This is a genomic window from Corynebacterium jeddahense (genome assembly GCF_028609865.1).
GTDB classification, from domain to species: domain Bacteria; phylum Actinomycetota; class Actinomycetes; order Mycobacteriales; family Mycobacteriaceae; genus Corynebacterium; species Corynebacterium jeddahense.
This window is the reverse complement of sequence record NZ_CP063194.1, coordinates 900,485-954,429: the sequence shown is the minus strand read 5'-3', so window position 1 is coordinate 954,429 and position 53,945 is coordinate 900,485. Positions and strand designations below refer to the sequence as shown.

The 53,945-nt window shown below is 63.0% G+C and carries 57 protein-coding genes and 7 pseudogenes (2 of these 64 running past the window's edge); 39 read left to right on the top strand and 25 right to left on the bottom strand.

Features of this window, described 5'->3' with window-relative positions:
* Window positions 1-153, bottom strand: the beginning of a protein-coding gene (locus CJEDD_RS04760; protein WP_042406545.1) for an IS481 family transposase. It extends 834 nt beyond the left edge of the window; 153 of the gene's 987 nt are visible here — the first part of the coding sequence; the start codon lies at window positions 151-153; its stop codon lies off the left edge, out of view.
* Window positions 154-231: 78 nt separating this feature from the next.
* Window positions 232-1,125 carry an EamA family transporter gene (locus CJEDD_RS04755; protein ID WP_042406548.1) on the bottom strand — a complete coding sequence of 298 codons (894 nt, stop codon included), beginning with the start codon at window positions 1,123-1,125 and terminating at the stop codon, window positions 232-234.
* A gap of 62 nt (window positions 1,126-1,187) precedes the next feature.
* On the opposite strand from CJEDD_RS04755, the gene CJEDD_RS04750 reads away from it, so the two are divergent.
* Window positions 1,188-2,102, top strand: a complete 915-nt coding sequence (locus CJEDD_RS04750) for a LysR family transcriptional regulator (RefSeq protein WP_042406550.1) — start codon at window positions 1,188-1,190, stop codon at window positions 2,100-2,102.
* Window positions 2,103-2,364: 262 nt separating this feature from the next.
* Here the strand turns inward: CJEDD_RS04750 and CJEDD_RS04745 are convergent, their stop codons facing one another.
* Both CJEDD_RS04745 and CJEDD_RS04740 read right to left on the bottom strand, forming a co-directional pair.
* Window positions 2,365-2,784, bottom strand: a complete 420-nt coding sequence (locus tag CJEDD_RS04745; protein ID WP_042406553.1) for a type II toxin-antitoxin system VapC family toxin — start codon at window positions 2,782-2,784, stop codon at window positions 2,365-2,367.
* The gene (locus CJEDD_RS04740; protein ID WP_074432506.1) at window positions 2,784-3,026 is read right to left on the bottom strand and encodes a type II toxin-antitoxin system Phd/YefM family antitoxin; all 243 of its coding nucleotides are present in this window, start codon (window positions 3,024-3,026) and stop codon (window positions 2,784-2,786) included. The genes CJEDD_RS04745 and CJEDD_RS04740 overlap by 1 nt, the downstream gene beginning before the upstream one ends.
* A gap of 78 nt (window positions 3,027-3,104) precedes the next feature.
* On the opposite strand from CJEDD_RS04740, the gene CJEDD_RS04735 reads away from it, so the two are divergent.
* The 3 genes from CJEDD_RS04735 to CJEDD_RS04725 all read left to right on the top strand — a co-directional run bounded on the left by CJEDD_RS04735 (window position 3,105) and on the right by CJEDD_RS04725 (window position 8,435).
* Window positions 3,105-4,499: a magnesium chelatase ATPase subunit I gene (locus tag CJEDD_RS04735; RefSeq protein WP_042406556.1), complete on the top strand. Its 1,395-nt coding sequence runs from the start codon at window positions 3,105-3,107 to the stop codon at window positions 4,497-4,499.
* Complete coding sequence (locus tag CJEDD_RS04730; RefSeq protein WP_042406557.1) at window positions 4,477-6,387, top strand: vWA domain-containing protein; 1,911 nt, start codon at window positions 4,477-4,479, stop codon at window positions 6,385-6,387. The genes CJEDD_RS04735 and CJEDD_RS04730 overlap by 23 nt, the downstream gene beginning before the upstream one ends.
* A 92-nt stretch (window positions 6,388-6,479) precedes the next feature.
* Window positions 6,480-8,435: a bifunctional metallophosphatase/5'-nucleotidase gene (locus CJEDD_RS04725; protein ID WP_042406559.1), complete on the top strand. Its 1,956-nt coding sequence runs from the start codon at window positions 6,480-6,482 to the stop codon at window positions 8,433-8,435.
* 12 nt (window positions 8,436-8,447) lie between these two features.
* Here CJEDD_RS04725 and CJEDD_RS04720 read toward each other — a convergent pair whose 3' ends face one another.
* Entirely contained in the window at window positions 8,448-9,293 is an 846-nt protein-coding gene (locus tag CJEDD_RS04720; protein WP_042406568.1) for a trypsin-like serine protease, read from the bottom strand.
* Window positions 9,205-10,179: a DUF418 domain-containing protein gene (locus tag CJEDD_RS04715; protein WP_232297699.1), complete on the bottom strand. Its 975-nt coding sequence runs from the start codon at window positions 10,177-10,179 to the stop codon at window positions 9,205-9,207. The genes CJEDD_RS04720 and CJEDD_RS04715 overlap by 89 nt, the downstream gene beginning before the upstream one ends.
* 89 nt (window positions 10,180-10,268) lie before the next feature.
* On the opposite strand from CJEDD_RS04715, the gene CJEDD_RS04710 reads away from it, so the two are divergent.
* Both CJEDD_RS04710 and CJEDD_RS04705 read left to right on the top strand, forming a co-directional pair.
* The gene (locus CJEDD_RS04710) at window positions 10,269-10,937 is read left to right on the top strand and encodes a response regulator transcription factor (protein WP_042406573.1); all 669 of its coding nucleotides are present in this window, start codon (window positions 10,269-10,271) and stop codon (window positions 10,935-10,937) included.
* A gap of 3 nt (window positions 10,938-10,940) precedes the next feature.
* Window positions 10,941-11,981, top strand: a complete 1,041-nt coding sequence (locus CJEDD_RS04705) for a sensor histidine kinase (RefSeq protein ID WP_042406577.1) — start codon at window positions 10,941-10,943, stop codon at window positions 11,979-11,981.
* Here the strand turns inward: CJEDD_RS04705 and CJEDD_RS04700 are convergent.
* Genes CJEDD_RS04700 through CJEDD_RS04685 form a run of 4 tightly spaced genes read right to left on the bottom strand, consistent with a single transcriptional unit; the run spans window position 11,938 to window position 14,539 of the window.
* Window positions 11,938-12,600, bottom strand: a complete 663-nt coding sequence (locus CJEDD_RS04700; protein ID WP_042406580.1) for a Fic family protein — start codon at window positions 12,598-12,600, stop codon at window positions 11,938-11,940. The two genes, CJEDD_RS04705 and CJEDD_RS04700, sit on opposite strands and share 44 nt — an antisense overlap.
* A 2-nt stretch (window positions 12,601-12,602) precedes the next feature.
* Window positions 12,603-13,691 (bottom strand): Dyp-type peroxidase, encoded by a 1,089-nt coding sequence (locus tag CJEDD_RS04695; RefSeq protein WP_273657643.1) that lies wholly within the window; start codon window positions 13,689-13,691, stop codon window positions 12,603-12,605.
* 43 nt (window positions 13,692-13,734) lie between these two features.
* On the bottom strand, window positions 13,735-14,205 hold the full coding sequence (locus tag CJEDD_RS04690) for a GNAT family N-acetyltransferase (protein ID WP_042407212.1): 471 nt from the start codon (window positions 14,203-14,205) through the stop codon (window positions 13,735-13,737).
* Window positions 14,183-14,539 (bottom strand): VOC family protein, encoded by a 357-nt coding sequence (locus tag CJEDD_RS04685; protein ID WP_052333784.1) that lies wholly within the window; start codon window positions 14,537-14,539, stop codon window positions 14,183-14,185. The genes CJEDD_RS04690 and CJEDD_RS04685 overlap by 23 nt, the downstream gene beginning before the upstream one ends.
* 145 nt (window positions 14,540-14,684) lie before the next feature.
* Here CJEDD_RS04685 and CJEDD_RS04680 point away from each other — a divergent pair, with 145 nt between their 5' ends.
* The 3 genes from CJEDD_RS04680 to CJEDD_RS04670 all read left to right on the top strand — a co-directional run bounded on the left by CJEDD_RS04680 (window position 14,685) and on the right by CJEDD_RS04670 (window position 16,017).
* The gene (locus CJEDD_RS04680) at window positions 14,685-15,290 is read left to right on the top strand and encodes an HdeD family acid-resistance protein (protein ID WP_042407215.1); all 606 of its coding nucleotides are present in this window, start codon (window positions 14,685-14,687) and stop codon (window positions 15,288-15,290) included.
* A gap of 89 nt (window positions 15,291-15,379) precedes the next feature.
* Window positions 15,380-15,661: a hypothetical protein gene (locus CJEDD_RS04675; protein ID WP_052333785.1), complete on the top strand. Its 282-nt coding sequence runs from the start codon at window positions 15,380-15,382 to the stop codon at window positions 15,659-15,661.
* Window positions 15,634-16,017 (top strand): FUSC family protein, encoded by a 384-nt coding sequence (locus CJEDD_RS04670; protein ID WP_052333786.1) that lies wholly within the window; start codon window positions 15,634-15,636, stop codon window positions 16,015-16,017. The genes CJEDD_RS04675 and CJEDD_RS04670 overlap by 28 nt, the downstream gene beginning before the upstream one ends.
* A 42-nt stretch (window positions 16,018-16,059) precedes the next feature.
* Here the strand turns inward: CJEDD_RS04670 and CJEDD_RS04665 are convergent, their stop codons facing one another.
* Complete coding sequence (locus CJEDD_RS04665) at window positions 16,060-16,479, bottom strand: VOC family protein (RefSeq protein ID WP_042407220.1); 420 nt, start codon at window positions 16,477-16,479, stop codon at window positions 16,060-16,062.
* Between the two features lie 109 nt (window positions 16,480-16,588).
* Between CJEDD_RS04665 and CJEDD_RS04660 the strand changes: the two genes are divergently transcribed.
* The 3 genes from CJEDD_RS04660 to arfB (CJEDD_RS04650) are packed head-to-tail and all read left to right on the top strand — an operon-like array spanning window position 16,589 to window position 18,624.
* Entirely contained in the window at window positions 16,589-17,917 is a 1,329-nt protein-coding gene (locus CJEDD_RS04660) for a hypothetical protein (RefSeq protein ID WP_042407223.1), read from the top strand.
* A 2-nt stretch (window positions 17,918-17,919) separates the two neighbouring features.
* Complete coding sequence (gene relB / locus CJEDD_RS04655; RefSeq protein WP_042407227.1) at window positions 17,920-18,132, top strand: type II toxin-antitoxin system RelB family antitoxin; 213 nt, start codon at window positions 17,920-17,922, stop codon at window positions 18,130-18,132.
* Window positions 18,133-18,180: 48 nt separating this feature from the next.
* A complete protein-coding gene (gene arfB / locus CJEDD_RS04650; RefSeq protein ID WP_042407230.1) occupies window positions 18,181-18,624 on the top strand; it encodes an alternative ribosome rescue aminoacyl-tRNA hydrolase ArfB in 444 nt (147 codons plus the stop codon).
* 47 nt (window positions 18,625-18,671) lie between these two features.
* Here the strand turns inward: arfB (CJEDD_RS04650) and CJEDD_RS04645 are convergent, their stop codons facing one another.
* Both CJEDD_RS04645 and CJEDD_RS04640 read right to left on the bottom strand, forming a co-directional pair.
* Complete coding sequence (locus CJEDD_RS04645; protein WP_042407232.1) at window positions 18,672-18,977, bottom strand: HigA family addiction module antitoxin; 306 nt, start codon at window positions 18,975-18,977, stop codon at window positions 18,672-18,674.
* A gap of 8 nt (window positions 18,978-18,985) precedes the next feature.
* A complete protein-coding gene (locus CJEDD_RS04640) occupies window positions 18,986-19,267 on the bottom strand; it encodes a type II toxin-antitoxin system RelE/ParE family toxin (protein ID WP_074432522.1) in 282 nt (93 codons plus the stop codon).
* Window positions 19,268-19,390: 123 nt separating this feature from the next.
* Between CJEDD_RS04640 and CJEDD_RS04635 the strand changes: the two genes are divergently transcribed.
* The 6 genes from CJEDD_RS04635 to arfB (CJEDD_RS04610) all read left to right on the top strand — a co-directional run bounded on the left by CJEDD_RS04635 (window position 19,391) and on the right by arfB (CJEDD_RS04610) (window position 21,293).
* Window positions 19,391-19,537, top strand: coding sequence for a toxin-antitoxin system antitoxin subunit (locus tag CJEDD_RS04635; RefSeq protein ID WP_157034468.1), 147 nt, complete (start codon window positions 19,391-19,393; stop codon window positions 19,535-19,537).
* A 47-nt stretch (window positions 19,538-19,584) separates the two neighbouring features.
* Window positions 19,585-19,944 carry a VOC family protein gene (locus CJEDD_RS04630; protein WP_415857855.1) on the top strand — a complete coding sequence of 120 codons (360 nt, stop codon included), beginning with the start codon at window positions 19,585-19,587 and terminating at the stop codon, window positions 19,942-19,944.
* 93 nt (window positions 19,945-20,037) lie between these two features.
* Complete coding sequence (locus CJEDD_RS04625; RefSeq protein WP_269744998.1) at window positions 20,038-20,172, top strand: hypothetical protein; 135 nt, start codon at window positions 20,038-20,040, stop codon at window positions 20,170-20,172.
* Window positions 20,173-20,275: 103 nt separating this feature from the next.
* Window positions 20,276-20,491 carry a type II toxin-antitoxin system RelB family antitoxin gene (gene relB, locus CJEDD_RS04620; RefSeq protein ID WP_042407235.1) on the top strand — a complete coding sequence of 72 codons (216 nt, stop codon included), beginning with the start codon at window positions 20,276-20,278 and terminating at the stop codon, window positions 20,489-20,491.
* A gap of 76 nt (window positions 20,492-20,567) precedes the next feature.
* Window positions 20,568-20,786, top strand: coding sequence for a type II toxin-antitoxin system RelE family toxin (locus CJEDD_RS04615; protein ID WP_042407237.1), 219 nt, complete (start codon window positions 20,568-20,570; stop codon window positions 20,784-20,786).
* A 63-nt stretch (window positions 20,787-20,849) separates the two neighbouring features.
* Window positions 20,850-21,293: an alternative ribosome rescue aminoacyl-tRNA hydrolase ArfB gene (gene arfB, locus CJEDD_RS04610; RefSeq protein WP_042407240.1), complete on the top strand. Its 444-nt coding sequence runs from the start codon at window positions 20,850-20,852 to the stop codon at window positions 21,291-21,293.
* A gap of 170 nt (window positions 21,294-21,463) precedes the next feature.
* Here the strand turns inward: arfB (CJEDD_RS04610) and CJEDD_RS04605 are convergent, their stop codons facing one another.
* On the bottom strand, window positions 21,464-22,237 hold the full coding sequence (locus tag CJEDD_RS04605; protein ID WP_042407245.1) for a MerR family transcriptional regulator: 774 nt from the start codon (window positions 22,235-22,237) through the stop codon (window positions 21,464-21,466).
* Window positions 22,238-22,285: 48 nt separating this feature from the next.
* Here CJEDD_RS04605 and CJEDD_RS04600 point away from each other — a divergent pair, with 48 nt between their 5' ends.
* The 3 genes from CJEDD_RS04600 to CJEDD_RS04590 all read left to right on the top strand — a co-directional run bounded on the left by CJEDD_RS04600 (window position 22,286) and on the right by CJEDD_RS04590 (window position 23,771).
* On the top strand, window positions 22,286-22,783 hold the full coding sequence (locus CJEDD_RS04600; protein WP_042407246.1) for a DUF1707 SHOCT-like domain-containing protein: 498 nt from the start codon (window positions 22,286-22,288) through the stop codon (window positions 22,781-22,783).
* 149 nt (window positions 22,784-22,932) lie between these two features.
* Window positions 22,933-23,091, top strand: a complete 159-nt coding sequence (locus CJEDD_RS04595) for an IS3 family transposase (protein WP_074432524.1) — start codon at window positions 22,933-22,935, stop codon at window positions 23,089-23,091.
* Window positions 23,092-23,240: 149 nt separating this feature from the next.
* Window positions 23,241-23,771 (top strand): IS3 family transposase, encoded by a 531-nt coding sequence (locus CJEDD_RS04590; RefSeq protein WP_052333787.1) that lies wholly within the window; start codon window positions 23,241-23,243, stop codon window positions 23,769-23,771.
* Here the strand turns inward: CJEDD_RS04590 and CJEDD_RS04585 are convergent.
* From CJEDD_RS04585 to CJEDD_RS04565, 5 genes are all read right to left on the bottom strand, one after another.
* Window positions 23,758-24,444, bottom strand: coding sequence for a DUF305 domain-containing protein (locus tag CJEDD_RS04585; RefSeq protein ID WP_042407249.1), 687 nt, complete (start codon window positions 24,442-24,444; stop codon window positions 23,758-23,760). The two genes, CJEDD_RS04590 and CJEDD_RS04585, sit on opposite strands and share 14 nt — an antisense overlap.
* 48 nt (window positions 24,445-24,492) lie before the next feature.
* Window positions 24,493-26,727, bottom strand: coding sequence for a copper-translocating P-type ATPase (locus CJEDD_RS04580; protein WP_074432525.1), 2,235 nt, complete (start codon window positions 26,725-26,727; stop codon window positions 24,493-24,495).
* Between the two features lie 51 nt (window positions 26,728-26,778).
* Complete coding sequence (locus CJEDD_RS04575; protein ID WP_042407257.1) at window positions 26,779-27,105, bottom strand: heavy-metal-associated domain-containing protein; 327 nt, start codon at window positions 27,103-27,105, stop codon at window positions 26,779-26,781.
* A 111-nt stretch (window positions 27,106-27,216) separates the two neighbouring features.
* Window positions 27,217-28,344: a sensor histidine kinase gene (locus CJEDD_RS04570; protein WP_042407260.1), complete on the bottom strand. Its 1,128-nt coding sequence runs from the start codon at window positions 28,342-28,344 to the stop codon at window positions 27,217-27,219.
* Complete coding sequence (locus tag CJEDD_RS04565) at window positions 28,341-29,063, bottom strand: response regulator transcription factor (protein WP_273657642.1); 723 nt, start codon at window positions 29,061-29,063, stop codon at window positions 28,341-28,343. The genes CJEDD_RS04570 and CJEDD_RS04565 overlap by 4 nt, the downstream gene beginning before the upstream one ends.
* Window positions 29,064-29,467: 404 nt before the next feature.
* Between CJEDD_RS04565 and CJEDD_RS04560 the strand changes: the two genes are divergently transcribed.
* The 3 genes and pseudogenes from CJEDD_RS04560 to CJEDD_RS12350 all read left to right on the top strand — a co-directional run.
* Window positions 29,468-30,043, top strand: a complete 576-nt coding sequence (locus tag CJEDD_RS04560) for a CueP family metal-binding protein (protein WP_042409445.1) — start codon at window positions 29,468-29,470, stop codon at window positions 30,041-30,043.
* A 71-nt stretch (window positions 30,044-30,114) separates the two neighbouring features.
* On the top strand, window positions 30,115-31,596 hold the full coding sequence (locus tag CJEDD_RS04555) for a multicopper oxidase family protein (RefSeq protein ID WP_042409447.1): 1,482 nt from the start codon (window positions 30,115-30,117) through the stop codon (window positions 31,594-31,596).
* 193 nt (window positions 31,597-31,789) lie between these two features.
* Window positions 31,790-31,961, top strand: a pseudogene (locus CJEDD_RS12350) (TlpA family protein disulfide reductase); the annotation flags it as partial.
* 104 nt (window positions 31,962-32,065) lie between these two features.
* On the opposite strand, the pseudogene CJEDD_RS04545 reads toward CJEDD_RS12350, so the two are convergent.
* Window positions 32,066-32,482 (bottom strand): annotated as a pseudogene (locus CJEDD_RS04545) (recombinase family protein).
* Between the two features lie 287 nt (window positions 32,483-32,769).
* Between CJEDD_RS04545 and cmtR the strand changes: the two are divergent.
* The 4 genes and pseudogenes from cmtR to CJEDD_RS04525 form a co-directional block, all read left to right on the top strand.
* The gene (gene cmtR, locus CJEDD_RS04540) at window positions 32,770-33,129 is read left to right on the top strand and encodes a Cd(II)/Pb(II)-sensing metalloregulatory transcriptional regulator CmtR (RefSeq protein ID WP_042409452.1); all 360 of its coding nucleotides are present in this window, start codon (window positions 32,770-32,772) and stop codon (window positions 33,127-33,129) included.
* Window positions 33,126-35,018 carry a heavy metal translocating P-type ATPase gene (locus CJEDD_RS04535; protein ID WP_042409454.1) on the top strand — a complete coding sequence of 631 codons (1,893 nt, stop codon included), beginning with the start codon at window positions 33,126-33,128 and terminating at the stop codon, window positions 35,016-35,018. The genes cmtR and CJEDD_RS04535 overlap by 4 nt, the downstream gene beginning before the upstream one ends.
* Window positions 35,019-35,460: 442 nt before the next feature.
* Window positions 35,461-36,585 carry an IS21 family transposase gene (istA, locus tag CJEDD_RS04530; protein WP_273657641.1) on the top strand — a complete coding sequence of 375 codons (1,125 nt, stop codon included), beginning with the start codon at window positions 35,461-35,463 and terminating at the stop codon, window positions 36,583-36,585.
* Between the two features lie 30 nt (window positions 36,586-36,615).
* Window positions 36,616-37,665, top strand: a pseudogene (locus CJEDD_RS04525) (IS256 family transposase); the annotation flags it as partial.
* A gap of 13 nt (window positions 37,666-37,678) precedes the next feature.
* Here CJEDD_RS04525 and CJEDD_RS04520 read toward each other — a convergent pair.
* Window positions 37,679-38,224: pseudogene (locus tag CJEDD_RS04520) on the bottom strand (transposase); the annotation flags it as partial.
* A 101-nt stretch (window positions 38,225-38,325) separates the two neighbouring features.
* Here CJEDD_RS04520 and CJEDD_RS04515 point away from each other — a divergent pair.
* Window positions 38,326-39,630, top strand: a complete 1,305-nt coding sequence (locus CJEDD_RS04515) for an ISL3 family transposase (protein WP_273657482.1) — start codon at window positions 38,326-38,328, stop codon at window positions 39,628-39,630.
* 12 nt (window positions 39,631-39,642) lie between these two features.
* Here CJEDD_RS04515 and CJEDD_RS04510 read toward each other — a convergent pair.
* Window positions 39,643-40,437 (bottom strand): annotated as a pseudogene (locus tag CJEDD_RS04510) (ISL3 family transposase); the annotation flags it as partial.
* Window positions 40,438-40,564: 127 nt separating this feature from the next.
* Here CJEDD_RS04510 and CJEDD_RS04505 point away from each other — a divergent pair.
* The 4 genes and pseudogenes from CJEDD_RS04505 to CJEDD_RS12255 all read left to right on the top strand — a co-directional run.
* Window positions 40,565-40,873 (top strand): annotated as a pseudogene (locus CJEDD_RS04505) (transposase); the annotation flags it as partial.
* Between the two features lie 108 nt (window positions 40,874-40,981).
* On the top strand, window positions 40,982-41,440 hold the full coding sequence (locus CJEDD_RS04500) for a hypothetical protein (protein ID WP_042408132.1): 459 nt from the start codon (window positions 40,982-40,984) through the stop codon (window positions 41,438-41,440).
* Between the two features lie 7 nt (window positions 41,441-41,447).
* Entirely contained in the window at window positions 41,448-42,245 is a 798-nt protein-coding gene (locus CJEDD_RS04495; protein ID WP_042408136.1) for an ATP-binding protein, read from the top strand.
* Between the two features lie 154 nt (window positions 42,246-42,399).
* Window positions 42,400-42,645: pseudogene (locus CJEDD_RS12255) on the top strand (LLM class flavin-dependent oxidoreductase); the annotation flags it as partial.
* Between the two features lie 46 nt (window positions 42,646-42,691).
* On the opposite strand, the gene CJEDD_RS04485 reads toward CJEDD_RS12255, so the two are convergent.
* Complete coding sequence (locus CJEDD_RS04485) at window positions 42,692-43,081, bottom strand: heavy metal-responsive transcriptional regulator (RefSeq protein WP_042408141.1); 390 nt, start codon at window positions 43,079-43,081, stop codon at window positions 42,692-42,694.
* Between the two features lie 98 nt (window positions 43,082-43,179).
* Here CJEDD_RS04485 and merA point away from each other — a divergent pair, with 98 nt between their 5' ends.
* The 3 genes from merA to CJEDD_RS04470 all read left to right on the top strand — a co-directional run bounded on the left by merA (window position 43,180) and on the right by CJEDD_RS04470 (window position 46,251).
* Window positions 43,180-44,601 carry a mercury(II) reductase gene (merA, locus tag CJEDD_RS04480; RefSeq protein ID WP_035005755.1) on the top strand — a complete coding sequence of 474 codons (1,422 nt, stop codon included), beginning with the start codon at window positions 43,180-43,182 and terminating at the stop codon, window positions 44,599-44,601.
* On the top strand, window positions 44,598-44,948 hold the full coding sequence (locus tag CJEDD_RS04475; protein WP_042408152.1) for a hypothetical protein: 351 nt from the start codon (window positions 44,598-44,600) through the stop codon (window positions 44,946-44,948). The genes merA and CJEDD_RS04475 overlap by 4 nt, the downstream gene beginning before the upstream one ends.
* Before the next feature lie 949 nt (window positions 44,949-45,897).
* On the top strand, window positions 45,898-46,251 hold the full coding sequence (locus CJEDD_RS04470) for a type IIL restriction-modification enzyme MmeI (RefSeq protein ID WP_016423158.1): 354 nt from the start codon (window positions 45,898-45,900) through the stop codon (window positions 46,249-46,251).
* 70 nt (window positions 46,252-46,321) lie between these two features.
* Here the strand turns inward: CJEDD_RS04470 and erm are convergent, their stop codons facing one another.
* A complete protein-coding gene (erm, locus tag CJEDD_RS04465) occupies window positions 46,322-47,176 on the bottom strand; it encodes a 23S ribosomal RNA methyltransferase Erm (protein ID WP_016456425.1) in 855 nt (284 codons plus the stop codon).
* Window positions 47,177-49,015: 1,839 nt separating this feature from the next.
* On the opposite strand from erm, the gene CJEDD_RS04460 reads away from it, so the two are divergent.
* From CJEDD_RS04460 to CJEDD_RS04450, 3 genes are all read left to right on the top strand, one after another.
* The gene (locus tag CJEDD_RS04460; protein WP_024058948.1) at window positions 49,016-49,324 is read left to right on the top strand and encodes a helix-turn-helix domain-containing protein; all 309 of its coding nucleotides are present in this window, start codon (window positions 49,016-49,018) and stop codon (window positions 49,322-49,324) included.
* A 171-nt stretch (window positions 49,325-49,495) separates the two neighbouring features.
* Window positions 49,496-49,795 carry a hypothetical protein gene (locus CJEDD_RS04455; RefSeq protein WP_024058949.1) on the top strand — a complete coding sequence of 100 codons (300 nt, stop codon included), beginning with the start codon at window positions 49,496-49,498 and terminating at the stop codon, window positions 49,793-49,795.
* Between the two features lie 1,532 nt (window positions 49,796-51,327).
* Window positions 51,328-52,626 (top strand): coiled-coil domain-containing protein, encoded by a 1,299-nt coding sequence (locus CJEDD_RS04450; RefSeq protein WP_198133009.1) that lies wholly within the window; start codon window positions 51,328-51,330, stop codon window positions 52,624-52,626.
* 674 nt (window positions 52,627-53,300) lie between these two features.
* Here CJEDD_RS04450 and CJEDD_RS04445 read toward each other — a convergent pair.
* A protein-coding gene (locus tag CJEDD_RS04445; protein WP_271694428.1) for an IS6 family transposase crosses the window boundary here: on the bottom strand, window positions 53,301-53,945 show its 3' portion. 66 nt of this gene lie beyond the right edge of the window; 645 of the gene's 711 nt are visible here — the last part of the coding sequence; its start codon lies beyond the right edge, outside the window; the stop codon is at window positions 53,301-53,303.

Genomic DNA, 53,945 nt, shown 5'->3' with positions numbered 1-53,945 from the left:
CCCGGCCCGGTAGCGGTCGGCCCAGCGTTTCACGGTCGGCCAGGACACTTGGAAGCGGGCTGCGACCTCGCTGACCGGCCAGCCGTCCTCGATGACGGGGCGAGCGACAATCAGGCGGTGACGCGGTATGAGAGCGGCGTGCGCGTGTGACATGGGCCTCCTGGAAGACGATTGCGGGGCCGAATGATCGGCCCCCGCAGTTGGTGGGATGTCGGTTGTGTGCTCGGAGTCCTAGGTCTGAGTGGTCCGTCTGGGCGGGGGAAGTTGTCCGCAGACCATGGCTGCGAGGGCGACTGCGAAGCCCAGGCATTGCGTGAGGCTCAGGTGCTCGTGGGCGAGCAGCGCGCCGAGGGCAGCGGCCACCAGTGGTGAGAGGAGGCCGAGCAGGGCCGTTGAGGTGACGGGCAGTCGTCGCACTCCGGCGAACCACACGCTGTACGAGATCAGTGCACCGGCCACGCCAAGCCAGGCGTAGCCCATCCAGCCGTGAGCGTCGATGGCCGATGGCGGGGTCTCCACCAGTAGCGCTGGGACAGACAGGAGCAATCCTGCCGCGGTGAGTTGCCATCCGGCCAGCGCCACGGCCGACGTCCCGAGGGGAAGCTGCCACTTCTTGGTCAGAATGACTCCGGTTGCCATGGCGAACGCGCCGCCCAGGCCTGCTGCTACGCCGACAAGGTCCAGGGTTGCCCCAGGGCCGAGGACGACCAGCGCGACGCCGAGGACTCCGACGACGCCCCAGGCCAGACGCCAGCCGGAGAGCCGCTCGTGAAGGATGGCGACGGCGAGGAAGGCGATGATGATCGGCTGGACCGCACTCAGGGTGGCGGCGACGCCCCCGGGGAGGCGCTGGGCGGAGACGAACAGCAGCGGGAAGAACGCTGCCATGTTGAGCCCGCCCAGCACGAGGCTCTTCCACCACCAGGAGCCGTGCGGCAGCTGCCTGGACACCGCCAGGGCAACCAGGCCGGCGGGGAGCGTCCGCATGAATGCGCTGAACAGCGGATGTCCTGGAGGGAGCAGGTGGGTGGTCACGATGTAGGTGGTGCCCCATGTGGCCGGGGCTAGGGCGGTCAGCACGGTCCAGCGCAGCGAAGCGCGCGACGAGGTGTTGGAAGCGGTCATGTGCTTATCGTCGCCGAGGGTATATAAATGAGTCCAACACATTGTTGTCATTCCAACGATGAATGGAGATCATTGATCTCGTGGAGCTCCAACAACTGCGGTATGTCATCGCCATCGCCGAGGAACGCAATTTCACTCGCGCTGCCCAGCGCTGCTTCGTGGTGCAATCGGCCCTGAGCCACCAGGTCAAGGCGCTGGAACAGGAGCTTGGCACGGCACTGTTCGTCAGGTCTTCCCGACGAGTGGAGTTGACCCCCGCCGGCGAGGCGTTCCTACCCGAGGCCCGTGCCAGCCTGGCGGCCGCCGATCGTGCCGTCACGGCCGCTGCCGAGGCGACCGGACAGATCCGCGGAAGTCTGGCCATCGGCGTGATTCCCACCGTCACGGCCGTCGACGTCCCAGCGGTGCTGGCCCACTTCCACGCCGCCTACCCGCAGGTCGACCTTCTCATGCGCAGCGGTGGCAGCGACCAGTTCATGAGAGACATTCGTGAGGGCCGGCTCGACCTGGCCTTCCTCGGCCTCGACGGCGAAACCTCCCCTCAGGGCGTTGCCGCCGCCACGATCGGTAGCGGCCGTCTGGTCGCCGTCCTGCCGGCGCACCACGAGCTGGTCCGACGCAGACGACTCACACTGGACGACTTGCACGGTGAGACCTTCATCGACTTCCCCGCAGGATCACCCGGCCGGCTGCAGAGTGACAAGGCCTTCGAGAGGGCAGGCCTGGCCAGGCGAGTTGCTTTCGAAGCCTCGACACCGCAGTTCATGTTGGCGCTCGTGAGCCGGGGACTGGGCACGTGCTTGTTGCCCAGTGGCGTCGTCCCGCAAGACGCAAGTCTCCTGACCGTTCCCGTTGTCGATGGCCCAGTCCGTACCGAGTACATGGCGTGGGACCAGTTCAATCCCAGCCCAGCGGCCAGGACGTTCGTCGACCATGTCTTGAGTTCCACCGCATCATCGCGAAGCGATCAGTCGTAGCTCTCAATCAACGTGTCCGGTCAGTACATCTAGGCCGGGCCCGGGCGGGGCTTTTAGCTTTACGACGACTACATATTCGTCCCCGCAACACGTAGCACCAGAAAGCGAGCGCCGCCCCGAGGGGCTCCATCTCGCGCACCACCGTCGGCGGCACAATCCCCACCCCAGCCACCCGCTGAGCAGGTAGGCGACCCGCTCCCGCCGCGCACCGCCCCGCCTTGAAGTCGAGGGGTCTCGCCGTGGCGGATGAGGTAGATGGTGGTCACTCCGTAGCTCCGAAGGGGTTGAAGACCGGCACTCCTAGACGGCGGAAGTCCTTCTCGTTGCGGGTGACCACTGTGAGACCGTGCTCAGCTGCGATCGCCGCGATCTGCGCGTCTCGTTCTGGGGCAGGATCGGGAACATGCATCTGCGCCTCACGTAGTGCTCCCTCCGCCGTAAGGTGCAGAATCCTGGCTGCGAAGGTCGGGATAACTTGAGCGCGCAGCCAGCTTGAGATGAGCTCTGCACGCTCGCCTTCGCCTCGGTGGCGCAGACGGAGGACGCCAATTTCGATCTCCAGGATGGTAATCGTGGAGGTGAAAAGCTCCACCTCCGGCACCTCGTCGAACCATTGCATGACCGCTGGATTCGGACGGCGCCTCTGAAGTTCACTGAGCACGTTCGTGTCCAGGAGGTACATCAGAATTCAGGGACCTTCCACTCGAAGGAAACTGGTTCGAACTCGTAGTCCGTGGGATTCTTCATGCGTAGTTTTTCAACGATGCTTCCCGTGCCCCCTTTCAGTCGCAGGTATTCGTCATAAGACAGCAACACGTGAGAAGGTTTTCCCCGGTCCGTGACAATGACCGGAGACTCGAGAGCATCGCGCTTTGCAACGCTCAGATTCTGATTGAATTCTCGAGCTGACATACTAGTGGTCATGGCTCTCCCTCCGTAGTAACGTGACTACATTCTAAACCTCCGTCTCGTGATGCACAACCCCGGCGTACCCTGGCCGGCATGACTGAAGCGCCGCAGACCCCGCCCGCAATCACCACTCTCGGCGAGCTGAAAGCCGCCGGCTACACCTACAAGTCGGTGCGCGAGGAGCTGCGCGATAACCTCATCGCCAAACTGCGCGCGGGTGAGAACCCCTGGCCCGGCCTCCACGGCCTCGAGCACACCGTGATCCCGCAGGTCGAACGCGCCATCATCGCCGGCCACGACATCGTGCTCCTCGGCGAGCGCGGCCAAGGCAAGACCCGCCTGCTTCGCACGCTGCCTTTGCTTCTCGACGACTTCGTGCCCGCCGTGGCAGGCTCCGAGCTGCGCGAACACCCCCTCAACCCGATCCTGGACGCGACGAAAGACCGGATTGCGCGCGAGGGCGACGCGACTCCCGTTGTCTGGATCCCGCGCGAGGCCCGCTACTCCGAGAAGCTGGCCACCCCGGACACCTCGGTGGCGGACTTGATCGGCGACGTCGACCCGATGCGCGTGGCCGAGGGCCGCCGCCTGGGCGACCCGGAGACCATCCACTACGGCCTGATCCCCCGCTCCAACCGCGGCATCGTGGCCATCAACGAGCTGCCAGACCTGGCCGAGCGCATCCAGGTGGCCATGCTCAACGTGATGGAGGAGGCCGACATCCAGATCCGCGGCTACATGCTGCGCCTGCCCCTCGACGTGCTGGTGGTGGCATCGGCGAATCCGGAGGATTACACCAACCGCGGGCGCATCATCACCCCGCTCAAAGATCGCTTCGGTGCCGAGATCCGCACCCACTACCCCGTCGAGCTGGATGACGAGATCCGCGTCATCGAGCAGGAATCCCAGCTCACGGCCAACGTCCCGGCGGCCATCATGGAGGCGCTGGCCCGCTTCACCCGCGCGCTACGCGAGTCCGACGCCGTGAACCAGCGCGCCGGCGTCTCCGCCCGCTTCGTCATCGCCGGAGCCGAAACCGTCGCCGCCTCCGCCGCGCGACGCGCCGCAATCACCGGGGAGGACCCGGTCGCGCGCCTAGTGGACCTCGAGGCCGCCGTCGACGTGCTCGGCGGCAAGGTGGAATTCGAGCACGGCGAGGAGGACCGCGCCTGGGACATCCTGGAGTACCTGCTGCGCAACGCGGTCGCCCAAGCCGTTCGCCACCGCCTCCGCGGCCTCGACTTCGCCCCGCTGATCGAGGCCCTGGACGGCTCAACCTTCATCACCACCGGCGAAAATATCACCGCCGCAGAATTCCTGGGCGGCCTGCCCGCAATCGACGGCACGCTCTACGACGACATCGCCGCCACCTTCGAAGCCGCGAGCGAAGGCGAGCGCGCCGCGGCGATCGAGCTGGCGGTGGAGGCGCTCTACCTCACCCAGAAGATTTCCAAGGATTCAGGCGATGGCGAAACGATTTACGGCTAGATATCGCAGGTACACCCCGGGCCCGGACCCGCTCGCCCCGCCTCCCGACCTGGCGAAAGCGGTGCGCGCCATCGCCGACGACGTCATGTACGGCTACTCCGCCGAGCAAGCCATGCGCGAGTACCTGCGCCGCGAGGGTTACGACGACTTCCTGCGCCAGATCGCCGAACGCCGCCAGGAGCTGCTGCAGAAAACCAACCTCGGAGGCACGCTCCAAGAAGCCAAGAAGCTTCTCGACGACGCCGTGCTCGCCGAACGGGGCCAACTCGCCCGCGACGTGGACATGGACGATCTCGACCGCACCATGCGGGAGATGACGCTGGACAACCTGCCCACCTCCCCGGCCGCCGCGGTGACCGAGCTGGGCGAGTACGACTGGGCCTCGAACGACGCACGGGAAAAGTACCAGCAGATCAAGGACCTCATCGGCCGCGAGCTTTTGGACCAGCGCTTTACCGGCATGAAGCAGGCGCTCGAGGGCGCCACCGACGAGGACCGGGCCGCTGTCGCCGAGATGCTGCGCGATTTGAACGTGCTGTTGGGCAAGCACCGCGCCGGCATGGCCACCCAGGAGGACTTCGACACTTTCATGGCCAAGCACGGGGACCAGTTCTCGGAGCAGCCCCGCAACATCGATGAGCTGGTGGAGCTGCTCGCCCAGCGCTCCGCCGCTGCCCAGCGCCTGCTCAACTCCATGACGCCGGAGCAGCGCGCCGAGCTCATGCAACTCGCGGCCCAGGCGTTCGGCTCGGAGGAGCTGATGAACCTGGTTAGCGAGCTCGACGCGAACCTGCGCGGCATCCGCCCCGACCTGGACTGGACCGGGTCCGAATCCTTTGAAGGCGACGGTGCCATGGGCCTCGGCGACGCCACCCGCGCCATGCGCGACCTGGGCCGCCTGGACCAGCTCGCCGACGCCATGAGCGCCGCGCGCCCGGAGGTGGACCTCGACGAGGTCGCAGACCTCTTGGGCAAGGACGCCGCCACCAACGCGAAGATGCTGCGCGACCTGGAGAAGGCGCTGAAGAACTCGGGCCTGCTGAATAAAGGAGAGTCAGGAAACTTGCAGCTCTCCCCCAAGGCCATGCGGATGCTGGGCAAGGAGCTGCTTGGCGACGCCACCACGTCCCTCAAAGGCCAGCGTGACTCGCGCGACACCGGCCACACTGGCGAGCCGACCGGCGCGACCCGCCCCTGGCAGTTCGGCGACACCCAAGCGTGGGACACCAGCCGGACGATTACGAATGCTTTGGTGAGGACCGGAGGGTCGTCGATAAGCATTAGCCCCGAGGACATCGAGGTGGTGGAGACGGAGGCCCGCACCCGCAACGCCGTGGCGCTGCTGGTGGACACCAGTTTTTCCCTGGCGATGGAGGGGCGCTGGGCGCCGATGAAGCAGACGGCGCTGGCGCTGCACCACCTCATTTCCACCCAGTACCGCAGCGACGAACTCACGCTCATCGGATTCGGGCGCTACGCGCAGACGATGACGATCGAGGAGCTCACCGCCCTGCCGCCGATACAGGAGAAGGGCACGAACCTGCACCACGCGCTGCTGCTCGCGGATCAGTTCTTCAGCCGGCACGCTAACATGGAGCGCACCTTATTAATTGTCACCGACGGCGAGCCGACCTCCATGCTCACGGACTGGGGCGAGGCGCACTTTTCCTGGCCCACGGACCGCATCACGCTGGCGAAGACGGTGCAGGCGCTCGACCAGGTGACCAAGCGTGGCGCGCACACCACGTTCTTCAGGCTTGTCGACGACCCCGGGCTCGTCGCCCTGCTCAACGCGATGGCAGACCGGACCGGGGCGCGCGTGGTGGCGCCTGACCTGGGGGAACTGGGTGGCGCGGTGGTCGGCGAGTACCTGCGCGGGTGGTTCTAGCGCTCGCCGAGCGAAACCCCCGGACCTTTCTTACACTGCTCTCACACGCTTCTCAGCGTATTTGTGCCCGTGTTCTACGAAAGGTCCTGCTCATGCGCGCCCGCTACCGAATCGTCTGCTCAACCGTTACTGTCGCCGCCCTTTCGGCGGTAATTGTCCCGGCCTCGGCCGCCGAGACCACCTCCGAATTCACCATTTCCAACATCACCGACTTCCACGGCTACTGGGAGGAGACGAAGCGCGTCCCGGGTGCCGCGAAGCTGAAGTGCTCCGTGGACAAGGCCGCTGAGGGCAAGACCCACATCCTCACCTCCTCCGGCGACAACATCGGCGCCTCCCCGTTCGCGTCGATGCTGCTGAAGGACAAGCCGACGCTCGACATTCTCAACCTGATGAAGGTGCAGGTCTCCGCCGTGGGCAACCACGAGTTCGACCAGGGCGCCGAGGACTTCTCCACTCGCGTCGTCGACGCTGCCGACTTCGACTACCTCGCGGCGAACGCGAAGACGGTCAAGGGCACCAAGGACTATGTTGTGAAGGAACTCGACGGCGCGAAAGTTGCTTTCGTGGGGACGGTCACCGCGGACATGCCGAACCTGGTGAACCCGGAGTCGATCGCGGGCATCACCTGGAACGATCCGGTGCAGGCCACCAACGACCTGGCGAAGCAGCTCAAGGAATCCGGCGAGGCCGACGTCGTCGTGGCCCTTGTGCATGAGGGTGGAATCAAGGCAGCACAGTTCTCCGAGGACGTCGACATCGCCTTCCTCGGTCACTCCCACCGGCGGGTGCTGCAGCAGGACGCCTCTCCCCTGCTCATCCAGGCCGGCGAGTACGGCAAGAACCTGGCCAACGTAGACGTAAAGTACGACAAAGCGACGAAGAAGGTCACCTTCGGCAACGTCGAACTCCTCGACGCCGACGCCATCCGCGCGTGCGACACCCCGCAGCCGGAAATCGACGCGATTGTGAAAGACGCGGTGGAGAAGGCCAGCGTCGAGGGCAACAAGGTCATCGGCACCGCCGACGCCGACTTCTACCGCGCCGGCGATAAGGAGTCCCAGCTCAACAACTTCATCGCCAACGTAACCCGCCTCGGTGTTGCCAACAACTCCTCGGTCAAGCCCGACCTCGCCGTGATGAACGCGGGCGGGGTGCGCGCCGAGCTGGAAAAGGGCGACGTGACCTACGCCGAGGCTTTCGCCATCCAGCCGTTCGGCGGCGAAAACACCTACGTCGAGCTGAAGGGTTCCGACGTCGTCGCCGCCCTGGAGCAGCAGTGGCGCGACGACAAGGACCGCCCGATGTTCCCGCTGGGTGTCTCCGACAACGTCTCCTACACCTACGACCCGACAGCGCCGGTCGGTTCCAAGATCACCTCCGTGACCATCGACGGCGCACCGATCGATCCGGACAAGACCTACATCGTCGCCGGCTCCACCTTCATCCTCGGCGGCGGGGACAACTTCGAGGCCTTCACCCGCGGCAGCAAGCCGGTGAACCTCGGCTACATCGACCTGAACGCGCTTGTGGAGTTCCTCGCCTCCGACGCGAAGAAGACACCGCGCACCAGCCAGTCCAACGTGGGCGTGCACATCCCGGCGCCGCTGAAAGCCGGCGAAAAGGCAACGATCGAGCTCAGCTCGCTGCTCTACGAGCAGGGCGAGACCGCCACCACCGCCACCGTGAAGCTTGGCGACGCCACCGCGACCGCCCAGATCAAGCAGGATAACGGCGGCGCGACCGCCAACGAGTACGGCGTCGCAACCGTAGAGCTCACCGTCCCGGCCGACTTGCGCGGCACCCAGGAGCTACGCGTCACCACCGACGCGGGCACCGACGTGGTCGTCCCGGTCGAGGTCGCGCCAGCCAAGGCTGAGCCCGCTCCGGAAAAGCCCGCCCCGCAGCAGCCTGCCGGCGAAAACTCCTCGAGCAGCGAGGCGCCGCTTCCGATAATTCTGGCCAGCATCCTCGGTGTCCTCGGTCTGTTGACCCTGCTGTTGGCGAACCCGATCGACCAGATCCTCGGGCCGATCGCCAAGTTCTAATCGCCGGCGGAGCTACGCCTTCCGGCGCGACAACACCACCCACCCTGCGGCCACCGCGATCAGCAGGCCCACCGCTACCCCAGCCATGGTGAAGCCACTCGCCCGCGGCCCGTCGCTCGCTGGCATGCGCTCCTCCGGGGTCTTTTCCGGCTTCGACAGCAGACCCCGGATCCACTCCACCTGGTCCGCCACAGGGGCCACCGCCACCGCGGCGTTGGAGGTCATCTCCTCCTCCGTCGGGTTGTCGGGGTCCTCGAACAGGCCCGCCGACATCACGCCCGCGGCCTTGCCACCTGAGAAAACCGCACCGCCGGAGTCCCCGGGCTGGATGCGGGCACCGTCTTGGAGTGCGACGTCGAGGGCGGTGGGTGCCTCGAACAGCGCCAGCGGCGACTCTCCACGCACCTCGCCTTTCGCGGACGGCAGCTTCGTGGTCCCGCCGGAGCCATCGGAGGACCATCCGTACACGTTGACCTCGCCGGACGGCACCTCCTCCGCGACTTCCGCGAACCGACCGATCTGCATTTCCTCCACCGTGTGCGCGAGCGCTATGTCGCCGCGCGGGGCGACCTCCCACCGGTCGATCTGGTAGTTGAACTGCATCTCGCCCTGGCCCGCACGCACCGAGCCGCCCGGTTTCTTCGCTGCCTCCACGCAGTGGCGCGCCGTGAGTACCCAGTGCGGGGCGATGGCGGTGCCGGTGCACACGCCTTCCTCGGGGTCGGAGTCGTCCACGCGCACGGAGACCACCGCCTCCACCTCCGGGGTGTCACCGGCGAATGTTTGCGACTCCATCGCCCACGCCGGCTGCACTACGAGCATCCCCGCTGCCAGCATCAATCCTGCGATCTTCTTCATTTCCTTTTCCTTTCCACTTTTCAAAGCAATGAACCCCCGCCCCCACGATTCGACGCACTGCTTCCTCCACCGGCCCGCGCCGGAAAACGTGCAGCCACGCCGCCGCCATCGCCGTTGCCCCAGCGAGTGTGACCCACAGCCCGACGAACGGCGAGCTCACCACGTGCAGGCAGTACAGCGTCAGCGGCATCCGCCCCATCCGCGGCAGCACCACCTGCCACCGGCGCGCCACCACGCAGCACGCGGAGCAGATGCCTATCGACGTCCCGACGCTGCCCACCACGTCCAACACCCCACCCGTGTGCCCGTCAACGTCCAACACCAGCGGTAGCGGCACGTACCAGCGGGCGGCGATGTCCAGGGCCATCAGCGCAAGCCCCACCACAGCTCCCCACGCCAACCGCCGGCTGCAACCCAGCACGTGCCGGTGAAACAGCATCCCCGCCAGCATGAGTGCGGCCCACATGAACGGCGAGTAATTCAACGCCGGACCAAACGCGGCCACCAGTCCCGACACCACAGTCAGCACTACCGCCACCAGCAGCTGAACCCTCGAAGACCACTTAGGCGCCCAGGCGAGCGAAATCATGCAGATTCCGAGCGTGCCCAGGACGATGTAGATGTCCGTCGGCACCAGCGCGAGCCCGAAATGTAGCGCCACCAGCACCAACCCGCGCACCACAAAGTGCGCCGGCCGCGCCCCGCCCGCCGACATGAACGCCATCGACACGCCAGCCACGAACGCGAACAGCGCCGCCGGGAAGCCGTACACGACCTCCGCAAGTATGCCGCTCGGGTAGCTCAGGTGCGAGACGAACATCCCGATCAGGGCGATCGCCCTGGTCACATCCACGCCCACGTTGCGGGCACCACTCGAATTCTGCACAGCCAGGAACCTAAAGTGTGTCGCGTTGCGCCCGCGTTAACGCCCGTTGTTTACGCTCCCGCAACACGCGCGCAGCTACCATTCGCCCCATGACAATCCGGGTTGTGGTGGTCGACGACGAAACGTATCTCGCCGAAGCCGTCGGCACGGCGCTCAAGCGCGCGGGCATGGACGTCCGTGTCGCCTTCAGCGGCACCGAGGCGCTCATGCTTATCGACGACCTCCGGCCCGACGTCGTCGTCCTCGACCGCGACCTGCCCGGTGTACATGGGGACGAGGTCTGCCGCGAAGTCGTCGATACGCATCCGGCGACGAGGGTGATCATGCTGACGGCGTCGGGCACCCTCGACGACCGGCTGGAGGGCTTCGACCTGGGGGTCGACGACTACCTACCCAAACCGTTCGATGTGCCGGAGCTCATCGCGCGCGTGAAAGCCCTGGCCAAGCGCAACGCTCCCGCTCGCGGCGAGGTGTACCGCTGCGGCGACGTGCGCCTGGATACCTTCCGCCGCACCGTGGAGCGCGCCGGTGCGCAGGTGAACCTGAGTCCGAAGGAGTTCGCGATCCTGGAGGTGCTCATGCGTGCCGACGGAGGCATCATCTCGGCCGAGGAGCTGCTGGAGGAGGCGTGGGACGAAAACGCCGACCCCTTCACCAACTCCCCGCGCGTGACCATCTCCCACCTGCGGCGCAAGCTCGGCGACCCGTGGATCATCCACACCGTGCCAGGCGCCGGCTACTACATGGCGGAGGCGTAGGCGATGCAGCGGCTCTCCCTGCGCGCCCGCATCACCGTGTTGTTCGTCGGCACGGTCCTCGGCGTCGGCCTTCTGCTGATCGGGCTCGTGTACGCGTACCTCAGGCTCACCCCGGTGCCGTTCCAGGCCACCTTCCCCATCGAGGACAATGGCCTGGTCATCGACGCCGCCGTCCCCATCACCAACGAAATCCTGCGCGTCATCCTCGGTGTCTCCCTTACCGTGCTTGCGGTGCTCACCGCCATCGCGGGGGCGGTCGGCTGGTTCGTGGCGGGGTTGGTGATTCGCCCGCTCACCGGCATCGCCGACGCCGCCCGCGAGGTCACCGCCGGCGATCTCACCACCCGCATCGCCTACGAGGGCCCGCCCGACGAGATCGGCGACGTTACCGAGGCGCTGAATGTGATGCTGGATTCGGTGCAAGGTGCCGTCGATAGGCAAAAGCGCTTCGCCGCGAACGCCTCGCACGAGCTGAAAACCCCGATCGCCACTATTCAAACTGTCGCCGATGTCGCCCTCGCCGGACCAGACGATGCCCTGCGCCCCGCGCTCACACGCATCCGCGAGGTCAACGCGCGAAACGCCGACACCGTCGCGGCGCTACTGCAGCTCGCGCACCTCGCGCCCACCCTCGAGCCGGTCGACCTCGCTGCTGTGTGCCGCCGCGTCGCCGCCGCGTACGACATCCCCATCGAGCTCGAGCCCGCGCGTATCGATGCCTCCGTCACCCTCATGTCCCAAGCCATTGACAACTTGGCCCGCAACGCACTAACCCACGGCACGCCGGGGACAGCAACCATGCGTGTGTTCCGCGACGGTGGCCACGCGGTGGTAGAGGTGGCCAACGCCGGCGAGATGGTCGAGGACCCCGAAACCCTCGCCGAGCCATTCGCCCGGGCACGCACAAGCCGCGGCCACGGCCTGGGGCTCGCGCTGGTCAAGGCGATCGCGGAGGCGCACGGCGGCGCGCTCGAACTTAAGGCGCCGCCCAACGGCGGGCTTATCGCGCGGGTGCGGGTGCCAGCCCGTTCTGAAGCAGCATGACCTTCACGCCAGTCAGCTCGTCGCGGAGGTACCAGCGAGCAAGCATTTCGTTGAACCTGCTGGATGTGGCTGGGTCGTTATCGTCGAAGGGGACGGTGAGGAAAACGTCGCTGCCGCTGCCGATCAGGAAGGCGTTGGCCGCGAGGATCGCCGTGCGCTTGTTGCCGTCCTCGAACGGCTGCGCTTTCGCAAGACGCAAGAACAGCTCGATCGCACGCTCCACGTCGTTCGGCGCGTTCAGCGCTTGCGTGATCAGCGCGTCCAGGCCCGCTTCGTCGATTTCGGGTGGCTCAAAACGCCCGAGTGGGGTGCGCACCCCGATGCCCTGCGCGGCCGTGCGTAACTTTCCGGGGTTGAGCGCCGCACTGCGCGTCATCGCGGCGTTGATCCGCTTCAGGGCCGCAACGTCCAGCCGACTGTCCAGCCGACTACCCGCGCAGTCGAGCGCGATTTCGGCCGCGTCGCGTAAGTCCTCCAGCAGCGCAAGGTCACCCCGGCCCCGCACGCCGGTGGTGTCGCCGGTGCGCAGGAATGCGTCGGTGGCCGGACGGCTCGTCGATAAGCCGTCGAAGACTGTTCCGGCGGTGTAGATGACGTCGAGCAGATCCGCGACCTGCACTGTTACTCCCCCGCGCCGTAGCGAGCGTGCGCCTGCTCCACGTCCTCCGCGTTGTGGGAGGTGGGCACGTCCGCGCGGTCCGGGAAGACCGCTTTGCCTTGCGGCAGGTTGATCGCCGGCTGGTTCGGCTGCGGGTCCTCGGCGGGCTTGAGGTGGTCGTGGGCGTAGTCGGCGCAGTGGTCGAGGAAGAGCCGCGGCGGCGCGAAGAAATTGCAGCCGGTCAGCGCCTCCGAAAACTCCAGGATGCGGTCGGTGTTGCCCTCCGGCTCCCCGATGAACATGCGGCGCAGCATCACCTCGGTGATACGTGGGTCGCGCGCGTACGACATGAAGAAGGTGCCCTGCTTGCCCAGCGCGTCGCCGAAGGAGAGGTTGTTGCGCACGATCTCGAGGCCGTTGCCGTCTTCGTCCTCCACCTGGTTCACCGCCACGTGGCTGTTGCCCGCCTTGTTGTCCAGTTCGATGTCGGAGTGCTTCGTGCGGCCGATGACCTGCTCCTGCTCCTCCACCTTGAGGGCGTTCCATTTCTTCAGGTCGTGGACGTACTTCTGCTCCACGATGTAGCTGCCGCCGGCCCACATACCGTCGCGAATGATGGCGACGGCCACGCCCTCGTCGCCGCGCGGACTCTCGGTGCCGTCGACGAAGCCGAGCGGGTCGCGGAAGTCCTGGTACTGGAAGGCGTGAACCTCATCGTGGTAGTCGATCGCGTCCTCGAGCAGCGCGTTGAGACGGCGGGCGAGCTCGAAAGCGACGTCGTACTCGTCGGCGCGGATGTGGAAGAACAGGTCGCCCGGGGTGGATGGCGCGTGGTGCTTGGTGCCTTGAAGCTCGACGAACTCGTGCAGGTGCTCGGGCTTTTCCAGGGTGAACAGCCTGTCCCACATTGTCGCGCCGATGCCCGCGACCGCGCTCAGGTTCGCGCCCGGGTATCGGAAGCCGACGCCGTTGGTGAGGCTGGACAGGCTGGTCAGCGCCTCGAGCGCCGCCTGCTCGCTGCCCTCCTTGATGCCCACGGTGATGAACATCGCGTCCTTCGACTGCGGGAGGATGACGGTCTGGGTCACTTCTGCTTGGTTGCGTCCACTCATAGGGCCTCAGTATTCCCTATCCCGCCCAGGCGTGCACGAGCGCTTATAACTCCTGGATGTAGAGCAGCATGCGCGAGCCGTGCTCGATGTTGGTGAAGCCGTGGCGCTCGTAGAACCGGCGGGCGTCGGTGTCCACCTCGTCGACGTTGATCTGCATCTCCTCCGCGCCACGCTGCGCCAGCTCGTCGAGCACCCGCGCCATTATCGCGCTGCCGATGCCGGCGCCGCGGCGCCCCGGCGCGACGTAGAGCTCCTCGAGCATCGCCACCGGCCCGTCGTAGTACGGGCTCGGCCGCAGCGTGAGGTAGGCGAACCCGACCGTGCCGGCGAGGATGACGATGACGTCCTCGCGCGCAAGCAACGCGGCGAACCTGCGCTCGAGCCCAGCGGGCACCGGGGTGTCGAACTCGGTGTTGAAGTCGCGCAGCAGCATAGCGACGAGCTCCGCCTCCCCCTCGCCCGCCCGCCGGATTACCGCGTCCCCGGTTGGCTTAGCGCTCGCCGGTCGTGACATTCCATGCCAGGCCAAAGCGGTCCTCGACCACCCCAAAGTGGGCGCCCCAGGGTGCTTTCGCGAACGGCATCGTCACGGTGCCACCGCCGGCGGTGAGCTGCTCGATGAGGCGCTCGCCCTCCTCCGGCGACTCCACCTCTGCCGTAAAACCAAACACACCCCGCTCCAGCTTCTCAGCGCTGTGTTGCAGGTCGTCCCCGCCACCGAGCGTAAACGGGCCGGTCAGGGTGCCGTGCGCGACTGCGTCGCGGGGCGGATCGAACGGGAACTGCGCGCCGCGGTCGAGCTGCTCGCCGTAGGTGATGATGTCGAGCGTTGCCGGGGAAGGAAACATAGAGGGAAGTCTGCATGGGGGCGAGTGTATGCAAGAGTCCGGCGGCGGATCGTTTGCGATTTTTCCGCCACGGCGCAAAATAAGTGGCGCGGGTCATACCGGCCCACCGTGCCGTTCGCGCACGATCACGATGAAGGACACTTCCATGACCACTTCTTCCACTCCCCAGCGTCCGCTCGGCGACCGCGTCAGCTCGGTCGCGAACTGGAGCATCGGGCTGCTCGTCGCCCACGGCGCGATCGGCCTCATCTTCGGCATCCTCGTCCTCTCCTCGCCGTCGAAGGCGACGAATGTGATTACCCCGTTCGTCGGCTACCTCATCGCCTTCTGGCTCATCGACTCCGGCGCCACCGAAATCGCGGCCGTCGCCCGCCTGCGCCGCGACTTCCCGGGATGGGGCTGGGACATGTTCTTCGGCGTGCTCACGCTGATCGCCGGCATCGTGCTGCTCTTCGTCCCGGTCGGTACCGGCTTCTTCGTCGCGCTGCTCGCGCTGTGGCTCATCGCGTTCGCGGTGCTCTTCCGCGCGGTGGCGCTGCTCAACCACGGCCGCGGCTGGGGCATCGGCGTCGGCATCATCTACGCCATCTTCGCGGTCATCATGATCTGGCTCATCATCGCCAACCCCGGCAAGTCCGTCGAAGCGCTCGTGTGGACGGCCGGCCTGTGGGGCGTGGTCAGTGGCATCACCAGCCTCGTGCTCGCCTGGCAGCTCCAGGCGGTGCGCTCGGCGTTCAGCCAGCGCTACTAGCGCGCCCGGCCGTAAGGTCGTCGATACGCAACCGCCCCTGCGACCGATCACAGTCGGATGGGTTGGTGTGAACGCGTCGGAGGAGGGCGATGGTGGACCGGTTCGGGCCGTTATTTCGGATGGGGCCCGCACAGCGCGACCATATCCCGGCGTTCCGCACCGCCCTCGGCGTGGCCATCCCGATGTTCACCCTGCTCGCGCTGGGGCGGCTCGACCTGGCGATCTACGCCAACTTCGGCGCCTTCACCGGCGTGTACGGCAGGCACGCCACGCGCGGCAACCGGCTGAAATACCAGGCCCTCGCGGGCGACTCATCGACCCCCTCTCGCACTCCTACTGGGCGATGGTCGCCTCCGTCACGCCGCTGGTGAACTCCCGGTTCAAGGTTCAGTTCTACCGCGCGATCGAGCGCGTGCTGGGCACGCTCAGCGGCATCGCCGTCGCCGGCTTCTTGCTCTCCCACCCGATGCAGCCCTGGCAAATCGTCGTCTGGATTGTGATCCTGCAGTACCTCACCGAGATGTACGTGACCCGCAACTACACCATCGCCGCCAGCTTCATCACCCCGACCGCGCTGCTCATGATCCAGGTGGTGGACACCGCCCCCGGCGCGCCGATGCTGCTCGCACGCACCGCAGAGACCGTCATCGGCGCGGGCGCGGCGCTCGTGGTCATCGCGGTGGGATACGTGCGCAAGTACCCCTCTGTTGTGCTGCCGGGCCGTTAAAGCAATTGCTTAGCGACGGAAAGCTCCGCCCCACCCCGCGACCTACCTCCCGTCGCCAGTAGAGATGTTCCAGGCGAGTCCGAACTTGTCCTCCACGACTCCGAAGTGCGCGCCCCACGGCGCCTTTGCGAACGGCATGGTGACCTTGCCGCCGCCGCGGGTGAGCTTCTCGATGAGCTGCTCGCCCTCCTCCACCGACTCCATCTCGGCGGTAAAGCCGAAAACACCCCGGTCCAGCGTGCTGGAGTTGTTCTGCAGGTCGTCGCCCCCGCCGAACGTGAACGGTCCGGTCAGGGTGCCGTGCGCGACGGCGTCGCGCGGCGGGTCGAACGGGAACTGCGCACCGCGGTCGAGCTGCTCGCCGTAGGTGATGATGTCGAGCTCGCCACCGAACACCTCGTGGTAAAACTCGAGGGCCTCGCGGGCGTTGCCGGGGAAAGAAACATAGAGCGATGTCTTCATGCGCGCCAGTGTAAGCGGACGCGTGGGCGCCGAGAAGCTCTTGCGCAAGCCGCGAGTTTCCGCTGAAGAGTGCACGGAATGCACGCCCCGAGGACTACAGTTTCGGTGTATGGGGACTGCAAGTAAAGAACTGGCTTTCTTGGCAGACAGCGAAGGCCTGCTGATCCTGAGCGAGGACGAAAGCTTCCCACCCTCTTCCTCGCCCGCGTTTGAGCCAATGTCACCGCAAGTGCTTTTCCGCGCGAACAATGTGTTGAGCACGATCTCCGACCGCAAGTTCAAGTCCGGCAAGTACTACAAAGCGACAGACGAAACTGCAGCGCTACTTCGGCACCGCACGTCGACAGGACCGGTGCCAGGAGTCCTGCGTCGAAGCGATCTTGGGCTCGCTGACAACCCAAGCCAGTTCTTCAAACACACGTCTTTCCAAGAGGTGAAGTTCTCTCCAGTCATGGCCTCGAATGCTGCCGGCATTGCCGCGCAAGCAGCGATTGAGGCAGCAATCGCGGAAATCAAGGAGTATCTGGAGGTTATCGATGAGAAACTCGATGACCTCCTTCGGGAGCGCAAGATTAATGCGCTAGCTCAACTTGGCGGTATCCAGTACACGATTGAGGAAGCTGACGAACTTTACCGGCGCAGCAGCAGCGTTTCCGCAACCACCTGGTCGAAGGTTGACCACCTCGGATCAGCGCTGAATAGCATCGAGTCTTACGCCATCGAACAACTCGATGACGCAGTTGATCAGCTCCGGAAGCACAAGAACAACTCAAAGAAACTTGAAACGCTACTTGCTGGGTTGAAAGACGATCTTTCGATTTGGCTGGGCGTAGCTGCTCGGAGCATCTATCTCCACGATAGAATGTACGTCCTTGAACTCGCTCACGTAAACGAGTTTGAGCCCGCCCAGCTGGACTCCCACCGTGAAGGAATCGTCGAAGCGCGAAAGGCTCGATTGGGGTCAACGACCCGCCGTTTGCTCGAGATGGATTCAGCTGTCCGCGACGCAGCGAAACTGAGCAATCAGGTTTGGGTGACTAACCCGCTTCGCGCACGCCACATCACTGCGCATGCGAACAGTATTCACGACAACATCAGCGCGTTTGCTCAACATTTGCGCCTGAGCGTGGAGGATGCAGAGCAGCTCCAAGTTCAGGGGTGGCGCCAATCTGTGATGTCTCTAGCGGGAGACACGGTCGACGCCGCGAATCGCGCCCGTCGGTCTGCAGTGGATCAGGCCCAGAAAGCCACCGAGAAGATTCGCGACATGAACGAAGACCGGCTGCTTGCAAAGGCCGCAGAGATCGAAGCGCGGCGGGAGAAAGAAGCGCAAGAAGCACTCGAGCCTGCCGCCAGCGAAGACCATGCTGAAATGGAATCCCGCTCGAAGCGGCGCGGCTTCCGCTTAGGCCGAGACGAGAAAAAGCCGAAGGCGTAAGAGTGTTCCTGAAGATCCGATTGAGTAGCGAGGAAGCACCGCTCCTAGCCGAATTTGCGCGTTCGGAAGGCATGACTGTTTCCGAATTCGCTCGAACCGCCATCATGGAAAAGGTCGAAGACCTCCAAGATGTTGAAGAACTTCGTGCCGCCCTCGAGTCTGACTCCGGTGAGAGGTTCACTGCGGACGAGATTTGTCGTGAGTTGGGATGCTAGAGGATCGGAAGCCGTTGACTCAGGAGGCGAAAACGTAGGGTGGGCGGCATGAAGGACCTGACCATCGCGCCCGGCCCGGGGATCCCCGGCGGCGTGGTCATCGCCGCCGCCGACCTGACCGAGCGGTTCGCTAAATCGTCGGGGCCCGGCGGCCAGGGCGTCAACACGACCGACAGCAAGGTGCAGCTTTCCCTCGATATCGCCGCGTGCGCATCGCTTACCGACGCCCAACGCCGCCGCGCCCTCACCAGCCTCGGGCACCGCCTGGACGGCACCGTCCTCACCGTGGCCGCGTCGAACCAACGCTCGCAGGTCCGCAACCGCGCCGAAGCACGCCACCGCATGGCGGCGCTGTTGCGCGAGGCGCTCGCCCCGCCGCCTCCCCCGCGCCGGAAGACGAAGCCGACCAGGGGCTCGGTGCGGCGCCGTCGAGAAGCAAAAATGCGGCGCTCGGAGCTGAAGTCGACGCGCAAACGTCCCCAGCTTCCTTAAATCAGAGCCAAGCCACGAACCTAGGTGGCACTCCGCTCCGGAACCGCCTACGCCGAGGCAGCCTGGACCGGCTGAATCCGTTCGATCTCGGCAAGGGCCCTATCTTCCGCCAGCTCAATCTCATACTGGTTCTGCAGATTCATCCAGAATATCGGCTCCACCCCAAAATACTTTCCGAGTCTAAGCGCGGTGTCAGCCGTGATTCCACGTTTGCCGTGCACAATTTCGTTGATTCGGCGGGGCGGAACCCCGATAGACACGGCAAGCTTGTGCTGAGTGATTCCGAATCCTTCAATGAAGTCCTCTAAGAGAATCTCTCCAGGATGGATCGGCGGGTACAGTTTGTTCGACATGGTGTTCCTTAGTGGTAATCCTCAATGGTCACTTGTTCGGGCCCTGCGTCCTTCCAGCGGAATGTAATTCTCCACTGGTCATTCACTCGGATGCTAAACGCCCCTTTCCTATCTCCCTTGAGAGCTTCTAGGCGATTCCCGGGCGGTACGCGAAGGGAGTCAAGGGATACAGCAGCGTCGAGCTGGTGGAGCTTCTTGTTCGCCGACTTATGGATCCGAGGATCCAGTTTCGGAACTGGTTCACGCAGAAACACCAGCTCGGTTTCTCGGTTCCCGAACGACTGGATCATGCTTCACCCTAACCCCCATAACGCGAAGCGTCAATAACGCACAACGTTAAGTTTCGGCTCACCCAAATGCAAGTACACTCCCACCCTACGCAACCACACCACTCCCGCATTACGGTGACTACCATGAAGACAATAAACGGGAAGCCGATCAGTGAAGATCAGGTTGATGATTGGGTCGCCGAAGCCGAAAAAGGCTACGACATCGAGTTCTTACGCTATCGCGGGAGCGACCCTCGCGATTCAAAACGCTCCACTAAGCCGGAAGGCTGAGTCCCCGCCCGGACACCAGGCTGCGCTTTCTAAGCCCTGCCCTCATAATGATGCTCATGAGCGATCCCGACTTCACTATTCGGCAAATCACCTTTGACAGCCACAATCCATCTAGGCTCGCCGAGTTCTGGTCCGCCGCCACCGGATGCGAGATTGCTGCGAACTACGGCGACTTCGTTATGGTCGATTCAACGCCGGCGCTGGGGTTTCAGCGCGTTGAGGACCCCACGCCTGGCAAAAACCGAATGCATATCGACGGCGGCGGGACCGACCGCGAGTCCCTGGTGGAGCGCCTCAAAGGTCTAGGCGCCACCGAACTCGGCACCCATGAGGCCCCCGGACTGGTTTGGACAGTGATGCAGGACCCAGAAGGCAACGAGTTCTGCGTGGGCAGTCCCGAAGCCTAACTACACGTTAAATATAAATTCGACGGCGCGTCGGCGCCAAGAAACCTGTCCGCTAAAGACGCCGCCAGCTTCTTCACCCCGACCGCCCTGCTGATGGCGCAGACGGTCAAGGCCTCCCCCGTCTGGCCGATGTTGCTCGCCCGCACCGCGGAGACCGTCATCGGCGCCTTCACGGCGCTCGTCGTCATCGCGGTCGGCTACGTGCGCAAGTACTCAGAGGTCGTGTAGTCGCGGCGCTAGGCGCAGGTGCTTTGCAACGGGCTCCGCGTTACCCATTGCATATCGAGCACCTACCGAATACAGTGTATTCACACTGATCAAAGGGGTAAACATGGCTACGATGACGATTCGGATGGATGACAACGATGCAGAGCTCGTGCGTAAGTACGCTCGCTTCGAGGGCGTCACTCTTTCCGAATTCGCCCGCAATGCGATCTTGGAAAAGATTGAAGATGCGCATGATCTGCGGGAGCTTCGAGACGCGATCGCGCACGACACCGGCGAGCGGTACAGCGTGGACGACATCCTCGCCGATCTCAATACGTAGCGCCCCCCGGACGATGGCACCATCGCGTCACTACACTGTCGAATTCACGGCCCGCGCACGGAAGCAGCTGAAGAAGATGGACCGCTTCGACGCGCGGCTCATCGCCACCTGGATCAAAGAGAATTTGGACGGCTGCACCAACCCGCGCACATTTGGGAAAGGGCTCTCCGCAAATCGTTCCGGCGAGTGGAGATACCGCGTCGGCGCGTACCGGATCCTCGCCCTCATCGATGAAGGCACGATCACAATCGCGGTGCTTTCGATAGGCCACCACCGCGAGATTTATCGCGATTAACAACCGACAGCACCGACTCAGCCGCCTCGTCCTCGGCCCCAGGGTGAACGTAGGGTGTTGGGCATGCAGGATCTTACCATCGCGCCCGGCCCGGGCATCCCCGGTGGCCTCGTCGTCGCCGCCGCGGATCTGACGGAGCGGTTTGCGAAGGCGTCGGGCCCCGGCGGCCAGGGCGTCAACACCACCGACAGCAAGGTGCAGCTCTCCATCGACATCGCGACGTGCGCATCGCTTTCCGACGCCCAACGCCGCCGCGCCCTCCACGACCTCGAACACCGCCTGGACGGCACTGTGCTCACCGTGAGCGCGTCGACGCAGCGCTCGCAGGTCCGCAACCGTGCCGAGATGCGGGAACGCATGGCCGCCCTATTGCGGGAGGCGCTCGCCCCACCGCCTCCCCCGCGGCGGAAAACGAAGCCGACGCGCGGCTCGGTGCGACGCCGTCTCGAAGCAAAGAAGCGGCGCTCGGAGCTGAAGTCGACGAGGCGCCGGCCCCGGCTGCCGTAACACCGCTCCTGCAGGCTCATACCAAAGAACCTCAACAGCCGAATGGCCGTGTCCCCAGCTCAGATGCCTGACGGAACAAGCGGCGGCTCAGGGCTAGGGGCGACAACACTAGACCTAACCAAACCGTGGCCTTTGCTCCAGCAAGAGTTGGAAGGATTACTGCTCCGTTTCTAGCCCCACTGCGGGTTGCCCACGTCCACACCTTCGGCCGCCGCGTGGGCGGTGACCAGCTCGAGCAGGTAGTCCTGCGCGCCGCCGTAGGCTTCGTGGAAGCGCGCGTCGTCAACGTACATGCGCGCGAGGATGAGCTGGCGAGCCGGGGTCGCCTCGTACCACTGGGCGATGCTTGCGCGGTGGCGCTCCACCAGTGCTTCGGCTTCCTCGGAGCCGGGGTCCACGCCGGAATCGCGTGCGGCGATCAGATCCGCGGCGAGCGCGTCCTGTTCTTCCTGCAGGCGTTTGAAGTCACCTTCGCCCATTTGAGCGAGCTTTTTCTGGGACTGCGCCCACTCCGGGGTATCACCCCAGCGCTGCTCAGCCTCCTCCTGGTAGGCGGGCATATCTTCGCCGAGGTACTTCTTCATTGCGTCCATGTCGATAGATCCTTTCGTCGCGTTGTCAATGAGGTGTTGGACAGATGTGAGTTGGGCGTCGAGCGTGCGCCGTCGAGAAGCGAGTGCTTCTTGGTGGTGCTTGAGGGCGCGGGTGAGGGTGGCTCCGGAGGCGTCGAGAAGCTGCGCGATCTGCGCAAGCGGCACGCCGACTCCGCGGTAGAGGGCGATGGCCGCGCCGCGCTCGAGGTCCGCCTCGCTGTAAACGCGGTGGTCGGCCCACGTGCGCGCGGGTGTGATGAGGCCGAGCGCCTCCCAGTGGCGCAGCGCCTTGGTGGAAACGCCGAGGGCTTCCGCGGCCTCGCTGATCGCGTATTCGATACCATCTGCCATGGTTGCGATTGAACAGCTTGCCGCAGGGGCAAGTGCAAGTTGGGAGCGATGATGGACGAAATCCGCGTGGGCGACGCCGAGCGTTCGAACGCGCTGGACCGGCTGGGCACACTGTTCGCAGACGGCTACCTGGATGTGGGAGAGTTTGAAGAACGCACAGGTCAAGCCGCGGTTGCGCGCACGCGCGGGGAGCTTTCAATGCTTTTCGACGACCTCCCGGCCGAACCGTTCACATTGGAGAAGCGGACACCGTCCGAGGTTGAACTGGATGAGAAACTTGCAGCGAAGCGGAGGATGGACACCGCGATCTACACCACCCTCATTGGCGGCTTGGCGGTCTATCTCGTGCTGGAGATTGGGCTGGATCTGGACTACGCCTGGGTGGTGTGGCCGGTGGTGGGCATACTCGCGGCCGCTTGGTACGCCGTCTTCGACATCTCCGACGAGGAAGACAAGATCCTCGAGGAACTGCTCGAGAAGGAACGTTCTCATCGCGCCGAGCGGCTGAAACTCGCCGCCGAGCGACGCAAGAAGCTTGGGAAATAGCCGGGAGTTTCCTGTGCGCGCCGGTTAGGCTCCCGGCAAAGCATTCGGCGGTGAGTCGGATCTATGCGGTTGCTGCGCAGCGGGCCTGACCCCCGTTTAGTGGACACGCTGGAACTGGTCCAGACTGGACCGGAGAAAGCAGAGACACTATGCCGAAAAACACTTACTCCGATGAATTCAAAGCCGACGCGGTCCGGCTCTACGAGACCACCGAGGGAGCCTCGTATTCCTCGATCTCGGAAAACCTCGGGATCGCCCGCGGCACGCTGAAGACCTGGGTCCACAAGGCCCGTCGGGACCGAGGGTAGATTCCCTCGACGTCCCCCGCTGGTGCCGACCAGGGGCTGGTCCGCCTGCGGTGAGAGGTCCAACGCCTGAAAGCCGAAACAGCGAAGCTGACGACCGAGCGCGACATCCTGCGCACGGCGGCCAAATATTTCGCGGGAGAGACGACCTGGTGAGCCGCTTCCAGTTCGTTGACGACCACCACACCACCCACGGGGTGAAGCGGTTGTGCCAGGTACTCGGCCTGAACCGGTCGAGCTTCTACAGATGGCGGGCCAGACGCGACGCCCGCCGAGACGTCGGCAAAGCGCTGGTTAAGCGCATGCGCGAGTACCACCAGGAATTCGACGGCGCCATCGGAGTCAGGAGAATGACCATCGAACTCAATGAGAAAGCAGAGCCGATCAACCGCAAACGCGTGGAACAGCTGATGCGCACCCACAACATCGTCGGTGTGAACCTACGTAAACCGAAGAAGACCACGGTCAAGGACCAGGGCGCACGCGTTGTCGAGGACTTCCTCAAACGCAAGTTCCGGGCTGAGGCACCGAATCAGGTCTACGTCGGCGACATCACCTACCTGCCCTGTGGCCAGAGGCAATTCCTCTATCTGGCCACCGTCATCGACGTGTGCTCCCGGCGTCTTTTTCAGATTCCTGTCCTCGGGATCAGAAAAAGACGGGGACCTGTCATAGGTCAGTGAGCATCTGCTGCATCTGGGCGATCTCGGCCTCCTGGTCGTTGATAATTTGTTCGGCCAGGGTGATCGCATGGGGATTCTGGCCGTCAGCAGCCTCGTCACGGGCCATGTCGACCGCACCTTCGTGGTGGGCGGTCATCTGCTCCAGGTAGAGGCGGGCAGCCTCGGTGCCCTGGGCTTCCTCAAGGACTGTCATGTCCTCTTGGCTCATCATCCCGCTCATGCCACCCATTGCCCCGTGATCCATTCCACCCATCTCGTCCATGGTCCCCATGCCCCCGGAGTCGGTAACCGGCTGCTGGCCCCAGGCCTCGAGCATGGCGTTCATCCGGTCGATCTCCGGGCCCTGGGCGTCAATAACCCCCTGGGCAAACTCCACGACCTGGGCGGGGATACCCTCCTTGGCCAGGAGGATTTCACTCATCTCCACGGCCTGCTGGTGATGGGGGATCATCATCTGGGCAAACATGATGTCCGCGTCGTTGTGATCGGCGGAGATCTCCCCGTCCGCCTCAGTCGTCGCCGTGGTGGTCTCGGTCGTCTCAGCGGTAGTCGTCGCAGTGCTGGTGGCCGAGGTGGTGGCGTCGGTGTTGTCTGACTCGGTGGTCTCACCGCAGGCGGACAAAACCAGGGTGGAGGCCACGGCGAGAGCGGAAAGAACAAGGGTGCGCTTCATGGTGGAGCCTTTCAGGGTCATATGGGGGTAGTGGAGAGAAGTGGTGGATCAGCGGACGGCGGTGGATGCCGGAGTAGGCGTGGTGTGTTCCTCCTTCACGTCGGTCGGAGCCAGGTGGGCCGGATCCAAATCAATGCGGCGCAACAGCTGAGCGTTCAGGGCCACCACGATGGTCGAGGCAGACATCAAGATCGCGCCCACGGCTGGGGACAGCACGAACCCGATCGGGGCGAGCACGCCGGCGGCCAGCGGCACGGCGAGGATGTTGTAGCCAGAGGCCCAGATGAGGTTCTGGATCATCTTGCGGTAGCTGGCCTGCGAGAGCTCGATCATCGACAGCACTGCCCGCGGGTCATCACTGGCCAGGACCACTCCGGCGGATTCCATGGCCACATCCGTGCCGGCCCCGATGGCGATACCGACCTCCGCGCGGGTCAGAGCGGGGGCGTCGTTGACACCGTCGCCGACCATGGCCACGCTCAGGCCACGCTCCTGCAACTGGGTGACCTTGGTGTCCTTGTCCTGGGGCAGGACCTCGGCGAAGACCTCATCGATCCCCAGGTCCTGGCCAACCGCCTGGGCCACCTGCTGCGCGTCACCGGTGATCATCGCGACCTTCACCCCGCGGTCCTGCAGGGCTTTCACGGCGGCGCGGGATTCGGGGCGGATCTTGTCCTCGACGGCCACAGCACCGATGATCTGACCGTCGCGGACAATATGGAGCACACCGGCCCCACGCCCGGTCCAGGCGCTGGTGGTGTCGGTGAGCTCGGCCGGGGTGGTGAGGTTGAGCTCGCGCAGCATGTTCGGCCCGCCCACGAGGATCTCAGCGCCCTCGACAGTGGCCCGGACTCCCCTGCCGGAGGCGGCGCTGAAACCAGTTGCACGGATTTGCCGACGGGAGGCCTCGGGATGGGCGGCCGCGGCCGCCACGATGGCGCGGGCCACGGGGTGCTCGCTGTCGGCCTCCGCGGCGGCGGCCAGGGCCAGCAGCTCGCCCTCGGTGACGCCGTCAGCTGCCGCGACATCGGTGACCGCGTGCGCACCCTCGGTCAGGGTGCCGGTTTTGTCGAAGAGCACCACGTCGATGGTGCGCATCCGCTCGAGCGTCATCCGGTCCTTGATGAGCACCCCGGATTTCGCGGCTCGCTCGGTGGAGATCGCAATGACCAGCGGAATCGCCAGGCCCAGGGCGTGCGGGCAGGCGATGACCAGCACCGTGACCGTGCGCACCACGGCATCGTCCGGGCTGCCGATGATGGTCCACACCACCGCGGTGATCAGAGCGGAGATCAGCGCGAACCAGAACAACAACGCCGCCGCCCGATCCGCCAGGGCCTGGGCCCGGGAGGAGGACTCCTGAGCGTCGGCAACCAAGCGTTGGATCCCGGCCAGGGCGGTGTCCCCGCCGGTAGCCTCCACCCGGATACGGACGGTGTTGTCGGTGGCCACAGTACCGGCGACCACCTTGTCACCGGTGTCGCGGAAGACGGGACGGGATTCGCCGGTGATCATCGCCTCATCGAATTCGGCGGCTCCGTCGAGGATGGTACCGTCGGCCGGCACCCGGGCACCGGCCCTCACCAGCACGACGTCGTCGACGACCAGCTCGGAGATGGCCACGGTGCGGGTGGTCCCGTCGATGACTTTCTCGGCCTCATCCGGCAGCAGGGCAGCCAGCGCGTCAAGCGCGGAGGACGCGGCCCCGAGAGCGCGCATCTCCAGCCAGTGGCCCAGCAGCATGATGGTCACCAGCAGAGCCAGCTCCCACCAGAAGTCCAGCTCAAAACCGCCCAGCCCCAGAGTGGTGACCCAGGAGGCGACAAACGCCACGGTGATGGCCATCGCGATCAGGAGCATCATCCCGGGTTGGCGGGATTTCAGTTCGTTCCATCCACCCTTGAGGAAAGGCGTTCCGCCGTAGACGAAGATGATCGTGCCCAGCACCGGGGGGATCCAGGTGGATCCGGGGAATGCCGGGAGGTGGTAGCCGAGCAGCTGGGCGACCATGGGGCTGAAAATAGTGACGGGAATGGACAGAATCAGCGACCACCAGAAGCGGTCCCGAAACATTGCGGTGCTGTGTCCGGCGTGTTCGCCGTGACCATGAACCTGGTGGTCTTCGTCCAGGGCGGAGTGCGGGTGATCGTGGGGCATCGCCTGGCCGTGGGTGTCGGCATCTGCGTGGTGTTCGTGGCTGGCATGATGCGGGTGGTGGGTGTGGTCTGTTTCCGGAGCGGGGTGATCACCATGGTGATCACCGGAATGGTGGGGAGTGCTCATGAGGTTCCTTCCGCTCAACCCGGTCGGGGTCGAGATGATGGGTAAAACTGATCAGGATAAGACGGTGTAGCCGGCCTCCTCGATGGCCCGGCGAACCATCTCCGGAGGTACGACACCGGTGACCGTGACGGTGGAAACACCACCAGCAGCGAGATCAATCTGGACGTCGTCGACCTGGGGCAGGGCCTGAAGGGCCTGGGTCACGCTTTTCGCGCAGTGCCCGCAGGTCAAGCCTGTGACCTGGTAGCTAGGGGAAGCCCCTCCTGCTGACGAGTCGCCGGAGGCAGGGACGGAGGCGGTGTCGGCACGTGAGGCAGGTTCGCAACAGCTGCAGCCGTGGGAGGCCATCGGCAAGAGGCGGGGCGGGGAGGTGATCATGGGAAAGCTCCTACGGGTCGGTGGGATGCGGTAACGCTCGCAAGCATATACCCCCCCGGGGTATATTTTCAAGGGGTGGAGGGCACGGCCCTCACACGGGGCAGGGTGCGGTCACCGAGCAGCCTCCTCACTGTCGGGAGGGGACAGCGGGAGGCGGAGGGCAAACACCGTTCCGCGACCGGGTCCGGGGGAGGTGGCGGTGAGAGTGCCGCCGTGGGCCTCGATCAATGCCTTGGAGATGGTCAGACCGATACCGGCCCCGCCGTTGTCCCGGCTGCGGGCGGCATCCCCCCGGTAGAAGCGTTCGAAGATGTATCCGAGCTGGCCAGGTGGGATGCCCTCGCCGTCATCGGCAACGTGGATGAGCGCGGTGGACGCCCCCTGTCGGTGGACGCTGATCCGGACCTGCCCGCCGGCCGGGGTGTGACGTAGCGCGTTCGACAGGAGATTGCTCATCACCTGGCCGAAGCGTTGCCGGTCCACGACCACCCGGGCGGTGTCCGTAATGGTCTCGACCTGTAAATCGACGCCTTTGTCAGCATAAGCTTCCCCCGCGGCAGCAGCGGCGGAATGGAGTAGATCCCCGAGCCCTTCCTCCGCCAGGTCCAAATCGATCCGGTGTTCCTGGGCCCGGGAGACTTCGTCAATGTCTCCCATCAACCGGGTCAGGCGGGTGAGTTGGTCAGCCATGATCGTGTAGGTGGCATTATTCCAATCCACGACCCCGTCCTGGAGACCATCGAGGTAGACCGTGAGCACCGATAAGGGGGTGCCCATTTCGTGGGCCAAATCAGAGAGCATCTGGCGGCGGACCTGTTCGGTGTGTTCCAGCCGGTCGGCCATGGTGTTGAAGGCATGCGCCAGGGTGGTGACTTCGGGGCCCGCTTCTCCGGCGGGCACGCGGATACGGGAGTTGCCGGCCGTCAGGCTGGTAGCGGCGCGGGTGAGATCCTGCAGGGGGGTGCGCAGACGACGCGATAACCACAGGCTGGCCAGTAGGGCGCTGATCAAGGCGGTGGGAAGGGCGACGGCCAGGGTGATCAGGTTGGCGTCCCGGTAGGCCCGCTCGGCATGGAACAGCTCCAGCGAGGGGCCCTCCCGGCCGGCCATCGACATATGACCATGGAACAGGGTCGGGCCCACCATCGTGGCCACGGTCGCGGCCACCAGCAGGCTAATCACCACGACCAACACCTGGGCGGCCAGGAAGCGGAAGGTCAGGCCGGGTCCGTGATTCATGGCTGCCCCACCCGGTAGCCCACGCCACGGACGGTGTCGATAAACCCCCGGCCCCGGGTGTCGGTGCCGAGCTTGCGACGCAAGTTGCCGATGTGGACATCGACGATGCGTTCATCACCGACCCAGGTGGTGTCCCAGACCTCGGTGACCAGGTCGTGGCGGGTCAGCACTTGGCCGGGGCGCAGGGCCAGGGTAACCAGCAGCTCGAACTCCGTGCGGGTGAGCTCCACGGTCGTCTCCCCCACCCGCACCTGATGGGCGACGGGGTCAAGGATGAGGTCACCAACGATCAAGGGGGTGGTCACCTGCGGTGGGGTGGTGCTGGTGCGCGGGCGGCGCAGCACCGCATGCACCCGGGTCACCAGTTCCCGGATGCTAAAAGGTTTGGTGATGTAGTCATCCGCCCCCAGGGTCAAACCGCTGATCTTGTCGTCCTCGCTGCCACGCGCGGTGAGCATGAGGATGTAGCAGTCCGAGAAGGTGCGGATCCGTCGGCACACCTCCAGACCGTCGAGTTCGGGCAGCCCCAGATCCAGCACCACAACATCGGGGGAAAAGCGACGGGCCTCGTCCACGGCCTGGGTGCCGGTGTGCGCCTGGCGGGTATCGAAGCCGGCCCGGACGAGGTAGGAGGCCACCATCTGAGCCAGGGGTTGTTCATCATCGACGACCAGCACCCGCCCCGGGGGCGTGGCGGTGGTCGGTGTGTGGTCAGCCATAGACCCCAGTATCACTCCGGCCAGGGGGAATACCACCCTCGCTCAGTGCCCGGCGGGGAAATCTTCATCAAATCTTCAAACATCACCCTTCGACCACCGTCACCCCTGTGCCCCACCCCGGGCCGGCGGCATCGCCTCCCCTCGTCGGTTCAGCAGGCGCCACCAGGGAATTCACTGCCTGCACCGCATACCCGGGGCGGGTAGAAAGACATCGCCCACGGCTGTGGGGTGGTGCCCCGGTTGTGACCCAGCCCACCGAATTCACCCCCCTTTTCGCCCTGTTATAAGGCTGTGAGCAGGGTTTTTGGTTTCTAGACCGTCAGACACCCGTGCTAGATAAAGGTATGGCATCGACCTTGAGGCGGTGTCTTCTCACAGTGTTGCCACGATCCAAGGAGATTGACGTGAAACGAGCAGCGATCGCAGCCGCCGCCCTTGCCCTCGCCCTCACGGGGTGTTCGGCCGCCGACCCGGAACCCACCGCCGACGGGACGGTGTCCCAGGACACATTCCTGGCTGCCCATGGCCTGGCCGACATGGACGCGGTGGAGATCATTGATCACCTCGACCGGCAGAAGGTCACTGAGCGTCCCACGGATCTGATCGCCTCAGTGCGTAACGATGAACTGCTGCTCTCGAGCGATGACCAGGAAGTCGCGCTCGATCTTCCCGACAATCAGACGTATGTCTCGATCGCACCCTATCTCACCTCCACCCACGACTGCTTCTACCACAGCCTCACGACCTGCCAGGGGGAACTCGACAATGAGGATATCCAGGTCACGATCACCGATGAGGCGACCGGTGAGGTGCTGGTGGACGAGGCGACAACCACCTTCGACAACGGGTTTATTGGCTTCTGGCTTCCCGATGATGTCACCGGCCTGATTGAGGTCAGCTACCAGGGGCGTACCGGCACCACGGAGTTTTCCACCACCGACGACGGTGCCACCTGTGTCACAGACCTGCGCCTGACGTGACGGCTCAGCAGGGTCCTCACCTGCGACTGTCTCCCGTATCACTGAAATCTTGCACCAAGGAAGGTTAAATCATGACGAACGCGTTTTCCCGACGACAGTTTCTGCTCGGCGGGCTCGTCCTCGCCGGCACCGGGGCCGTGGCCGCCTGCACCAGCGACCCTGGACCCGCTGCCTCGGCACCAGGTCCCTCCCTTCGCCCCACTCCCGCCCCCACTGCGCTCGGTGAGCCGACGGTGCGCCGGACATTGACCGCCCGGCCCCTCTCCCTGGATATCGGCGGCATCGAAGCCAAGACGTGGGGATACGTCTCTGACACCGGGGATGCGGCCATTGAGGCGACCGCCGGCGACGTCCTCCAGGTCGATATCACCAATGAACTGCCTGAGAGCACCTCCATCCACTGGCATGGCATCGCACTCCACAACGCAGCCGACGGTGTGCCCGGCATGACCCAGGACCCCATTGAACCTGGCGAGTCTTTCTCCTATGTTTTTGAAGTCCCCCACGGCGGCACCTACTTCTACCATTCCCACACCGGCCTGCAGCTTGATCGCGGCCTCTACGCCCCACTAATCATCCGTGACCCGCAAGACGCTGAGGACCAGGACGTCGAGTGGACCATCGTGCTCGACGACTGGGTCGATGGCATTCAGGGCACTCCCGACGATGAGCTCGACAAGCTCACCGGAATGGGTTCGGGCGACCATAACGGGAGGATGGGAATGGGAGGTCACGGCCAGATGATGCACGGCACCCCGGACCGGGTACTGGGCGGGGATGCCGGCGATGTGATGTATCCGCACTACCTCATCAACGGACGTATCCCCCGTGCTCACCGGACCTTCGAGGCTCGCCCGGGCGACAAGGCCCGCCTGCGGTTTATCAACTCCGGCGGTGACACCATCTTCAAGGTGGCCCTCGGTGGTCACCGCATGACCGTCACCCACACCGACGGCTTCCCTGTCCAGCCCAGGGAGACCGAATCGATCTACCTGTCGATGGGCGAGCGTGTCGACGTCGAGGTCATCCTCGGCGACGGCATCTTCCCGCTCACGGCTTTGGCGGTGGGGAAGGACGACCGCGCCTTCGCCGTCATCCGCACCGCCGGCGGCCAGGCCCCCCGCCCCGATGTCGACTTCCCCGAGTTGTCGTCCACCGGACTGCTTCTGTCCTCCCTGAAGCCCGCAGACCGTGCACTCCTGCCCGAGGGCACACCAGACCGAGAAGTCAGCATCGACCTGGGCGGGCAGATGATGCCGTATGAATGGAGCATTCTCACCGACGGCCAATCCTCCCCCGCGACCGTGCAGGATGGCCAGCGCCTGCGGATGGTCATGCGCAACAGGACCATGATGCCCCATCCCATGCACATCCACGGCCACACATGGGCGCTGCCCGGCAGCGGCGGGCTACGCAAGGACACCGTCCTTCTCCGCCACGGTGAAACCATGATCGCCGACCTGATCGCTGACAACCCCGGTGAGTGGGCATTTCACTGCCATAACGCCTATCACATGGAAACCGGGATGCTCAGCTCGCTTCGCTACGAGTAACCCCCCACAGCAGGGTTGAGTGCCGAGGTGGGCAGAGTCGCTGCAGACCACCCACCGGGCAGCACGATGACCTTCCTCGGTGTTGTGGTCTTCCGGGACAACCAGAACACCGTCTTCTTCCCCCCGCCCCGGAATATGGAGATCTAATCCATGCCGAGCACACCCCCGCAGAGCCGCCATCGCGGTTGCCGCGGTGCTCATCGCCGTGACCCTGGTGGCCTGTTCCTCAGGCGACGGCGAAACGCCGTCGCCGTCGGGGCACCTTCCAGTTCCACTCACCAGGAGGCCAAACCGAGATTATCTACGCAGAGGAGGAACGTGCCCCGCTGCCGGACTTCTCCGACCCGTCGCTGATGGAGGAGGGTCTACCTGTCACCGGTGATGGACCTGTTCGACCGTTCAATCGTTGCCCACACCGTGGCTACATCGCCGACGACAGCGTTGACCGCCGAATCCTTAGCTCAGGCGATTAATAACGTGTGCGCCTGAACCTGGGTGAATGATGCACACCGATCAACCTAGCCCCTTTACGCTCGACTTCACCGCGTGCCACGGCCGCCTTGATGCGCGCGAACATCCGGCCTCTGTCAGTACTGAGGTCCCCATCACCATTCGCGGTAACAAGCTTCAACCCGTGCTCTTCCGCTCTGTCGATCCACTCGATCTGCGCAGGCTGTCGTGTTAGACGATCCAAGTCCTAGCAAATAATCGCGTCTAGCTCGCCTCGCTTAAGACTAGCGACCATCGCGTCGTAGTCGGGGCGTTCCACGTCTTTCTTAGAGGCCGAGATCGACTGATTCACATAGGTGTGTACGACCGTCCCGCCACGCTGCTTTGCAATGGCTTCACAGTCTTCTCGCTGACGCTCGATGGCAAGACCGTTCATGGCAGCATCGAGCGAGATGCGAAGGTAAATGGCAGCACATGTTGTCACACGACTAGCACTTGCTCGCCTTAGGTTACGTTGAACTTGAACTCGACGGTATGTAGTTGCAAAGTTACTTTCTCGAGAACCTCGCCGCCCACGTCGCTCCCGCGTTGGGTGGCAGCCGAACCACAAAGGATCAGTCATCTGCTATCCCATCGACTAATTCTTGCAGGTCGCAGGACCTTCGCGTAACTGTCAGTTCAGCGCATTTTGAATAGTTCAGCACACGATGTATTGTTCAGCACATGCTGACCATTGCTTCACGCCTCGACGTCATGAACCGGCTCGGCCGGGCCATGGCGGATCCGACGCGCTCCAGAATCCTGATGACACTACTCGACGGCCCGAGCTACCCGGCCGTGCTTTCGCGCGACCTGGACCTGACCCGCTCGAACGTCTCGAACCACCTGACCTGCCTGCGCGACTGCGGCATCGTCGTCGCCGAGCTGGAGGGCCGCAAGACACGCTACGAAATCGCCGATCCGCACCTCGCGGCAGCGCTCAACGCGCTGGTGAACGCGACGTTGGCTGTCGACGAAAACGCCCCGTGCATCGACCCTGAATGCTCGGTGCCCGGCTGCGGCGAGAAGGGAGCGGACGCATGAGCTCGGCGTGTGGATGCGCACACGAACCCGCCACAGAGATCGAAGAACTCGATCGGCCATGGTGGAAGGACCCCGAGTTGCTACTGCCGATCTTCTCCGGCGTAGCCCTCGGCATAGGCCTGGCGCTGGACTGGTCCGGGGTAGAGACACCCGCGACAGTACTGTTCTGGGTCGGCCTGCTGCTAGGGGCGTATACGTTCGCGCCCGGCGCGATCCGAAACCTTGTCACGAAGCGCAAGCTCGGCATTGGTTTGCTGATGACGATCAGCGCGGTCGGCGCGGTAATCCTCGGTTACGTCGGAGAGGCCGCGGCGCTAGCGTTCCTGTACTCGATCGCCGAGGCGCTGGAAGACAAGGCAATGGACCGGGCACAGGGCGGACTGCGGGCACTGTTGAAGTTGGTACCGCAGACCGCGACGGTGCTGCGCGACGGCACGTCGGTCAAGGTCGCAGCGAAGGACCTCGTGGCTGGCGAACTGATGCTCGTGCGCCCCGGAGAGCGGATCGCCACGGACGGCATCATTCGGTCTGGACGCTCCAGCCTTGACACCTCAGCGATCACCGGAGAATCCATTCCGGAGGAGGTTGCACCCGGCGACGAGGTGCCCGCGGGTGCGATCAACTCCGCCGGTGTGCTGGAAGTAGAGACGACCGCAGCTGGAACGGACAACTCGCTGACCACACTCGTCGACCTCGTCGAGCAGGCGCAGGCGGAAAAGGGTGACCGCGCCCGGATCGCCGACCGAATTGCCCAACCCCTAGTGCCCGGGGTGATGATCCTGGCGGTGCTGGTCGGCGTGATCGGCTCGCTGCTGGGTGACCCAGAGACTTGGATCACCCGTGCGCTGGTGGTCCTGGTCGCAGCGTCGCCGTGCGCGCTGGCAATCTCCGTGCCGCTGACTGTCGTGGCCGCGATCGGCGCGGCCAGCCAGTTCGGCGTGGTCATCAAGTCCGGCGCGGCGTTCGAGCGACTCGGCGGCATCCGTCACCTAGCGGTGGACAAGACCGGAACCCTTACCCGCAACCAGCCCGAGGTTAACGGAGTGGTCCCGGCAGAGGGATTCGATCGGGCTCAGGTGCTTGCTTTCGCTGCGGCAGTTGAGCAGCAATCGACGCACCCCCTCGCCGCGGCGATCGTGGCAGCGGAGCCCGAAGCACCCGCCGCCCTGGACATCAGCGAGGAAGCCGGACATGGCATCGGCGGCACCGTCGAAGGCCGACGCCTGCTGGTGGGCAGCCCCCGGTGGATCGACGCCGGGCCACTGAAGGAAGACGTTGAGCGCATGGAATCCGAAGGCCAGACCTGCGTCCTGGTCACCGTCGATGACACCCTCGCCGGAGCGATCGGCGTCCGCGACGAGCTGCGGCCCGAGGTGCCCGAAGCCGTGCAGACCCTGCGCGCCAACGATGTGGAAGTGAGCATGCTCACCGGCGACAACACTCGTACCGCCCGGGCACTGGCTAAAATCGCCGGAATCGACGACGTGCGCGCCGAGCTGCGCCCGGAGGACAAGGCAAGCATCGTCGCCGAACTCTCCTCCAAGACGCCGACGGCGATGATCGGCGACGGCATCAACGACGCGCCGGCACTGGCGGGCGCAACGGTGGGCATTGCGATGGGAGCAACCGGCTCTGACGCCGCGATCGAGTCCGCTGACGTCGCCTTCACTGGCCACGACCTCCGGCTGATCCCGCAGGCGCTGCAGCACGCCCGCCGAGGCAGCAGGATCATCAACCAAAACATCGTGCTGTCTCTGGCCATCATTATCGTGTTGATGCCACTGGCGATCAGCGGTGTGCTGGGCCTGGCCACCGTCGTGTTGGTTCACGAAGTCGCCGAAGTCATCGTGATCTTGAACGGCCTGCGGGCTGCACGAGCGAAACGCTGAGGCTGTGACCGGCAAGTCTTATAAGAGTTAAACCACGCGCCGAGCGCACACACGTTGGACCAGGCGAGTCATTCGAGTTCACCACCTGGTCCTTCTCGATGCGTGCAGGCACGGGAACTGTGGGTGAACCCAATAGTTCGACGGCCCGATACCGCTTGCAGATTCTACACACGAGGTAGCGGAATGGACCGAGGCCGAACGAAAACCGGAGTTAAAGACAGCGCTCTTCAACCTACCCCCCAATGACGCGAAACGTCATTAACGCTCCGCGTTACACGTTAAATTTGAACTGACCGGCTCCGGTTTTTGGTACCGGTTGGGCGGGTATCGGGTACCGGGTGTGCGTGTATTGGGTACCGGGGGTAGTTGGGTTGGCAGTCTGTGGTTGACGGCCCTGCGCAGTGTGTACGCGCGGGCCGCGTAACCATGGAAGGAGTTTGGTGTGGTCACCAATTACAGGTTGATCATGCTGGCGCTTGTGCAAGGCCGCTCGTGGTCGCAGATCACGTCGGATTTGGGGTGTTCACGCAGCAGTATCGATAAGGCCAGCCGAGTGTTGCGCTCGACTGGAATGGATGAAGACGCAATTACCGCGTTGTCGGCGCAGGAGCTTTCGGAGTTGTTTCCGGATAACCGCCGGCGGGATTCGGAAGCGTTTGTGGAGCCGGATTTCGCAGGTATCGCTGCCCGCCGCCGACGCGGTGAGCGGGTGACGTTGAAGGTGGAACACCATAAATACACCCGGCGTCAGGCCGCTTCTGGCCAGCAGCATTATTCCTACCGGCAGTTCTGCGCGCTGTTTGAAAACTACGTCGATGTCAACGACCTGACTGCGCTTTTGACCCATGCCCCTGGTGAGGAGCTGTGCGTTGATTGGTCCGGGGAAACCATGGCAGTTGTTGACCCGTTGACCGGGGTGTCTGTGCGGGCGTATGTGTTTGTGGCGTCGCTGCCGCATTCGGGGCTCATCCATGCCAGTGCGTGGCCGGATATGCGGATGCGGTCGTGGCTGTGTGCTCACCGCGACGCGTTGGACTACATCGGTGGCGTGCCGGTGCGCATCGTTCCCGATAACGCCTCGACAGCAACCAACCAGGTTGCACGTGGTGCGACGGTGCGTGAGGTCAACGAGCGCTACCAGCTGTTCGCTGAGTTCTACGGTTGCGGGATCACCCCGGCCAGGCCGGGTAAACCCAGGGATAAGGCTCATGTGGAAAAAGCGGTCGATATCGTCCAGACCTGGGTCGTAGAAGCGTTGGCGGGCCACGAGTTCGCCACGTTCGAGGCACTCAACGCCGCTATCGCAGCACAGGTTGACTGGATCAACGACCGGGAAGGATTCCGGGGCCGGAAAACAACCCGCAGGCAGCTGTTTATGGAAAGCGAAGCAGAGACGTTGCGCCCGCTGCCGCAACAGCGCTGGTCGTATTCCACGTGGCGCACCGCCAAGGCCGGGGTGAACTACCACGTCCAAGTGGAGAAGCATTTCTACTCTGTGCCGTGGAGCTTCGCCGGTAAACGTGTCGACGTGCAGATCTTCGGAGGGTGTCAGGAAGTTTGTGTGTGAGGCTCTGATCTAGAAGGAGTTTCACCGATAATGACTACGGTGTCACCGAAGAAAGGCCATGACCCGGCGAGGGTCAACGAGATCAGCGAGAAGCTGATGGAAAATCCTGAGCTCGCCAGCTTGATCAGCGAGCTGTCGACTTCCGCTGATGATGCAAGCGAGCTGGTCAAAGGCCTCTTGCAGGCATCGATCAACGCTGGTCTGCAGGCGGAGATGGATGCGCATTTGGGTTACGGCCATTCCGACCGCAAGGCCAAAGCCCAGGTGGAAACCACACAGAGCAGCAATCACCGCAACGGGTCGTACACCAAGACCGTCAACTCCGGGTACGGCGCGGTGGAAGTGACTGTGCCCAGGGATCGTGCCGGCACGTTTACGCCCCGGATGGTGCCCAAAGGTGCACGCCGACTCACAGAACTCGACGACATGATCGTCTCGCTGTACGCCGGCGGGATGACCGTGCGCGATATTCAGCACCATTTAGCGACCACCCTTGGGGTGGATATGAGCCCGGATACGATCAGCACCATTACCGATGCGGTCTTGGAAGAGGTCATGATCTGGCAGAACCGTCAGCTCGACGAGTTTTACCCGGTGATCTTCCTCGACGCACTCCGAGTCAAGATCCGTGACGGCCACCGCGTGGTCAACAAGGCTTGCTACATGGCGGTTGGTGTCGACATGGACGGCATCAAGCACATCTTGGGATTGTGGATCGCGGAAAATGAAGGTGCGGCATTCTGGGCATCGGTGTGCGCGGATCTGGCCAACCGCGGCGTCCAGGACGTGTTCATTGTCTGCTGCGACGGGCTCAAAGGCCTGCCAGAAGCCGTGGAAGCCACCTGGCCGAATTCCATGGTGCAGACCTGCATTGTGCACCTGATTCGAGCGGCGAACCGGTGGGTATCGTATCAGGACCGCAAAGGCGTCTCCCGCGCGCTGCGTGAGGTCTACACCGCTCCCAATGAGGAGACGGCACGTGCCAGCCTGGATGCGTTCGAGGCCAGTGAACTGGGCCGGAAATACCCCCAGTCGGTCAAAGTCTGGCGCGACGCTTGGGAGCGGTTCGTGCCGTTTCTGGGCTCTTCGTGTTTTAGAGTGCGTTGATCTTGGGTTGGAGGCCGCCGGAGTGAATCAGGCAACGCAAGATGTAGTGGTTGATGTTGCGGAACCCTAGCGCGATGCCGCGGAGGTGTTCGAGACGGCCGTTGATGGCTTCGACCGGCCCGTTGGAGGCGCCGATATCGAAGAACGCGAGGATGTCGGTGCGGCGTTTGTGCAGGCTTCGCCCGAGTTGGGTCAGCTCTTGAAGCCCGGCCTGACGAAGCCCGCGGAGCCGGTTGATCAGCCTGCGCATCTTCGTTTTCGCACGGCGCTTGTTGGGGTCTTCGTAGCAGTCGATGATCTCCTGGTACACCAGCCATGTCTCTTGCAGCACCGCGTAGTCATCGTCGTAGTTGAACAACACATCCAAGCGGTGCTGCTGCTCGCCATTAAGCAGACCGGTGCGGGTGAGCATGGTGCGACGGTTTTTATATAACGGGTCGTTGGTCCTGCCGCGCCTGCCGTAGGTTTCACGCTGCAGCCTCTGACGGCACGCGGTGACTTTGTCGGCTCTTCGTGTTTGGGAGTGCGTGGGTCGTTTTTCGGGGTGCTTGGGTGTGGCACAAGATGTGGGGGTCCTTGCTGGGTTAAGGATTTAGGTGTTCAAGCCAATCCGAACTCAACAAGGACCCTGTAATGCAGCCTAGTTCCAACATTGTCGCCGATACCATTTGCCGCACCGCGGAGCTTGGGTTGGCGATTACGAATGCCGCCCACAACGACACGCTCACCGTCATCGACTGTGAAGCGCTCGACCCGATCAACTCCTGCCCATCGTGTGGACAGCCAGGTGTGCTGCGTGACCACGTCTGCCGGGAGTTGGTGGATCTTCCTGTTGTCGGGTTTCCCACCCGGTTACGGGTGCGTCTGCCGCGCTTTCGGTGTGTGAACCGCCTCTGTTCGCAGAAGATCTTCCGGGCTGGCCTGGCATGTGCTGACGATCGCTCGAAGGTCACGCATCGGGTGGTGCGCTGGATCTTGCAGCGTTTAGCGATTGACCGGATGAGTATCGCCGCCACCGCCAAAGCACTCGGGATCAGCTGGCAGCTGACATGCGATCTCGCATTGTCCATGGCCAGGGAACTCGTCGCCGACCCCGACCACTTGGCCGGGGTGCGCATTATCGGGGTTGATGAGCACAAATGGGCCCACGATCGACGTGCGGCCGGCGGCGGGTTCGTCACCGTGATCGTGGATATGACCCGCCACCACACAGGCCAACCAGCGAGGTTGCTCGATGTCATTCCGGGAAGAAGCGCGAACGTGCTCACATGCTGGATCAACCAACAGCCGAAAGCATTTCGCGACGAGGTGGAAGTGGTCACCATGGATGGGTTCCAGGGCTACGCCACCGCAGCTGACGAGGCGCTTCCTCACGCAACCCGGGTGATGGACCCGTTTCACGTGGTGCGTCTTGCCGGCGACAAAGTCACCGCGTGCCGTCAGAGGCTGCAGCGTGAAACCTACGGCAGGCGCGGCAGGACCAACGACCCGTTATATAAAAACCGTCGCACCATGCTCACCCGCACCGGTCTGCTTAATGGCGAGCAGCAGCACCGCTTGGATGTGTTGTTCAACTACGACGATGACTACGCGGTGCTGCAAGAGACATGGCTGGTGTACCAGGAGATCATCGACTGCTACGAAGACCCCAACAAGCGCCGTGCGAAAACGAAGATGCGCAGGCTGATCAACCGGCTCCGCGGGCTTCGTCAGGCCGGGCTTCAAGAGCTGACCCAACTCGGGCGAAGCCTGCACAAACGCCGCACCGACATCCTCGCGTTCTTCGATATCGGCGCCTCCAACGGGCCGGTCGAAGCCATCAACGGCCGTCTCGAACACCTCCGCGGCATCGCGCTAGGGTTCCGCAACATCAACCACTACATCTTGCGTTGCCTGATTCACTCCGGCGGCCTCCAACCCAAGATCAACGCACTCTAAAACACGAAGAGCCACTTTGTCGCCGGCAAGACGCACCACGTGAAACGGGTCCATCACCCGGGTTGCGTGAGGAAGCGCCTCGTCAGCTGCGGTGGCGTAGCCCTGGAACCCATCCATGGTGACCACTTCCACCTCGTCGCGAAATGCTTTCGGCTGTTGGTTGATCCAGCATGTGAGCACGTTCGCGCTTCTTCCCGGAATGACATCGAGCAACCTCGCTGGTTGGCCTGTGTGGTGGCGGGTCATATCCACGATCACGGTGACGAACCCGCCGCCGGCCGCACGTCGATCGTGGGCCCATTTGTGCTCATCAACCCCGATAATGCGCACCCCGGCCAAGTGGTCGGGGTCGGCGACGAGTTCCCTGGCCATGGACAATGCGAGATCGCATGTCAGCTGCCAGCTGATCCCGAGTGCTTTGGCGGTGGCGGCGATACTCATCCGGTCAATCGCTAAACGCTGCAAGATCCAGCGCACCACCCGATGCGTGACCTTCGAGCGATCGTCAGCACATGCCAGGCCAGCCCGGAAGATCTTCTGCGAACAGAGGCGGTTCACACACCGAAAGCGCGGCAGACGCACCCGTAACCGGGTGGGAAACCCGACAACAGGAAGATCCACCAACTCCCGGCAGACGTGGTCACGCAGCACACCTGGCTGTCCACACGATGGGCAGGAGTTGATCGGGTCGAGCGCTTCACAGTCGATGACGGTGAGCGTGTCGTTGTGGGCGGCATTCGTAATCGCCAACCCAAGCTCCGCGGTGCGGCAAATGGTATCGGCGACAATGTTGGAACTAGGCTGCATTACAGGGTCCTTGTTGAGTTCGGATTGGCTTGAACACCTAAATCCTTAACCCAGCAAGGACCCCCACATCTTGTGCCACACCCAAGCACCCCGAAAAACGACCCACGCACTCCCAAACACGAAGAGCCCGTTTCTGCAGTTCCCGCCGGCGGCACGCCGGGTGCTCTACACCACCAATTCGATCGAATCGCTCAATGCTGAGCTGCGGAAAGCTACCCGCAACAGGGGCCAGTTCCCGAACGATACCGCGGCACTGAAGACGCTGTGGTTGATGATCTGCAACATCGAGGACAAGCGCGCTGCGCAGCGGGCGAAGAAAGCCAAGCGCGACGTTGAGTGCAACGGCTATATTGAAGGAGCGAAAGCCACCGGGTGGAAACAAGCCATCAACCAACTAGCCGTGGCTTACCCCGACCGATTCGCGGACTACTTGTAAACCAAGCCCCCGCACACAAAAGATCGGACACCCTCGATCTTCGACGATGTCGTCGACATCTTCAGCGCGGGTGAGCGTATCGCTACCCACCTGAAGAAACCGGGCAACATGCAGTACTCCACAGATAAAGAGCATGTGCCGGCAAAGCACCAGGACTTGGCCACGAAGTGGGATCGGGGCCGGATTGAGTCATGGGCCCAAAGTATTGGGGCCGCAACCTACGAACTCATCCGCCAGATGTTTCACGCCCGCCAAGTTGAAGCCCAAGCCTACAATAGCGCCCTCGGCGTGTTGAGCCTGTCGAAGAAGTACTCCCGCAGCTTGCTTGAACAAGCCTGCCAAGACGTCCTCGACTCCCACATGGTGCCGTCGGTGCGCAAAGTCCACGACACCATCAAAGACCTCGCAACCCGCACCACCGTCGCCACAGGTGGTGCGCAATCACCAACATCATCTGCCGCGTCAACCAGGCCGGTGACGCGTCGCGCCCCAGCTGCGCAGGTGTCGCATGTACGGGGCAAAGCAGCGTTCGAGTTCAGTGAGCTTGAATTCGGTGAGGAGGCGTAGAAGCATCATGGCGTTAACCGATGAAGATTTCGACAAGCTCGGCTCGCTGCGCGGCATGCGCGTGTTCGCCGCGACGATCCAAGAGATCGTCAACGACCCCTCGCGCGATAACGACTCCTTCGAAGACAAGATCAAAGAAGCCCTCGAAGCCCAACTCACCGCCCGCGACAACAAGGTCATCCAGACAAGGTTGCGTGAAGCGAAACTCCTTGGCTCAACCGCCGCACTCGAGCGCTTCGATGCCTATCCCGGCCGCGGTGTAACCCAAGACCGCATCGACCGGCTCGCCACCTGCGAATGGGTCGACTACGGCAAAGACCTCATCATCGTGGGAGCTACCGGCACCGGTAAAAACTTCCTCGCTCAAGCCCTGGCCGTCGCGGCGTGCCGCAAAAAGCTCACCACCCGCTACTTTAGGCTTAACGACCTAGCCAACGATTTCGACGCTGCGGCTGAGCATCCCCAGGCCCGCAAACAACTCCTCGCCGACTTGCAGGCCCCGGCACTTGTCGTCATCGATGACTTCCTCGCCACCGATGTCTCAGCGCACGCGTTGAACCAAGTGTTCAACCTGCTCGTCGGGCGTGAGCATGCCTCTACCGTGATCGCCAGCCAGCACGAACCCGATTACTGGTACGACGTCTTCTCCGAGGCAGCACTGGCAGACGCGGTGATGTCCCGTCTTGCCAACCACGGCTCGAAACTCACCCTGACGGGAGAAGACATGCGAACCCGCGACGACATCAAACAAGAAAGGATGGGCCCTGCCACACCCAAACGGCTACGTCAACCCCAGAAGCCGTAACCGGGGGTAAAAAACGGGTACCGGCAACCACCAACACCCCGGTACCCGATACCGCCCTACCGGTACCGAAAAGAAACGCCCGTCATTGAACTCCACGGTATGTCGTTGCAAGGTTACTCCCTCTCGTTAACACCATCAAAAGGAGTGATATCCAATGAAAGCGTTCGGCTGCTTAAGCTTCGGGCATTACGCCTTCGGCAGCTAGTGCGGGCCATCTGCGGAAAAGATCGCCAAGACTCGTCTGGAGATCACCCAGGCTGCGGACGAAATCAGCGTGAACAACGCGTCCTTCCGAGTCCACCACTTCGCGCTGCAGGCCTCCGCCCCGATGCCGCTGCTGTGTGCTATCGCGGCCACCACCAAAAACATCGAGGTGGGCACCGGCGGCATCGACATGCGCTAGCGCATATCGGGGTTGTAGCGTTTGAGTCATTGACTCCCGCCGTCTACAAGTACCTACACACTTGATCGGTGCTGCACGTTTCAGGATCCGGGTGCGCGGCGTCCTGGCTAAGGTCCGCGATAGTGTCGCGCAGCACGGAGAGCTGCGCGATCTGCTGCTCGATCTCAGCGAGGCGCACGTCAAGCAGGTCGCGCACGTGCTCGCAGGGCGCATGGCCGCCGTCGCGGATGTCGAGGATCTGGCGGATCTGGGCGAGGGTGAGGCCCGCGGCCTGGCCGCGGTGGATGAAGTCGATCCGAGCGACCGTCTCGGGCGCGTAGTCGCGGTATCCGGACGACGTGCGCTCGGTCGGGGGCAGAAGGCCCTGTTCCTCGTAGAAGCGAAGGGTCTTCGCGGTAGTGCCCGCCCTCTCGGCGAGTTCTCCGATCCACATTGCTGTCTCCCTCCGTGGCCGCGCTTGACCTTCCCCTGCACTGGAAGGTCCAGTATGGCTGAGACAGAGCAGAAAGCCAAGAGTTGACAGGAGCAGCGATGCCTACGAAGTACGATCTCGCCATCATCGGATCGGGAGGCGGCGCGTTCGCCGCTGCGATCCGCGCCAGCACGCTCGGGAAGTCGGTGGTGATGATCGAGCGCGGGACGCTCGGCGGCACCTGCGTGAACACGGGCTGCGTCCCGTCGAAGGCGCTCATTGCCGCGGCCGGCGCGCGGCACGTCGCGGTCGACGCCGCAACCCGGTTCCCAGGGATCGCGACGACGGCGGATCCCGTCGACATGCCCGCGCTGATCGCTGGGAAGCAAGCGTTAGTGGAGTCGCTGCGCGGCGAGAAGTACGCCGACGTCGCCGACTCCTACGGCTGGCAGGTCCTCCGTGGCGACGCCTCGTTCGTGGGCACCCCTGATGCGCCGGTTCTCGATGTTGCCGGATCCGACGGAAGCGTCGAGACCATCGAGGCCCACCACTACCTGGTCGCGACTGGTTCTCGCCCGTGGGCACCGCCGATCGACGGCCTGGAGGAGACCGGATACCTGACCTCGACCACGGCGATGGAGCTGACGGAGGTCCCCGAGTCGCTGCTGGTGCTCGGCGGCGGCTACGTCGCCCTGGAGCAGGCGCAGCTGTTCGCCCGCCTCGGCTCGCAGGTCACGCTGCTCGTGCGGTCCCGGCTCGCCTCGAAGGAGGAGCCGGAGGTGTCGAAGGCGCTCCAGGAGGTGTTCGCCGACGAGGGCATCCGCGTCGTCAGCCGCGCAGTGCCCACCCGGGTCTCCCGCGGCACGGGAGGCGAGGCCGTCGTGACCGCCGCCTTGTCCGGCGGCTCGCAGGAGTTCCGCGCCGACCAGGTCCTGGTCGCCCTCGGACGCCGTCCCGTCACCGATGGCCTGAACCTCGATGCGGTCGGGGTGAATACCGGAGACTCCGGCGAGGTGGTCGTCTCCGACCGGCTGCAGTCCTCGAACCCGCGGGTCTGGGCCGCGGGCGACGTGACCGGGCACCCCGAGTTCGTCTACGTCGCCGCCCACCACGGCACCCTCGTCGCCGAGAACGCGTTCGCCGACGCCGACCGGTCCGTCGACTACGCCCGCCTGCCGCGGGTGACGTTCACCGGGCCCGCGATCGGCGCGGTCGGGATGACCGAGAAGGACGTCCTCGCCGCGGGGATCCGCTGCGACTGCCGCGTCCTGCCCCTGCACCACGTGCCCCGCGCCTTGGTGAACCGCGACACCCGCGGGTTCATCAAGATCGTCGTGAACGCCGAGACGAACGAGATCCTCGGCCTGACCGCCGTCGCCAAGGACGCCGGGGAGCTCGCCGCCGCAGGCGTCCACGTGCTCGGCAGGACCGTCGCCGAGGTCGCCAACGCCTGGGCCCCCTACCTGACCATGGCCGAGGGCATCCGGATCGCCGCGAAGGCCTTCACCACCGACCCGTCGCTGCTGTCGTGCTGCGCATGAACGGCAACGCAGGCAATCGGGGAGATCTCATCCTGAAGCAGACGATGAGCGCCGATCAGGACCGCGACGAATGGCGCGCCGGTCCCGTCGTCGCTGCAGTGACCGGGCTGCTCTTGCTGGCATGCTGCGCGCTTCCGTCGCTGCTCTGCTGCGGCCTGCCGTTCATCGTGGCGGGCGGAGCACTCGCAGGCGTCGGTGGGCTCCTCGGTAATCCCTGGATCATCGGTGCCGGGACCGCCGTCGTGATGGCCGTCATGGCGGGGATGCTCGTCAGGCTACGGCGGCGGCACCGACGCCGCAGATCCGGCTGCTGCGAAAATCCTTCGACCGCTGATCGGAACCGGTAGTTCGAGCGGATCCAGCGATCACTGTCACCTGCGAAGGGCGCTGAAATCGGAGCCCGACGGGAGAAGGAGGAGCAAAAAGCGTTCGGATCAACCGGTGACGAGGATAATACTGAGGCTGGATCCCGGCCGTCGCGACGCGGTCTCCGCTTCCGCCGAGACGAGAAAGGGTTGTGGGCACCTAGGCTCGGCGGCATGAACGACCTGACCATAGCCCGGGGATCCCCGACGGTGCGGTCATCGCCGCCGATCTCGCAGAGCGTTTCGCGAAATCGTCGACTCCAGGCAGCCAGGGCGTCAACACGACGGACGGCAAAGCTCAGCTTTCCATCGATGTCGCCGAATGCGCATCGCTTACCGACGCCCAGCGTCACTGTGTCTCGCACAACCTCGAGCACCGCCTAGACGGCTCCGTCTTTACCGTGACTGCGTCGACTCAGCGGTCTGTGTTTCGCTCCTGGTCCTCTCGCTTGCACCTGCGACACAGCCTCGTGCCCCCGGGCCGTAGCGTTCGGGGGAGCACAATAGCCCCAGTCCTCATCACGTCCCGGGATCAAAGAGTTCCTCGCAGAGGTTAAGCACTACACGTTGAACTTGAATTCGACGGAGTGTCGTCGATAAATAACCATTTGATGCGCGCGTGCGGAATTAACAACGAAATACCGCTAAAACAGACAACATATGGGGTGCACAGAAACACATATAAGTTCTGCGGAAAACCTATAGGGTGCGTCGCTAAAAACCGCTGTGCGCGAAAAACATAAAGGGTTTACGGACCCGGTCCCAGACCCCTCAATACTCTGAGCCGGAAGAATGGAAAGTGGAAGGTTGATGTATCCCCACTATCTATTTTTTCCGTTTTTCGGAGTACATCGGGAGCTACAACTGCGGACCAGCTCTGTGTGAACTAGATGAGAAGGCGCAGCAGCGAATCATCGACGCTGGACAGTTGGTGCTGCGGGCACGCGAGCGGCACCCCCAGCGGTCACTCGCGGAGCACTACAACCCGTTATCGATGGACCCAATTCTGCTCAAGGCCCACAACAACTTGGACCGGGAAGTCGATAAGGCTTTCGATGTGGCACGCAAACTCACCAACGAGCGCCAGCGCCAGGAGCTACTGTTCGCCAGCTACGGGGAGTTGGCGAGGGGCTATGTCTCCTCGCTTTCATCAAAATCGAAACCACCAGCAGGGTCGTTCCCCGTGCGGGTGATTTTGATCGGTCCCGCTGCTGGGTGTAGAACCCTGTCGCTGGCAACGCCGGGAACTATGACTGTGCCCGACGAGAACACGTCACTGCCATAACGCGGCTCACGGTAGACGAACATGGGTCGTTCACTACTACTGGTGGATTTCGGTTTTGGTGGTGGGGGGATTACCGCCGCCGGCCTCGATTCTTCCGTTGAGGAGGGCGTTGACTACTTCCCGATTGTGAAATGGGCCGATGGCGCGGTGAAGAGGAACCAGTCACCTGGAAGAGATCGATCCAGTCGCTGGTGTGCAATCTGGGAGGTAGGGTTGCGGGGTCGATTCCTCGCGAGCGCAACCATGATTGTGTCTCTGAACGTGATGAAAACAACCCTGCCCTTCGGAGAATTTCCCCTATCCCGCGTCCCCGGGCGGTGAAAACGGTGTGCACCATCGCCTGAAAGGCTTTGCGTTGCTCTATCGGGATCTTCGGGTCACCCACCCGGCGGATCACTAAGATCCCCCCGTCAACGTTTGGCTGTGGCCGGAAAGCAGACCTTGGTACTCGGGAACCAAGGTGAAACGTGAACCATGGGGACCACTGAGCTGTCATCATCGTGCTTGCACCTACCCCGGCCCGGCGGCGAGCGACTTCCCACTGCATGAGGAGTACAGCGGCAGTCCATGCCGGCGCATGCAACAACTTTCGAAGAATGGCAGTGGTGAGGTGAAAGGGAATGTTTCCCACAATGACGCAGGGAGTGGCGGGTAACGGGAAGTTGAGGAAATCATCATGGACCACTTCGACCGACGCCGAGGCGGTCTTTTTTGTGAGTTTGGCAGCTAGTTTTGCGTCTACCTCAACTGCCGTTATTGCCCTCCCCAAGTGGGATATCGGGTGAGTGAGGGCACCGCTTCCTGGCCCGATCTCAATGATGGGGCCGGAGGTTTGTTTTACAAGATCGACGATGGAGTTGATGATCTTGTGGTCTGTGAGAAAATTTTGGCCATGTTCGTGACGGCCGTATCCGTATGTAGACATCAGGTGTGCTCCGTGGAGTTGAAACGGAGCCGGGCATGGCAAATGGCCGCCCGGCTAAAGGACCGGAGCGGTTTCTAACCTGCGGGAGGGAGAAAACCGCCTTAGCGGCTGGTGAGCGGCCGCATGAAAACGGAACCTGAAATCAACATGGGCCTATCGTATCCAATTAATTTCGCAGGGTCCAATACGGTGAGAAAGAAGACAACCGCACCGCAACAGTGCAAGACCTCTCTGGATTGGAATTTAATTGAACATGGGTTTGGGGTACGACGCGCCCTACTCGGAGTGGCACGGACACTACGGCTGCGCGCCCACACACAACAGTAAAGAGCTCGGCAATGCACAGACACGTAACGAGAGCGCCACAAATGTATGTACGTTTAAGTTACAGCATCGACACTGACGCTCCACATGGAGGGACGGCCGCAGCCCTGCAGCAAGCACACGGCAGGGTGTCTGCTTCGGGCGACGTGAAATTACGCAGAAAAATACGAAACACATCACCGCAGGTCACGGTAGGTATTTGCGGGTCATTTCGTAATCTCGTAAACGAAAAGAACAAAACTACGAAACACAAAAACATACGTTGAGCAGCGTAAATGGTTTTCGTTTCGTAATTTTTCCACTTTTTGAAGAAAATCTAAATAAGAAGAGACACCTTGATTGCGATTGTGTCCCGTGTCACATAGCTGCAACCCCTGCAGCGTGCCCTCAACGAGGACGCTCTGTGCCGTAGACATGTGCCTGCAATGCGTGTCTGTGTCTCTCTCTTAAAAGGTTTGGGTCGAAATACCGCAAAATTACGAAACACCGCCGAAATGTGACGTGTCTATGCAGGTCACAGCGTTATCGCGTGTTTCGTAGTTTTGTTCTTTTCGTTTGCGGAAATCACGAAACCGCAGGTAGAGCGTTTCGTAATTTTTTCGTATTTTGATCGGCAAATTACGAAACGAGGTCAAAACTACGAAACGAGCGCGCTACAGACGTGTCACAGGTCATAAAAAGGCGCGCCCCTTGCGTGTCACCGTGACGCAGCATCCCGGCCGTGTCACATAGCTACAACCCCTGCAGCGTGCCCTCAATGAGGACGGTCTATGTCGTAGACATGTGCCCGTAATGTGTGTCTGTGTCTCTCCCTTAAAAGGTTTGGGTCGAAATGCCGCAAAATTACGAAACATCCCCGAAATGTGACGTGTCTGTGCAGGTCACAGCGTTATCGCGTGTTTCGTAATTTGGTTTTCCGATTTTCGTAGTTCTACGAAACCGCAGGTAGAGCGTTTCGTAATTTTTTCGTATTTTGATCGGCAAATTACGAAACGAGGTCAAAACTACGAAACGAGCACACTATAGACGTGTCACAGGTCACAAAAAGGCGCGCCCCTTGCGTGTCACCATGCCGCCACACAACAGCTGCCCCACCACAACACCCCAGCCGTGCCACGTGGCGTGTAGAAACGTGCTCGGTTCGATTCGTAAAGATTAGGTCGCAGGCTATTGTGCGCGACGCATAAGTTCCGTACGATGGCCCCCAGACCGTATGTGGCGTTTTAATTCGTTTTTGGTTTAGCCAGCCGCATACGGGGGATAACCCCGAGGATAATTCATAAAGAGACAGCCTCTCGACCGTGATAGGCGCGGTTCCTCCGACGAGATAGACCGGTCGGCAACGGCATTGCCAACCACAAAAGCGGTCAGGTAGGGAGTAAGCGCTCCCGTAAAGCGATGGGACGGCAGACCACCGTTCTAGCGAGTTGAGCACGGCACTCCAAGCCGCCTGAATAGCAAGCCGGTAAAGCACCCCGCTCCGGGACAGATCAATCTGCCCAGGAGCGTTTTTCTATGTCCGAAAAGGACACGACTACCGCCGTCGCGCCACGCTTTTACACGCTGCAGGAACTCGCCGATCTCGGCGTCGGCTCCGAGTCCACGTTGCGAAAAGCTATTAAAGAGGGCCGTCTTTCATTCCACCGTTTCGGCACCGCCTATCGGATTCGCCAAGACGATCTCGACGCCTACCTCGCGGCCGCACGCCGCCCTGCCCCGCAGCTATTCGACGGCTTCGTCGATGCCGTCGTGAATGCAGCGCCCCAACTGACAGATGAGCAGCGCCAGCAGCTCGTCACGGTGCTGGGCGGTGTGAAGCACTAATGCGGACAAACCCGCCTACGACGAGATCCCGCCGCTTAGCTCAGCTAGTCAGGCTGGGTCTTGAACTGAGTGCGAGGGCTGATGGGTGATGGCCGTGCTACTACACACGCGCGCTCCACCGTCGTGCCCCGAGTCCAAATAAACAGTTCATTCAACCAAGGAGAACAAACGATGTCTTTCAGAGACGATTACGCAGCAGCGCTGCGCGATGAGCAGCAAGCAAAAGATACCGTGAACGAGGCGCGCCGTGCACACAAAGCGACAAAGGAGCGCCTTGCGCAGTTGCGCAAGTATGCCGAAGAGTTCGAGGTGAATCTCGACGGTGACAAGTCCGCCAGCACCGAAGGGGACGGTGACAAGTCCGCCAGCACCGAAGGGGACAGCGATACACCTGAGAACGGTGACGGCGACACGCCTGAGAGCACCGAGGGCAGTAAGCCGAAGCGGCATCTAGAAGTTGTACCCGACTAACCCTTTAGCCGTACACGCAATCACCTCATGTGTGTACGGCCACGCGGCGTGACGACGTACAGCCGTCACGTTTGATGTCGCCACACACCCCGCTCGCAAGGGCGGGGTTTTCGCGTGTGTGCGGGTGGCTGCGGCACCGCTACACGTGACACTGTCACGATGCTTGCGCCGGTGTCGGCGACGGGGCATATAAGCGTCTGCCCCGTCGCCTGGATCATCCGCCACATGGCTGGCGGTATGTCGCGCTGCTGTGATGCGCGGTCCCGGCCGGCATAGTCTCGTGTGGACGTCAGCTATGCCGAAGACGGGGCCGTGGGCGCAGCAAAGACAGCAGCGTGGACAGAGCAGATTTCAGCAGCTGTGCTGCTGAAGTTGTGACCGCGACGGCAAGTGATATGCGGCGCATGCCGCATAATGCCGCGTCGTGAGATACGCCAATATCCATCTCGGCAGGCTTGCCGTGATGGAGCGTTTCGTGATGACCCAAACACGACACATCGATGCTGGCATATCCGAATGTATATCAACAAGATATATCGGATTGCCGGCAGTGTCGTTATGCGGAGCATGGGTCATCACACAATGTGCAGCGCCAGCTGCACTATTGGGCACCTTGACCGGAGCGCAGCGGAGGGAAAGGTAGACCCAGCCAGACCGAGCGAGCGAGGTCTGAGACTGGGGCTATAAGGGGCGGCGCGCCAGCGCCGGGCACCGGGTTATGCGAGCGCCAGCGAGCAGTAATACCCGGTGCAGTGCCTCGGCTATGCCGAGCGCCGGAGCGCAGCGGAGGCGTCGCACCCCCTTATGCCCTTTTCCCCCTTCTACCCCTATAACGACAAACATATAGGGGTTTTGACACAGAAGGGGGCTGCGACCTGCGTGTTTCGGGTTGTAATGCGGTCTTCGACCCTTACCCGAAACGGCCCGTTGATGCGCGAAGCGCACATGGTGCCTACGCAAAATCTGCAGGTCGCTACGCTGTGCGCACCACATACGGCTACGTCCGTTGTATGTCGGTCTTAAAGTAAGGGCCGATGACGGGTGGAAACGCCGCTTGCGGCGTCTTCCCGCGTCATCGAGACACCTGCAGCGAGCCTGCGAGCAAAAGGTGTCTAACCGAACGGCAAGACCGACATCGCCTACGTGGTGCGCACAGCCACACCCTGCACAGCGACACCGTCGTCAGGCGGTTATTGCAGGGTGTTCCAAATCCCGCAGCGAGCTATCCGCCGCCAGGCGGTGTTGATGCTGCTGCGGGGGTCAACGACACGGGCTGAGTAACACACTCCATATCGGCCCGTGCCATAAGCACAGTATCGGTGCAGACGTATCACGCTCGCGGCGGTCATATGCGCGCAAGCGCATGTAACTTACGCCGCCAGCGACGTGTGTTTCGCAGCTGTAAGCTGCAGCAGATCCAGCGGCAGCTGTTGATGTAAATGTGTAGCGCCGCGACCCGATTGGTTCATCTTTGTTGCAGCGGCTGTACGGCCCTGTGGCGGCCGTAGACGCCTCGGATGGACGGAGTGCGCGTGCAGAAGAACAGTTTCGAGACGTCGCTGTTCGTCGTGTATCTGCCGAAGTCGATGTGCAAGGAGATCCCCGACTACTACACCAGTGAGGTGGACGGGCGCGAAGTGAAACGTCCGCGCTATGTCGCCCGCGACTACGAAGAAGCAAAGAAGTACCCCGAAGAGTCAATGCGTTGGCTCGCCGAGAACTTCATTCCCGGTGGCATCGACGCAGTCGCCGGAGGCGACATGAACTTCGATGAATCAACACCACACATCCAGTTCCAGGCTGACACGTTCTCACCGAAGCCCGAAGATCCCGACAAGCTTCGCTGCCGCCCCGGCATCGCGTACAACACTGACACCTCAGTGCGGTACACATCCGGCCCGAAGAAGGGCAAGCAGATCTCGGGTAATCAAAAGTTCATCGACGCGCAACGCGGACTCCGGGAGCACATGCACGCGCTCGGTTACCCGGTAGAGCTAGAAGTCTCCGAACGACACGACGAGTCACTGAACCTCGACCGCTACACCGAGCAACAAGACCGGGAGCGCGACCTTGCGAAACGTGAGGATGATGTGGAAGTCAAGAAGCGATCCGTGCAGCGCGACATGGACGCGACCGAGCGTGACCGTGAGCAAGCAGCAAAAGAACTGGAACAGGCCAAGGCGGACCGTGAAGCAGCGCAAGGTGTGCTGGAGAACGCTGAAGAACAGGCCCGCGCAGTGGCCGAACGCGTGCTCAAAGAAGCACGCGAGAAGGCCGAGCATGAAGCTGAGCAGACCATGGGCCTTGCCGAAGCGCAAGCAGACGAGCTGCTCGAACGAGCCGAAGAGACTGCGCGGGCCAAGGCGGGTGAGATTACAGCCGCAGCTCGCAGCGAAGCAGAGACGATCACTCGCAAGACCGACGAGGCCCGTAAGCAAGCTGAGCGCGACGCCGAGACGATCCGCAGCGAAGCACGAGATGAGGCCACGAGCATCCGCGACGAGGCCACACGCGACGCTGCAGTAACGCGCAAGGATGCCCGCGAGGACGCTGATCAGATCCGCCGCAACGCGCACGCGGATGCCGAAGATGAAGCCGCCATCATCATCGAAGACGCGGTGAAGTCAGGACAACAGTTGGAGCACTTGGATAAGAAGTTCCTGGTGCAAGAACTGCATCGCAGCCCAGAGTTGCTTGAGCGTTACACGCTGTTCAGGCAGTCGCAGACCTCAGGCAAGAAGGGCGGGGCGCAGCAGCGTGCACGCGAGCGCATCGAGAAGCGCCGCCAGCAGCAACAGCAGCGTGATCGTGATGGCGGTATGGAGTTGTAGCACTGCTCTCCCCTGCCCTGTACGGCCTTCTGCGGGCCTAATAGGGTGCCGTCGGCGTCGTAGGCCATCGGCTGCGGTTAAACCGCTGAGATTCGGCGAAAATCGAAGAAATCTCGGCTAAGCGGGGCCAAGTGTCACTACGCTGCGCAGCGAATTGACCTATTAAGTGGCGGAGATAGTGCGCAGCACGTCGGCGTGCACGACGGTGCATGTGCTGTGCAGAAGAGACGCCCGCAGAAGGGCCGGCAGAATGTCGTTGTCATTCTGTTGCGCAGTAAGGGTGTCAATAGACTGGCGAGCCACTTTATTGCCCAATTCGCGTGTCATTAAAGTGACAGGGCATTTGAGTGCGCAGTAAACGTGTCGATGAAATGGCTGCCCAATACACAGTGCAATCAACGTGTTAATGAAATGTCGCAGACACTACGCAGCGCAGTGAATTGCGCAGCAGAAGAGCCAGTCAATGTGCCACTGCACCGCACAACGAAACAGCACGGGTGATGTGCAACAAAGCGGCGTGTGAAATGCACCGTGAAATGTCAGTGCACCTAGAGCTGCACCACCGCTATTCCCCTACGACGTCCGAACGGCGCCTTGGTGCTGTTGCAAACTTCAGGCGGAGAGCCGTGACGACCCAGTCTTCATCCTTTGATGCTCGCTGCGGGTCGGCGTTCTCAGGCAGCCTCGAACACCCGGCTGACGATCACCGCATCCGGGTTCGGTTGCTCGTAGGCAAACATCGCGCCCTGGCCTTTCCGTAATGAGTGCATCGCTTCCATCCCTTTCAACGTCCGGTACGCCGAGGTCCGGTTTTTGAACGCCCCCTTCGGTCCGAGGATCCGTTTCAGCCGCCCATGATCTCCTTCAATGACGTTATTGAGGTATTTCACCTGCCGGTGTTCCACGGTCTGCGGGCAGATTCCCTCTGACTTCAACTCGGCGATTGCCCTGGCCAGGGAGGGTGCTTTATCGGTGTTGATCACCCGCGGGAACCCGGTTATCGTGTTCGACCTCAGGGTCTTGGCCAGGAAACGCTTCGCTGCGGCGACGTTACGCTTTGGGGACAGGTAAAAATCCAGGGTCTGCCCACCGGCGGTAATAGCCCGGTAGAGATAGCACCACGTGCCGCCGACCCGAATATAGGTCTCATCCACCCGCCAGGACCGGGCCTGCCAGTCGGGTACCTGCCGGTACCACCGAGTGTGCTTATCCAACTCAGGGGCGTATTTCTGCACCCAGCGGTAGATCGTGGTGTGATCGACTGGCACACCCCGCTCGGTCATCATCTCTTCGAGATCGCGGTAGCTCACGCCGTAGCG

Excerpts from the sequence above, each read along its gene's own strand:
- CJEDD_RS04755 (WP_042406548.1), bottom strand. The coding sequence starts at position 1,125 with ATGACCGCTTCCAACACCTCGTCGCGCGCTTCGCTGCGCTGGACCGTG.
- CJEDD_RS04750 (WP_042406550.1), top strand. The coding sequence starts at position 1,188 with ATGGAGATCATTGATCTCGTGGAGCTCCAACAACTGCGGTATGTCATC.
- CJEDD_RS04745 (WP_042406553.1), bottom strand. The coding sequence starts at position 2,784 with ATGTACCTCCTGGACACGAACGTGCTCAGTGAACTTCAGAGGCGCCGT.
- CJEDD_RS04740 (WP_074432506.1), bottom strand. The coding sequence starts at position 3,026 with ATGACCACTAGTATGTCAGCTCGAGAATTCAATCAGAATCTGAGCGTT.
- CJEDD_RS04735 (WP_042406556.1), top strand. The coding sequence starts at position 3,105 with ATGACTGAAGCGCCGCAGACCCCGCCCGCAATCACCACTCTCGGCGAG.
- CJEDD_RS04730 (WP_042406557.1), top strand. The coding sequence starts at position 4,477 with ATGGCGAAACGATTTACGGCTAGATATCGCAGGTACACCCCGGGCCCG.
- CJEDD_RS04725 (WP_042406559.1), top strand. The coding sequence starts at position 6,480 with ATGCGCGCCCGCTACCGAATCGTCTGCTCAACCGTTACTGTCGCCGCC.
- CJEDD_RS04720 (WP_042406568.1), bottom strand. The coding sequence starts at position 9,293 with ATGAAGAAGATCGCAGGATTGATGCTGGCAGCGGGGATGCTCGTAGTG.
- CJEDD_RS04710 (WP_042406573.1), top strand. The coding sequence starts at position 10,269 with ATGACAATCCGGGTTGTGGTGGTCGACGACGAAACGTATCTCGCCGAA.
- CJEDD_RS04705 (WP_042406577.1), top strand. The coding sequence starts at position 10,941 with ATGCAGCGGCTCTCCCTGCGCGCCCGCATCACCGTGTTGTTCGTCGGC.
- CJEDD_RS04695 (WP_273657643.1), bottom strand. The coding sequence starts at position 13,691 with ATGAGTGGACGCAACCAAGCAGAAGTGACCCAGACCGTCATCCTCCCG.
- CJEDD_RS04690 (WP_042407212.1), bottom strand. The coding sequence starts at position 14,205 with ATGTCACGACCGGCGAGCGCTAAGCCAACCGGGGACGCGGTAATCCGG.
- CJEDD_RS04685 (WP_052333784.1), bottom strand. The coding sequence starts at position 14,539 with ATGTTTCCTTCCCCGGCAACGCTCGACATCATCACCTACGGCGAGCAG.
- CJEDD_RS04680 (WP_042407215.1), top strand. The coding sequence starts at position 14,685 with ATGACCACTTCTTCCACTCCCCAGCGTCCGCTCGGCGACCGCGTCAGC.
- CJEDD_RS04675 (WP_052333785.1), top strand. The coding sequence starts at position 15,380 with ATGGTGGACCGGTTCGGGCCGTTATTTCGGATGGGGCCCGCACAGCGC.
- CJEDD_RS04670 (WP_052333786.1), top strand. The coding sequence starts at position 15,634 with ATGGTCGCCTCCGTCACGCCGCTGGTGAACTCCCGGTTCAAGGTTCAG.
- CJEDD_RS04665 (WP_042407220.1), bottom strand. The coding sequence starts at position 16,479 with ATGAAGACATCGCTCTATGTTTCTTTCCCCGGCAACGCCCGCGAGGCC.
- CJEDD_RS04660 (WP_042407223.1), top strand. The coding sequence starts at position 16,589 with ATGGGGACTGCAAGTAAAGAACTGGCTTTCTTGGCAGACAGCGAAGGC.
- arfB (WP_042407230.1), top strand. The coding sequence starts at position 18,181 with ATGAAGGACCTGACCATCGCGCCCGGCCCGGGGATCCCCGGCGGCGTG.
- CJEDD_RS04645 (WP_042407232.1), bottom strand. The coding sequence starts at position 18,977 with ATGTCGAACAAACTGTACCCGCCGATCCATCCTGGAGAGATTCTCTTA.
- CJEDD_RS04640 (WP_074432522.1), bottom strand. The coding sequence starts at position 19,267 with ATGATCCAGTCGTTCGGGAACCGAGAAACCGAGCTGGTGTTTCTGCGT.
- CJEDD_RS04635 (WP_157034468.1), top strand. The coding sequence starts at position 19,391 with ATGAAGACAATAAACGGGAAGCCGATCAGTGAAGATCAGGTTGATGAT.
- CJEDD_RS04630 (WP_415857855.1), top strand. The coding sequence starts at position 19,585 with ATGATGCTCATGAGCGATCCCGACTTCACTATTCGGCAAATCACCTTT.
- CJEDD_RS04625 (WP_269744998.1), top strand. The coding sequence starts at position 20,038 with ATGGCGCAGACGGTCAAGGCCTCCCCCGTCTGGCCGATGTTGCTCGCC.
- relB (WP_042407235.1), top strand. The coding sequence starts at position 20,276 with ATGGCTACGATGACGATTCGGATGGATGACAACGATGCAGAGCTCGTG.
- CJEDD_RS04615 (WP_042407237.1), top strand. The coding sequence starts at position 20,568 with ATGGACCGCTTCGACGCGCGGCTCATCGCCACCTGGATCAAAGAGAAT.
- arfB (WP_042407240.1), top strand. The coding sequence starts at position 20,850 with ATGCAGGATCTTACCATCGCGCCCGGCCCGGGCATCCCCGGTGGCCTC.
- CJEDD_RS04605 (WP_042407245.1), bottom strand. The coding sequence starts at position 22,237 with ATGGCAGATGGTATCGAATACGCGATCAGCGAGGCCGCGGAAGCCCTC.
- CJEDD_RS04600 (WP_042407246.1), top strand. The coding sequence starts at position 22,286 with ATGATGGACGAAATCCGCGTGGGCGACGCCGAGCGTTCGAACGCGCTG.
- CJEDD_RS04595 (WP_074432524.1), top strand. The coding sequence starts at position 22,933 with ATGCCGAAAAACACTTACTCCGATGAATTCAAAGCCGACGCGGTCCGG.
- CJEDD_RS04585 (WP_042407249.1), bottom strand. The coding sequence starts at position 24,444 with ATGAAGCGCACCCTTGTTCTTTCCGCTCTCGCCGTGGCCTCCACCCTG.
- CJEDD_RS04580 (WP_074432525.1), bottom strand. The coding sequence starts at position 26,727 with ATGAGCACTCCCCACCATTCCGGTGATCACCATGGTGATCACCCCGCT.
- CJEDD_RS04575 (WP_042407257.1), bottom strand. The coding sequence starts at position 27,105 with ATGATCACCTCCCCGCCCCGCCTCTTGCCGATGGCCTCCCACGGCTGC.
- CJEDD_RS04570 (WP_042407260.1), bottom strand. The coding sequence starts at position 28,344 with ATGAATCACGGACCCGGCCTGACCTTCCGCTTCCTGGCCGCCCAGGTG.
- CJEDD_RS04565 (WP_273657642.1), bottom strand. The coding sequence starts at position 29,063 with ATGGCTGACCACACACCGACCACCGCCACGCCCCCGGGGCGGGTGCTG.
- CJEDD_RS04555 (WP_042409447.1), top strand. The coding sequence starts at position 30,115 with ATGACGAACGCGTTTTCCCGACGACAGTTTCTGCTCGGCGGGCTCGTC.
- cmtR (WP_042409452.1), top strand. The coding sequence starts at position 32,770 with ATGCTGACCATTGCTTCACGCCTCGACGTCATGAACCGGCTCGGCCGG.
- CJEDD_RS04535 (WP_042409454.1), top strand. The coding sequence starts at position 33,126 with ATGAGCTCGGCGTGTGGATGCGCACACGAACCCGCCACAGAGATCGAA.
- CJEDD_RS04515 (WP_273657482.1), top strand. The coding sequence starts at position 38,326 with ATGCAGCCTAGTTCCAACATTGTCGCCGATACCATTTGCCGCACCGCG.
- CJEDD_RS04500 (WP_042408132.1), top strand. The coding sequence starts at position 40,982 with ATGCAGTACTCCACAGATAAAGAGCATGTGCCGGCAAAGCACCAGGAC.
- CJEDD_RS04495 (WP_042408136.1), top strand. The coding sequence starts at position 41,448 with ATGGCGTTAACCGATGAAGATTTCGACAAGCTCGGCTCGCTGCGCGGC.
- CJEDD_RS04485 (WP_042408141.1), bottom strand. The coding sequence starts at position 43,081 with ATGTGGATCGGAGAACTCGCCGAGAGGGCGGGCACTACCGCGAAGACC.
- merA (WP_035005755.1), top strand. The coding sequence starts at position 43,180 with ATGCCTACGAAGTACGATCTCGCCATCATCGGATCGGGAGGCGGCGCG.
- CJEDD_RS04475 (WP_042408152.1), top strand. The coding sequence starts at position 44,598 with ATGAACGGCAACGCAGGCAATCGGGGAGATCTCATCCTGAAGCAGACG.
- erm (WP_016456425.1), bottom strand. The coding sequence starts at position 47,176 with ATGTCTACATACGGATACGGCCGTCACGAACATGGCCAAAATTTTCTC.
- CJEDD_RS04460 (WP_024058948.1), top strand. The coding sequence starts at position 49,016 with ATGTCCGAAAAGGACACGACTACCGCCGTCGCGCCACGCTTTTACACG.
- CJEDD_RS04455 (WP_024058949.1), top strand. The coding sequence starts at position 49,496 with ATGTCTTTCAGAGACGATTACGCAGCAGCGCTGCGCGATGAGCAGCAA.